This is a genomic window from Paraglaciecola arctica BSs20135 (assembly GCF_000314995.1).
Classification (GTDB): Bacteria; Pseudomonadota; Gammaproteobacteria; order Enterobacterales; family Alteromonadaceae; genus Paraglaciecola; species Paraglaciecola arctica.
Genome location: NZ_BAEO01000021.1, coordinates 1 through 57,671 on the forward strand (window position 1 = coordinate 1; position 57,671 = coordinate 57,671).

51 protein-coding genes (1 of these 51 running past the window's edge) are annotated in these 57,671 nt (G+C 40.3%); 23 read left to right on the forward strand and 28 right to left on the reverse strand.

The genetic code is table 11. The annotated features are described in order from the left end of the window. The first annotated feature begins 511 nt into the window (after positions 1 to 511). From GARC_RS07920 to GARC_RS26720, 3 genes are all read left to right on the forward strand, one after another. Complete coding sequence (locus GARC_RS07920; RefSeq protein WP_007618625.1) at positions 512 to 826, forward strand: helix-turn-helix transcriptional regulator; 315 nt, start codon at positions 512 to 514, stop codon at positions 824 to 826. A gap of 47 nt (positions 827 to 873) precedes the next feature. After that, positions 874 to 1,584: a hypothetical protein gene (locus GARC_RS07925; protein ID WP_007618626.1), complete on the forward strand. Its 711-nt coding sequence runs from the start codon at positions 874 to 876 to the stop codon at positions 1,582 to 1,584. Positions 1,585 to 1,682: 98 nt separating this feature from the next. Beyond that, positions 1,683 to 1,841 (forward strand): hypothetical protein, encoded by a 159-nt coding sequence (locus tag GARC_RS26720; protein ID WP_007618629.1) that lies wholly within the window; start codon positions 1,683 to 1,685, stop codon positions 1,839 to 1,841. 263 nt (positions 1,842 to 2,104) lie between these two features. Here the strand turns inward: GARC_RS26720 and GARC_RS07930 are convergent, their stop codons facing one another. From GARC_RS07930 to GARC_RS07940, 3 genes are all read right to left on the reverse strand, one after another. Next, complete coding sequence (locus tag GARC_RS07930) at positions 2,105 to 3,529, reverse strand: YfcC family protein (RefSeq protein ID WP_007618630.1); 1,425 nt, start codon at positions 3,527 to 3,529, stop codon at positions 2,105 to 2,107. A gap of 37 nt (positions 3,530 to 3,566) precedes the next feature. Then, positions 3,567 to 4,409 carry an N-formylglutamate amidohydrolase gene (locus GARC_RS07935; RefSeq protein ID WP_007618631.1) on the reverse strand — a complete coding sequence of 281 codons (843 nt, stop codon included), beginning with the start codon at positions 4,407 to 4,409 and terminating at the stop codon, positions 3,567 to 3,569. A 72-nt stretch (positions 4,410 to 4,481) separates the two neighbouring features. Then, positions 4,482 to 7,196: a TonB-dependent receptor domain-containing protein gene (locus GARC_RS07940; RefSeq protein ID WP_007618632.1), complete on the reverse strand. Its 2,715-nt coding sequence runs from the start codon at positions 7,194 to 7,196 to the stop codon at positions 4,482 to 4,484. Between the two features lie 130 nt (positions 7,197 to 7,326). Here GARC_RS07940 and GARC_RS07950 point away from each other — a divergent pair, with 130 nt between their 5' ends. Continuing rightward, positions 7,327 to 8,247 (forward strand): LysR family transcriptional regulator, encoded by a 921-nt coding sequence (locus GARC_RS07950; RefSeq protein WP_039989136.1) that lies wholly within the window; start codon positions 7,327 to 7,329, stop codon positions 8,245 to 8,247. Between the two features lie 132 nt (positions 8,248 to 8,379). On the opposite strand, the gene prpF is transcribed toward GARC_RS07950, so the two are convergent. From prpF to GARC_RS08055, 21 genes are all read right to left on the reverse strand, one after another. Further along, on the reverse strand, positions 8,380 to 9,558 hold the full coding sequence (prpF, locus tag GARC_RS07955; RefSeq protein ID WP_039989145.1) for a 2-methylaconitate cis-trans isomerase PrpF: 1,179 nt from the start codon (positions 9,556 to 9,558) through the stop codon (positions 8,380 to 8,382). 158 nt (positions 9,559 to 9,716) lie between these two features. Next, complete coding sequence (gene acnD, locus GARC_RS07960; RefSeq protein ID WP_007618636.1) at positions 9,717 to 12,335, reverse strand: Fe/S-dependent 2-methylisocitrate dehydratase AcnD; 2,619 nt, start codon at positions 12,333 to 12,335, stop codon at positions 9,717 to 9,719. Between the two features lie 69 nt (positions 12,336 to 12,404). Then, on the reverse strand, positions 12,405 to 13,529 hold the full coding sequence (prpC, locus tag GARC_RS07965; RefSeq protein WP_007618637.1) for a bifunctional 2-methylcitrate synthase/citrate synthase: 1,125 nt from the start codon (positions 13,527 to 13,529) through the stop codon (positions 12,405 to 12,407). A 44-nt stretch (positions 13,530 to 13,573) separates the two neighbouring features. Continuing rightward, positions 13,574 to 14,479 carry a methylisocitrate lyase gene (gene prpB, locus GARC_RS07970; RefSeq protein WP_007618638.1) on the reverse strand — a complete coding sequence of 302 codons (906 nt, stop codon included), beginning with the start codon at positions 14,477 to 14,479 and terminating at the stop codon, positions 13,574 to 13,576. A gap of 13 nt (positions 14,480 to 14,492) precedes the next feature. Then, the gene (locus GARC_RS07975; RefSeq protein WP_007618639.1) at positions 14,493 to 15,236 is read right to left on the reverse strand and encodes a GntR family transcriptional regulator; all 744 of its coding nucleotides are present in this window, start codon (positions 15,234 to 15,236) and stop codon (positions 14,493 to 14,495) included. A gap of 490 nt (positions 15,237 to 15,726) precedes the next feature. Further along, the gene (locus GARC_RS07980) at positions 15,727 to 15,918 is read right to left on the reverse strand and encodes a 4-oxalocrotonate tautomerase (protein WP_007618640.1); all 192 of its coding nucleotides are present in this window, start codon (positions 15,916 to 15,918) and stop codon (positions 15,727 to 15,729) included. Positions 15,919 to 15,958: 40 nt separating this feature from the next. Next, positions 15,959 to 16,564 (reverse strand): antibiotic biosynthesis monooxygenase, encoded by a 606-nt coding sequence (locus tag GARC_RS07985; protein ID WP_007618641.1) that lies wholly within the window; start codon positions 16,562 to 16,564, stop codon positions 15,959 to 15,961. A 27-nt stretch (positions 16,565 to 16,591) separates the two neighbouring features. Beyond that, the gene (dmpH, locus tag GARC_RS07990; RefSeq protein ID WP_007618646.1) at positions 16,592 to 17,383 is read right to left on the reverse strand and encodes a 2-oxo-3-hexenedioate decarboxylase; all 792 of its coding nucleotides are present in this window, start codon (positions 17,381 to 17,383) and stop codon (positions 16,592 to 16,594) included. Further along, complete coding sequence (gene dmpG / locus GARC_RS07995; RefSeq protein WP_007618648.1) at positions 17,383 to 18,411, reverse strand: 4-hydroxy-2-oxovalerate aldolase; 1,029 nt, start codon at positions 18,409 to 18,411, stop codon at positions 17,383 to 17,385. The genes dmpH and dmpG overlap by 1 nt, the downstream gene beginning before the upstream one ends. 4 nt (positions 18,412 to 18,415) lie before the next feature. Further along, positions 18,416 to 19,327 carry an acetaldehyde dehydrogenase (acetylating) gene (locus GARC_RS08000; protein WP_007618650.1) on the reverse strand — a complete coding sequence of 304 codons (912 nt, stop codon included), beginning with the start codon at positions 19,325 to 19,327 and terminating at the stop codon, positions 18,416 to 18,418. A gap of 17 nt (positions 19,328 to 19,344) precedes the next feature. Beyond that, positions 19,345 to 20,130: a 2-oxopent-4-enoate hydratase gene (gene dmpE / locus GARC_RS08005; protein WP_007618652.1), complete on the reverse strand. Its 786-nt coding sequence runs from the start codon at positions 20,128 to 20,130 to the stop codon at positions 19,345 to 19,347. 17 nt (positions 20,131 to 20,147) lie between these two features. Further along, positions 20,148 to 20,954: an alpha/beta fold hydrolase gene (locus GARC_RS08010; RefSeq protein ID WP_039989137.1), complete on the reverse strand. Its 807-nt coding sequence runs from the start codon at positions 20,952 to 20,954 to the stop codon at positions 20,148 to 20,150. A 92-nt stretch (positions 20,955 to 21,046) separates the two neighbouring features. After that, positions 21,047 to 22,507, reverse strand: coding sequence for a 2-hydroxymuconic semialdehyde dehydrogenase (locus tag GARC_RS08015; protein WP_007618655.1), 1,461 nt, complete (start codon positions 22,505 to 22,507; stop codon positions 21,047 to 21,049). A 76-nt stretch (positions 22,508 to 22,583) separates the two neighbouring features. Continuing rightward, positions 22,584 to 23,492 carry a catechol 2,3-dioxygenase gene (locus GARC_RS08020; protein ID WP_456095258.1) on the reverse strand — a complete coding sequence of 303 codons (909 nt, stop codon included), beginning with the start codon at positions 23,490 to 23,492 and terminating at the stop codon, positions 22,584 to 22,586. Between the two features lie 11 nt (positions 23,493 to 23,503). Next, positions 23,504 to 23,845 (reverse strand): 2Fe-2S iron-sulfur cluster-binding protein, encoded by a 342-nt coding sequence (locus tag GARC_RS08025; RefSeq protein ID WP_007618657.1) that lies wholly within the window; start codon positions 23,843 to 23,845, stop codon positions 23,504 to 23,506. A gap of 13 nt (positions 23,846 to 23,858) precedes the next feature. Then, positions 23,859 to 24,917 (reverse strand): NADH:ubiquinone reductase (Na(+)-transporting) subunit F, encoded by a 1,059-nt coding sequence (locus tag GARC_RS08030; protein WP_007618658.1) that lies wholly within the window; start codon positions 24,915 to 24,917, stop codon positions 23,859 to 23,861. Between the two features lie 9 nt (positions 24,918 to 24,926). Beyond that, on the reverse strand, positions 24,927 to 25,286 hold the full coding sequence (locus tag GARC_RS08035) for a phenol hydroxylase subunit P4 (RefSeq protein WP_007618660.1): 360 nt from the start codon (positions 25,284 to 25,286) through the stop codon (positions 24,927 to 24,929). Positions 25,287 to 25,340: 54 nt separating this feature from the next. Beyond that, a complete protein-coding gene (locus tag GARC_RS08040; RefSeq protein ID WP_007618662.1) occupies positions 25,341 to 26,870 on the reverse strand; it encodes an aromatic/alkene/methane monooxygenase hydroxylase/oxygenase subunit alpha in 1,530 nt (509 codons plus the stop codon). A 13-nt stretch (positions 26,871 to 26,883) separates the two neighbouring features. Continuing rightward, on the reverse strand, positions 26,884 to 27,153 hold the full coding sequence (locus GARC_RS08045) for an MmoB/DmpM family protein (RefSeq protein WP_007618664.1): 270 nt from the start codon (positions 27,151 to 27,153) through the stop codon (positions 26,884 to 26,886). Then, positions 27,150 to 28,151 (reverse strand): aromatic/alkene monooxygenase hydroxylase subunit beta, encoded by a 1,002-nt coding sequence (locus GARC_RS08050; RefSeq protein WP_007618666.1) that lies wholly within the window; start codon positions 28,149 to 28,151, stop codon positions 27,150 to 27,152. Before GARC_RS08050 ends, GARC_RS08045 begins: the two co-directional genes overlap by 4 nt. A 37-nt stretch (positions 28,152 to 28,188) precedes the next feature. Continuing rightward, entirely contained in the window at positions 28,189 to 28,446 is a 258-nt protein-coding gene (locus GARC_RS08055) for a phenol hydroxylase subunit (protein WP_007618667.1), read from the reverse strand. Positions 28,447 to 28,789: 343 nt separating this feature from the next. Between GARC_RS08055 and GARC_RS08060 the strand changes: the two genes are divergently transcribed. From GARC_RS08060 to GARC_RS08080, 5 genes are all read left to right on the forward strand, one after another. After that, positions 28,790 to 30,487: a sigma-54-dependent Fis family transcriptional regulator gene (locus GARC_RS08060; protein WP_007618669.1), complete on the forward strand. Its 1,698-nt coding sequence runs from the start codon at positions 28,790 to 28,792 to the stop codon at positions 30,485 to 30,487. Positions 30,488 to 30,936: 449 nt separating this feature from the next. Then, positions 30,937 to 31,842, forward strand: coding sequence for a WD40/YVTN/BNR-like repeat-containing protein (locus GARC_RS08065; protein ID WP_007618670.1), 906 nt, complete (start codon positions 30,937 to 30,939; stop codon positions 31,840 to 31,842). Then, positions 31,832 to 34,297, forward strand: coding sequence for an efflux RND transporter permease subunit (locus GARC_RS08070; protein WP_007618671.1), 2,466 nt, complete (start codon positions 31,832 to 31,834; stop codon positions 34,295 to 34,297). The genes GARC_RS08065 and GARC_RS08070 overlap by 11 nt, the downstream gene beginning before the upstream one ends. Before the next feature lie 39 nt (positions 34,298 to 34,336). Next, entirely contained in the window at positions 34,337 to 36,220 is a 1,884-nt protein-coding gene (locus tag GARC_RS08075; RefSeq protein ID WP_007618672.1) for a DUF1302 family protein, read from the forward strand. A gap of 14 nt (positions 36,221 to 36,234) precedes the next feature. Next, a complete protein-coding gene (locus GARC_RS08080; RefSeq protein ID WP_007618673.1) occupies positions 36,235 to 37,560 on the forward strand; it encodes a DUF1329 domain-containing protein in 1,326 nt (441 codons plus the stop codon). 134 nt (positions 37,561 to 37,694) lie between these two features. On the opposite strand, the gene GARC_RS08085 is transcribed toward GARC_RS08080, so the two are convergent. Further along, the gene (locus GARC_RS08085) at positions 37,695 to 38,435 is read right to left on the reverse strand and encodes a FadR/GntR family transcriptional regulator (RefSeq protein WP_007618688.1); all 741 of its coding nucleotides are present in this window, start codon (positions 38,433 to 38,435) and stop codon (positions 37,695 to 37,697) included. A 281-nt stretch (positions 38,436 to 38,716) separates the two neighbouring features. Between GARC_RS08085 and GARC_RS08090 the strand changes: the two genes are divergently transcribed. The 6 genes from GARC_RS08090 (at position 38,717) to GARC_RS08115 (ending at position 46,143) form a co-directional block, all read left to right on the forward strand. Further along, positions 38,717 to 40,300 (forward strand): phytoene desaturase family protein, encoded by a 1,584-nt coding sequence (locus GARC_RS08090; protein WP_007618691.1) that lies wholly within the window; start codon positions 38,717 to 38,719, stop codon positions 40,298 to 40,300. A gap of 32 nt (positions 40,301 to 40,332) precedes the next feature. After that, positions 40,333 to 41,490 carry a nitrilase-related carbon-nitrogen hydrolase gene (locus tag GARC_RS08095; RefSeq protein ID WP_007618694.1) on the forward strand — a complete coding sequence of 386 codons (1,158 nt, stop codon included), beginning with the start codon at positions 40,333 to 40,335 and terminating at the stop codon, positions 41,488 to 41,490. 4 nt (positions 41,491 to 41,494) lie between these two features. After that, positions 41,495 to 41,749 carry a hypothetical protein gene (locus GARC_RS08100; protein WP_007618695.1) on the forward strand — a complete coding sequence of 85 codons (255 nt, stop codon included), beginning with the start codon at positions 41,495 to 41,497 and terminating at the stop codon, positions 41,747 to 41,749. 11 nt (positions 41,750 to 41,760) lie between these two features. Next, a complete protein-coding gene (locus tag GARC_RS08105; protein ID WP_007618697.1) occupies positions 41,761 to 43,401 on the forward strand; it encodes a thiamine pyrophosphate-dependent enzyme in 1,641 nt (546 codons plus the stop codon). Positions 43,402 to 43,495: 94 nt separating this feature from the next. Next, positions 43,496 to 44,581, forward strand: a complete 1,086-nt coding sequence (hisC, locus tag GARC_RS08110; protein WP_007618699.1) for a histidinol-phosphate transaminase — start codon at positions 43,496 to 43,498, stop codon at positions 44,579 to 44,581. A gap of 53 nt (positions 44,582 to 44,634) precedes the next feature. Beyond that, positions 44,635 to 46,143, forward strand: a complete 1,509-nt coding sequence (locus tag GARC_RS08115; protein ID WP_007618701.1) for an aldehyde dehydrogenase family protein — start codon at positions 44,635 to 44,637, stop codon at positions 46,141 to 46,143. A gap of 173 nt (positions 46,144 to 46,316) precedes the next feature. Here the strand turns inward: GARC_RS08115 and GARC_RS08120 are convergent, their stop codons facing one another. Further along, on the reverse strand, positions 46,317 to 47,960 hold the full coding sequence (locus tag GARC_RS08120) for a hypothetical protein (RefSeq protein WP_007618703.1): 1,644 nt from the start codon (positions 47,958 to 47,960) through the stop codon (positions 46,317 to 46,319). Positions 47,961 to 48,056: 96 nt separating this feature from the next. Next, positions 48,057 to 48,368 (reverse strand): hypothetical protein, encoded by a 312-nt coding sequence (locus tag GARC_RS08125; protein ID WP_007618705.1) that lies wholly within the window; start codon positions 48,366 to 48,368, stop codon positions 48,057 to 48,059. Positions 48,369 to 48,911: 543 nt separating this feature from the next. Between GARC_RS08125 and GARC_RS08130 the strand changes: the two genes are divergently transcribed. Beyond that, the gene (locus GARC_RS08130) at positions 48,912 to 49,763 is read left to right on the forward strand and encodes an SDR family NAD(P)-dependent oxidoreductase (RefSeq protein WP_007618709.1); all 852 of its coding nucleotides are present in this window, start codon (positions 48,912 to 48,914) and stop codon (positions 49,761 to 49,763) included. Between the two features lie 110 nt (positions 49,764 to 49,873). Here the strand turns inward: GARC_RS08130 and GARC_RS08135 are convergent, their stop codons facing one another. After that, positions 49,874 to 51,007: a DUF819 family protein gene (locus GARC_RS08135; protein ID WP_007618711.1), complete on the reverse strand. Its 1,134-nt coding sequence runs from the start codon at positions 51,005 to 51,007 to the stop codon at positions 49,874 to 49,876. Between the two features lie 444 nt (positions 51,008 to 51,451). On the opposite strand from GARC_RS08135, the gene GARC_RS08140 reads away from it, so the two are divergent. The 7 genes from GARC_RS08140 to GARC_RS08170 all read left to right on the forward strand — a co-directional run. Continuing rightward, positions 51,452 to 52,072 (forward strand): gluconokinase, encoded by a 621-nt coding sequence (locus GARC_RS08140; RefSeq protein WP_226989082.1) that lies wholly within the window; start codon positions 51,452 to 51,454, stop codon positions 52,070 to 52,072. After that, positions 52,069 to 53,355, forward strand: a complete 1,287-nt coding sequence (locus GARC_RS08145; protein WP_007618717.1) for a lactate racemase domain-containing protein — start codon at positions 52,069 to 52,071, stop codon at positions 53,353 to 53,355. Before GARC_RS08140 ends, GARC_RS08145 begins: the two co-directional genes overlap by 4 nt. Positions 53,356 to 53,406: 51 nt before the next feature. Beyond that, positions 53,407 to 54,696: a nickel pincer cofactor biosynthesis protein LarC gene (gene larC / locus GARC_RS08150; RefSeq protein ID WP_007618720.1), complete on the forward strand. Its 1,290-nt coding sequence runs from the start codon at positions 53,407 to 53,409 to the stop codon at positions 54,694 to 54,696. After that, positions 54,693 to 55,505 carry an adenine nucleotide alpha-hydrolase family protein gene (locus GARC_RS08155; RefSeq protein WP_007618722.1) on the forward strand — a complete coding sequence of 271 codons (813 nt, stop codon included), beginning with the start codon at positions 54,693 to 54,695 and terminating at the stop codon, positions 55,503 to 55,505. The genes larC and GARC_RS08155 overlap by 4 nt, the downstream gene beginning before the upstream one ends. Continuing rightward, positions 55,498 to 56,154 carry a nickel pincer cofactor biosynthesis protein LarB gene (larB, locus tag GARC_RS08160; protein ID WP_007618724.1) on the forward strand — a complete coding sequence of 219 codons (657 nt, stop codon included), beginning with the start codon at positions 55,498 to 55,500 and terminating at the stop codon, positions 56,152 to 56,154. Before GARC_RS08155 ends, larB begins: the two co-directional genes overlap by 8 nt. Positions 56,155 to 56,159: 5 nt before the next feature. Further along, positions 56,160 to 56,792: a hypothetical protein gene (locus GARC_RS08165; RefSeq protein WP_007618726.1), complete on the forward strand. Its 633-nt coding sequence runs from the start codon at positions 56,160 to 56,162 to the stop codon at positions 56,790 to 56,792. Positions 56,793 to 57,377: 585 nt separating this feature from the next. Further along, a protein-coding gene (locus tag GARC_RS08170) for a TonB-dependent receptor (RefSeq protein WP_007618728.1) crosses the window boundary here: on the forward strand, positions 57,378 to 57,671 show its 5' portion. 2,040 nt of this gene lie beyond the right edge of the window; 294 of the gene's 2,334 nt are visible here — the first part of the coding sequence; it begins with the start codon at positions 57,378 to 57,380; the stop codon falls past the right edge of the window.

Below are 57,671 nucleotides of genomic sequence, written 5' to 3' on the forward strand. Positions count from 1 at the left end.
CGAACAACACTTCAGCACAGCAGTAGGTAGTGAGCATATGTTGCAACAATTCAAACATCATACAGACCATCAACGAATACGAGGGATGGCAAAGGCCAGAGTTTTACTTCAATCCGCCTAAATATTTAAGTATCATCCAACCTAAATGTTCCTAGCTCAACGAGCTCTGAACATGCTGCCTGCAATTTGAAATGAAGACCTATTTAACGGTATGTTTTAGGCTAGAATCCACACAATTTCGATTTCATCATATTAAAACCCAATGAATGAAAAAATACAGATCATTTTGTACTTGTTGATTAGGCTATGCTTGGGTACGTTATTACTTTGGGTGTCAAGGTTGGCTTTGGGTGTCAAGGTTGGCTTTGGGTGTCTAGGTTGGCTCTTTTCAGCATGAGGCATTAATGCACACTCATAATTTCGGTAAATATTTAACGCTGTTTTAGTAGACTTTAGATAGATGAAAATTTATCATTCGACTTTACAGAATTAGGTTGAGATATCACTTAAAATGGGAAGACGTAATAAAATCAGCGGCGCTTTACTCAAAGCGATGAGAAAAGAAGCTGATTTCACACAGGGGCAGCTCGGAGCGCGTATCGGCATAAGCCGCGAGACGGTATCGGCTATCGAAAACGAAAAGCCTGAAGCCATAAATGCGATTGGTGCGGAAGTTATTTCTATGTGGCACATTGTCTGTAAACAAGGTGTATCAAGCGATACTCGAACAGAGTTTTTTGGGCATGTAATGAAATATTTTGGATTTTCTGAGCAAAATCTTATTAATATGGCGAAAAAGTTATCACGTTCCGATAAACAGGATTAACCATTATTTTAAAGCGTTTATTTGATGCGGGAGGTGGGCCAGCCTCAATGGGCGTCAAATACTACTTTCACAAAACTCTATTCTTCTTAACGACACCAGTGCTAGCGGTGTTGCTTTACTTTTATGGTGCTACCCCAGAGCATTTCGACAATATTTATATTGCGGCGCTGTGTTTGAGCTGCATATTTTGTTGGACTGATAAAGATACATTGGGCGCGCTGGTCATCTTGTTAGGATACTGGTTAGGCTCTAAAGCCTTATACTTTGTCCCTGATACTTGGCAGTATTGGTTTGTGATTTACGGCTTAGGTATTGGACTATCATGTTATTACTTTCATCACATCACCGCGAAAATCACTCTCATTATTGTACTTTATAGCATTGTTGCCGAATGCTTGTGGTGGTATCAAGGGTATGCGAATAAGCCAGAGATTCACTACGTGGTAGGATTGCTTGCCATTACAGTGTGGGCGAGACAGCTTTTATTTAACCGCGTCCTTATTGCCCATGAGTATTTTAAATACACATCTGGCAAGACAGGGCTTGATACGCATATAGGCGGTATCCTTTATTTTTACTTTGGATTAGTCTTATTGATGGCACTGGAATATTTTGTCAGACATGTAGGTGGATTTACGGATGTCACTACTATTTATTATCTGTTTACACCTATATCAAATGTTATTTCAGGTATAACACTCGCCGTCATTTATATGCATTTTTTCAATAATCAATCGAAAAAACACCTTTCTGCGTAAGTTCATCCCTCTTTAATTCGTGCGTTTTTAACATATGGCATAATGCCAGCTAGTGTGAAAATCCTTTCACACTATTCACTATGTTAGGAATGTAAATCATGAAAAAATCTAAATTGCTTATCGCCTCTATCGTTATATCTTTCGCTTTGACTTCAGCCTCGACTATCGCTGGCCCTGGTGTTAAAAAGCCGCCTCAAGCTGCTAAAGTTGTAGCGTCTTCATTTTCACCTTTGGCTCTTAGTGGGTTTGCCCGCTAATTTTGTAGAAAGATAAAACAGTATCTAAGGGGGAAAGCTTTTCCCCTGTTTCCAATCACCTTGGTGTTTTTCAAGCACTCTATTCTAGCGGAAATACCCCGATATGCCCGTTATTTTGTTTTAAGAAGGCCGGTCTTGTTTGCTCAACATCCAGAAAAATAGCACCCAACCCAGAAGGGCTTTACTGCAGAATGGACAATACATGATTATGAGGGTTTTAGTGTTGTATCAATATCTGAATATCAAGGTCTAGAATAGACACACTAATAACCTAAGGACACTGAAAGTGCTAACAATACAATCGCAATGGCTATATACAGCAACCACAAAGGGAATATAAATTTGGCCCAATCTGACCAGGCTATTTTTGCCGTTGCTAAATAGGCTAATAAGGTTCCAGAGGTGGGAGTGAGTATATTTGTGATGCCGTTGCCAAACAAAAAGGCATTTAAAGTGGTTTGTGCCGAAACACCAGACAATTGTCCAATGGGCCCCATAATTGGCATGCTAACCGCTGCCTGACCAGAGGTTGATGGGATTAAAAAGTCTAAGGTTAATTGCGAGAAAAACATGCCTATCGCGGATAAGGTTGGATTATTATCACCAATAGTTGAGACTAAACCGTGTACCACTGAATCAAGAATTTTTCCTTCTTCTAAACAAACTGCTACGGCAGATGCAATGCCAATTAAAAAACTCGCGAGTAACACTTTTTTCATACCACTAACAAAGGCATTGGCGGCGTTATTGGCACCTATGCCACTCACAAAAGCCAATAAGATACACACCCCTATGTAATAGGCTGACAATGCATGATGTTTCCAATGCCATTGATTAGAGGCATACACTAAAAATCCTATACTTAAAGCTAAAATACTCAGCATTAAGCTATGGCGCACAGATAACTTATCTGCAGAAAAATGAATCGCCACATCTTTAACATAACCACTTCTGCGCACCATCAACAATACAAACAGTATGCCGACGACCAAAAATACTAAATAGAAATAAAAGCGAATGCTGGCTCCGCTAAATATTTGTAGGCCGAGTAATGGCTGGGCAATAGTCAGGGGTAAAGGATTAGTCACCGATGACAAATACCCGGCTTTAACTGCTACTGCAACTATGGAAAACCCAATCATATTAGACATACCTAAACGATTGGCCATGGCCACCATAATCGGGATCACCAATAAATATTCAGAGGCTAATCCTAAAAATGTACTGCCAGCGGAAAAAACCGTCATTAAAACAATAACCAGCAGATAAATATTGCCATTCACTAAACTCAGCAGGCGCTCCAACCCTGCATCAATAGCACCTGACTTAGTTAAAATACCAAATAAGCCACCTATTATCAGCACCATAAAAATCAAACCTGCACCGCGCTCCAAGCCTTCTGGAATGGTGAGTAAAAGGCCGATTAAGCTAACTGGTTGTGCGCTGTTTTCATCGTCAATAGTATGAGTATTAAAAAGATTCGACAATGAACTGTCTTTGTCCAAAGTCTGGTAGCTATTAGGAACAACTAATTTGCCTTCCCGTTGATAGCTACCAGAGTCAACAACATAGGTTAAAAACATCGCAAACAATAAAATGCCAAGCAAAATAATGATTGGATTAATTGTTTTATGCTCAGGGATCGCTTTAACAACATTTTCCTCGGGACTATCGCTATTTTGTGACATATTTTTCTCTACATTAACTGCGGTTATTTAAGCAAAGTTAAACTTGGCTTGATACATATTCAGCGATTTTAGCTGACACCCAATTTAAGTCAGCTTGAAAGCTAGTGAAGTTTGCATTTGGAGTAAAGCTGAGTTCATTCATATACAAATTACGATTAACTTCAATCTGCATACTATGACGATTATTTGCTACCTCCGCATAATGTGTCACCAGATAACCTCCTTTGTATGGCGTATTGCGCACCACTTTATAGCCCCGTTCTATAAATGCGTCTTCAATAACCTGTACAAATTCCGCACTGGCACTGGTTCCGTCGTTATCGCCCAAAATGATGTCGGGCCTTAACAGCCCACTGTCAATATTCATTCTATTGCCGCGGGATTTCATTGAATGGCAATCAATATGCCAAACGCCACCATGTGTTTGATGCAGCGCATCTAATGTTTGCATCAAGGCATTGTGGTAGGGGTAATAATAATGATCTAAGCGAGTTTGTATTTGTGCCTGGCTTAGAGTGGTGTCGTAGATAGGTACATCAGGCAAAACCATGCGCCTAATGAGTCCCATGCCTCTGTCGCTGTATTTGGTAGGTTGACAGTAATCCCAAGCTTTATCGAGCAATACCGGATCGATGTCGTTTGGAGCACGATTTAAATCAACATACATTCTGGATATATTGGCTAACAATAAATAGGCATTTTGGTCTACCACACCTTGCCAAAGCTCACCTACAAAGGCGTCCCAGCCAGTCTTTAAATCTTGGTTACTAACTTTGCTTACAAAGTCAGCTGGGAAAACATCACCGCTGTGGGGCGAGTCAAACACTAAAGGTAAGGCTTGATTTTTTACTGGAGAAATAAGGGTATAAGGTAAAGTCATTCTAAGCTTCCGCGAAAGATAAAAAGCAAGTAGCTTGCCCTAGAGCAAGCTACTGACACGCAAGTCCTACCTTTAAAAATCGTAGTTCAACTGCAGATACATAAAACGGCCAATGGCGTTATAGGTATTTTGGTCGAAGTTGATATTAGTGTTAGTCAAAGACACAGGTGGCTGTTTATCGGTAATGTTGTTAATACCGATTTTAGTTTTTAGACCATTATTAAAATCATAACCACCGGACACATTATGATAAGTGACTGAGTTAATAGGTAGGGCTTCACTGTTGAAGATTTCAGTGGTTTCGCCAATTAAACGGGCACTATAAGCAGCAGACCATTGGTCTCGTTTCCATCGCGCACTGAGGCTGCTGCGCCATTCAGGATAAGACTCACGAGAGGCAGCAGTACCCACTTTATCCACAGACTGAGTAGTACCATCTGATAAGGTAGACACTTCGGTAAATTCCCTTAACTTAGAGAAATTTGCACTAAAATCCCATTTCCCCGTGTCATTGTTAATACTGTAATGCATCACCACATCCATACCAGCCACTGTGGTGCTGTTTAAGTTTACTGGGCCATCAATAAGGTCGAGGATTTCACCCGATGCACTGCGACTTATCACGCCGCAGTTTTTGTTTTTAAAGGCGCATAAATCAAGGATGTTTTGGGCACCGAATACACTGATAGTGTCGTTGATCTCAATATCATACCAATCAACAGTAATACTAAAATCATCGATAAATTCAGGTAAATAAACAAAACCAAAAGAGACATTTTCTGAAGTTTCCGGTGTTAGTAATTTATTCCCCCCAGTAGTGATAGGAATATTACTATTCTCTTGCACATAATCACTAGGTACAGCAACACAACCAGGCAATTGATTATTTGCAGCACAAGGATCGTTAACGGCGATAAAGGTTGCTCTTTGACCTTCAAATAATTCTAAAATTGATGGTGCTCTAAAACCTTCGGCCCAAGTCGCTCGAAGTGACAACCCAGCGGTAGGGCTATATATCAAACCAGCCTTACTGTTAGTGGTAGTGCCAAAGGTGCTGTAGTCTGAAAAACGACTCGCCAAACTCAACTCAAGATTCTTAACCATAGGCTGGTCAGCCAATAAAGGAATACTTAACTCAACATAGGCCTCGGTTAGATCATATTCACCTTTTGTACCTAAACGAGGTGCTGAAGATGTGGTGCGATAACTATTAACTCTAGGATCAGCGTTAACGTAATTATCTGAAACATCTAGGCCTTTTTCTTTACGATATTCAATACCCGCAGCAACAGCTAACTCTCCGGCAGGTAACTCATAAAGACTGCCCGTAACGTTAAACGTAAAGTCTAGTTGTTGTGCTTTGTTATTATCCCGAGCGGTAAAGTTTACATAATCGACCATTTCTTGGGTTAATGGATTAAAAAGATTGACCGCTACACAACCCGCGGCCAAATCACTCACATTAGCCCCAATACCTGTGGTGTCGCATGCTCTTAATCCCAATGCCAGTTTATCTAAATCCATTTGATTGTTGGATATAAATTCACCCTCGTTTTGTGCCCAAGATAAAAAGCTATCCCAACTCCAATCATTGCCAAACTCGCCATCTAAACCTAAACCTAAACGCGTTGTTTCTACGTTTTGTTCATTTACCCGCAAACCGTTTTCATTGAAAAAAGTAGTATGTCTAAAATCAGAGCCAGAAAACTCCACACCAAATGGATTAACGGCAGCATTGTCAGGGATGATAAATCCTCGAGAGCCTTGAATAGAAGACAAAGAAGCAGAAAATTGTTGATCAGAAATACGCTTATTGTATAAAGCTTCAATTTTTAAAGTTGCGAAGTCGAATGGCACCACACCTTGAGCATAAAGTGAAAAACGTTCGCTTGGACCAACCACATAGTTATCGGCATAACGGTTGTATTTATCATCAGAGGTAACCCCACGCCAAGCATTAATATCACTGCCGTTACTACCGGGATCTCGTGTAATTCCACCTGATGGGATAGTAAAATCCATCACATTTTCTAATGAACTTTCTCTAAACAAGCCTTCAGGTGTACCTGTGGCTAAACCATTAAGAGGTATAGCAGTAAGCTCTCTGTCTTGAGTATAAATAGGTTTTTGATCTGAATAACTAGCCGCAACCATAAAGTTACTGTCGCCGAAATCCTTGCCCCACAAAACATCAATATTAGCGGTTTCTTTATCGCCTTCAGACGACTCACCGTAATAAGTTTTAATGCTGGTACCCACAAAATCTGAGTGAGTATAAATATTGACTACGCCGGCAATGGCATCAGCACCATAAATAGCGGTAGCCCCATCTTGTAACACTTCCACTCTTTTAACTATCGCTTGTGGAATAGTATTCATATCCACAAAATCACGGAAACCTCGAGTACCTGCGCCATTAACCCAGCGATGACCGTTAACTAGCACTAATGAACGGTTGTCACCAAGGTTACGTAAATTAATACTACTTGAACCATGGCTAGTACCCGCCGAACCATTACCATTTAAACTAGAGCCAACCGAAGGCAGCTCTTGCAATATATCCCCTAAGGAGATCACACCATTCTGGTTCAAGTCTTCAAAATCAAAACTTTGTACCGGGCTTGGCGTTTCACTTTGACGTTTAATTCTAGAGCCTGTTATCGAAATAACTTCAGAATTGTCTTCTGCTTGCTGAGTGTCGGCATCTTGCGCTAGTGTCGCAGTAACATAGCAAGAACTTAAAACTGCCAAAGCGATGACTGATATTTTAAATGAGCGTGTCTTCATGGTTTTGTCCACTGTTGGTTGTTATTTTTGTGTGATGTAACTTCTTGGGGTTACTTTACAAGCTAAATTAATCCATGCAATATTATATAAATAAGTCATCACTACATAACAAACTGTTATAGGTAACCCAATTAACTCAACACCACAAAACCTTAGTTTAAAAAGTTTAGAAGCCTTTAGTGCCATCATTAAAACGGGTTCAGCCACCGCTGCCGCTAAACAACTTGCCTTAACACAACCAGGGATCAGTCGTTTATTGGCCTTACTCGAAGAGAATATAGGTTTTCAGCTGTTCTACCGTGAAAAAGGCAGGTTAATCCCAACAGACGAAGCATTAACCTTGATTAAAGAAGTTGATTTAACCCTAATGAGTGTTGACCGAATATCCTTGTTAGCGAACAATATTTTTAATTCAAACCTAGGTCAGCTGAGGTTAGTTGCACCCAACAGTTTTATCGCAGGTCCTTTGGCAAATGTTGTTACGGATTTTTTGAAACAGCACCCTAACGTTAAAATAAGCTTAGATACACATTCGCCAACCAGAGCGCGAGAAATTGTTGCTCATCGCTCAGCCGATTGTGGTTTTATTCAATTGCCAGAAAATCATCCGGGTTTAATTTGCCAACATCTTATTAGCAGTAACACAGTCTGTGCAGTATCTAGCGAACATAAACTCGCTAAACACAAAGGACTCACCAGTAAAGATTTAGCCGGCGAAGATCTTATTTTACTCGGCCAAGGAAGGTATTCTAGATTGCAAATTGAGAACGTCTTTTTACGCGACAAAATACCCATGAAAGTACGCTTGGAAACCCATACAGTGGCAATCGCCTGTACCTTTGCGAAACGCAATATTGGCATTGCTATTGTTAATGAAATGCTCGCTAAACAATACGCCAACGAAGGTTTAGTGCTTATTCCCTTTAGCCCTAAAATTGTACATGAATACGCTTTCATTACCTCAGCACATTCCCCAATGAACAGACTAACTGAAGCATTTTATAAACACTGTAAAATGTACTTTGACAATATGAATAATAACCAAGGTTAGGGCTATTAAAGTGAAGGATTTAAGTTTATTAAGCTGCAATAAAATAGATGAATAGCGGTGCTGTTTCGTTAAATGTTAGAATGTTTGTACGTTATTAAATCGAGCTCAGATTAAATTTCTGAGCTCGGAAGACTAAAAACAATCCGCTGGAATGCGTACCCAACCTTCCATCAAAACTCTCGCACTGCGACTCATACTGACTTTTTTTACTGTCCAATTTCCATCGATAGATGTTGCGAGTGCGCCTACTTTTAAAGTACCTGATGGATGACCAAAAGTGACTGCGCTTCGTTCTCCTGAACCGGCCGCTATATTGACTAATGTGCCAGGAATAGCCGCTGCAGTGCCAATGGCAACTGCGGCAGTGCCCATCATGGCATGGTGTAATTTACCCATAGATAGTGCACGCACCTGCAAATCAATATCACTTGCAGTAATATTTTTGCCACTTGAAGATGTATAGGCTTTTGGGGGGGCAACAAAGGCTACTTTAGGAGTGTGTTGACGAGATGCAGCTTCAGAAATGCCTTTAATTAAGCCCATTTTTAATGCGCCATAAGCACGAATTGTTTCAAAACGTAGTAACGCTTTTTCATCGCCATTAATGGCTTCTTGTAGTTCAGTTCCCGTATAACCAATCTCATCTGCATTTAAGAATATGGTGGGAATACCTGCTGTGATCATGGTCGCTTTAAAAGTACCAATGTCAGGTACAACAAGATCGTCAACTAGATTACCTGTAGGGAACATTGCCTCGCTTGGGTCGACAGGTGCTACAAAATCCACTTGTACTTCAGCCGCAGGAAAAGTGACGCCATCTAGTTCAAAATCACCGGTTTCCTGTACTTCACCTTGGGTGATGGGCACATGAGCAATAATTGTTTTACTGATGTTTTTCTGCCAAATTCGCACTTCACAAATACCATTCTCAGGTATTCTATCTGCATTAATTAAGCCTGAACTAATGGCAAAAGAGCCTACAGCTGCGGTGAGGTTGCCACAATTTCCGCTCCAATCAACAAAGGCTTTATCTATGGCTACTTGGCCAAATAAATAATCGACATCGTGATCGGCTTGTTGTGATTTAGCTAAAATAACCGTTTTACTGGTACTGGATGTGGCACCGCCCATACCGTCTGTTTGTTTGCCGTATGGATCTGGGCTACCAATCACCCGTAATAACATATTGTCGCGCGCTTCACCTGGCACCTGACAGAGTGTTGGCAAATCGCTTAAATTAAAAAATACACCTTTAGATGTACCACCACGCATATAAGTTGCGGGTATTTTTATTTGAGGTACGTGAGACATAGCGTTCTCCTTTATACCCATCACCCTTGAAACTGCCTGTTTGTTGGCTGCATTCATTTGCCGCCGCCATGCAATTCCAATGATTTTGGGTATAGATTTAAGAAAAAGCGGTACTAACTCATTGTTAAGTACCGCTTAATAAACTGTTTTAGCGAAACCTAACTAACAGTCGCTTCAAGAAAATCATTCGCGAATTTCTGCAAAACACCGCCTGCTGCGTATACCGACACTTCTTCAGCAGTATCTAAACGACATTTAACGGGGATCTCCACAACCTCACCATTTTTGCGCGTCATCACAACTGTCATGGCGCCACCTGCTGTAGGGGACCCATTAACATCGTAAGTTTCGGAGCCATCAATCTTGTAAGTATGCCGAGTTTCACCCTTAACAAATTCAAGAGGTAACACTCCCATACCTACCAAGTTAGTGCGGTGAATACGCTCAAAACCTTCAGCCACTATGACTTCCACTCCGGCTAAACGAACCCCTTTAGCGGCCCAGTCACGTGAAGAGCCTTGACCGTAATCAGCACCTGCAATAATGATTAATGGCTGCTTGCGCTGCATGTAAGTTTCAATGGCTTCCCACATGCGAGATTCAGTACCCTCGGGTTCAATGCGCGCTAGTGAGCCTTGTTTTACTTCGCCATTTTCATCCTTACACACTTCATTGAATAGTTTGGGGTTAGCAAAGGTTGCACGTTGTGCCGTTAGGTGATCACCACGATGTGTTGCATAGGAATTAAAGTCAGCTTCAGGTAAACCCATTTTAGCGAGGTAAGCGCCCGCAGCACTGTTTAACTGAATCGCATTTGAGGGGGATAAATGATCGGTGGTAATGTTATCGCCAAGCACGGCTAGGGGACGCATACCTTTCATGGTGCGTTCACCGGCTAATGCACCTTCGCCTTCTTTATTCCAGTAGGGAGGGCGACGGATATAAGTACTGGTTTCATCCCAAGCGTATAAAGGGCTTTCAGCGGGTTCAAATGCCCCTAAATCAAACATAGGTGTGTAAACTTTTTTGAATTGCTCAGGCTTAACACATGAAGCGACTATGGCATCAATTTCTTCGTCACTAGGCCAAATATCTTTTAAGGTAATGTCGTTACCCTTTTGATCTTGTCCTAATACATCTTTTTCAATATCAAAACGTATTGTACCGGCAATGGCATAAGCCACCACTAATGGCGGTGATGCCAAAAATGCTTGTTTGGCATAAGGATGAATACGACCATCAAAATTACGGTTTCCTGAAAGTACCGCTGTAGCGTATAAATCTCGGTCGATAACTTCTTGTTGAATTTTGGGATCAAGTGCGCCACTCATACCATTACAAGTAGTGCAGGCGTAACCAACAATTCCAAAACCTAATTTTTCCATTTCAGATAAAAGACCAGCTTCTTCTAAATAAAGTTTGGCGACTTTTGACCCTGGTGCAAAGGATGTTTTAACCCAAGGTTTACGTAACAAACCTAATTCGTTAGCGCGTTTAGCAATAAGCCCTGCAGCTACTACGTTACGAGGGTTAGATGTATTAGTACAACTGGTAATAGCTGCAATAATCACTGCACCATCGGGCATTTCGCCGTTAGCTTCTTGTATTTTACACGCGGCTAAGTCTTTAGCTATGTGTTTGGAAGCCAAATCGGCTGTGGCTAAACGACGATGTGGATTAGATGGTCCCGCTAAATTACGACCTACGCTTGATAAATCAAATTCGATAACACGATGGTATTGCGCATCAACTAAATCATCAGCCCATAAACCTGTTTGTTTAGCGTAATTCTCAACAAGTGCAACTTGTTCGGGTTCACGGCCCGTAATCTTCAAGTAGTCAATGGTTTGTTCATCAATGTAGAACATACCTGCAGAGGCACCATATTCTGGTGTCATGTTTGAGATAGTTGCTCTATCACCTATGGTTAAGGTTTTAGTGCCTTCACCGAAAAATTCTAAATAAGCAGAAACTACTTTTTGATTACGTAAAAACTCGGTGATAGCTAATACAATATCGGTAGCAGTAATACCGGGCTGACGTTTACCGCTTAACTTAACACCAATAATATCGGGTAGGCGCATCATAGTCGGGCGACCTAGCATAACTGTTTCGGCTTCTAAACCACCTACACCAATGGCAATTACACCCAGTGCATCAATATGGGGGGTATGGCTGTCGGTACCCACACAAGTATCAGGGAAAGCGACGCCATCACGTACTTGAATAACAGGTGACATTTTCTCTAAGTTAATTTGGTGCATGATGCCGTTACCAGCAGGGATAACATCAACATTTTTAAATGCCGTTTTTGTCCATTCTATAAAGTGAAATCGCTGGGCATTACGACGATCTTCAATCACGCGATTTTTATCAAATGCTTCGGGATCAAAACCCGCTGCTTCAACCGCTAATGAATGGTCAACAATCAGTTGAGTTGGTACGACAGGGTTAACTTTAGCCGGGTCGCCACCTTGATCAGCAATAGCGTCACGCAGACCCGCTAAATCAACTAGAGCGGTTTGACCTAAAATATCATGACAAACAACACGAGCAGGATACCAAGGAAAATCTAGATCTTGTTTGCCTTCAATGATTTGCTTTAATGAATCCGTTAAGATTTCTGGGGCACAACGACGCACTAATTGTTCGGCTAATACTCGGGAAGTGTAGGGGAGTTTTTTATAAGCCCCCGGTTTAATGGCTTCTACTGCTGCCCTTGTATCGAAAAAATCAATGTTGGCACCAGGTAGTGGTTTACGATAATCGTAATTCATAATGTCATCCTCAGAGTGAGGTTAAGGCGTTTAAAAAGGCGAAGCAAAAGCGTTCGCCTATTTGCTATTTTATCTTTGTGCGATGGGGGTTACTTTTCTTGGGTCTGAACCAATATAATCGGCACTAGGGCGGATTATTCGGTTGTTAGAGCGCTGTTCCATTACGTGTGCAGCCCAACCTGTTAATCGTGAACAAACAAAAATAGGCGTAAACAATTTAGTTGGAATACCCATATAGTTATAAGTAGATGCATGGAAAAAATCTGCATTACAAAATAATTTTTTGGTATCCCACATAAACTCTTCACAGGCAACAGAGATATCATAAAGTGAAGTATCACCGTTTTCTTTAGCTAACTTTTCTGACCAAGCTTTAATAATGTCATTACGCGGGTCGGAAGTGCGGTAAATGGCATGACCAAAGCCCATGATTTTTTCTTTGCGCTCAAGCATACCCGCCATCTGCTCTTTTGCGTCAGCAGGTGATGTGAATTTTTGGATCATATCCATTGCTGCTTCGTTAGCGCCACCGTGCAGTGGACCACGTAAAGTACCAATTGCACCTGTTACACAAGAAAACATATCTGATAAAGTTGATGCACATACACGTGCAGTAAAAGTAGAGGCGTTAAATTCATGCTCAGCATATAAAATTAAGGATACATCCATTACACGTTCGTGTTGCGCCGATGGGCTTTCACCTTTAAGCAAACGTAAGAAGTGACCGCCAAGTGATGATTCGTCACTTGTACAATCAATTTCAACGCCCTCATGAGAAAATCTATACCAGTAACACATGATCGCAGGAAAAGCCGATAATAAACGGTTCGCCGCTTTTCTTTGTTCAGAAAAATCAACTTCTGGTTCAACATTACCTAAAAATGAACAGCCAGTACGCATAACATCCATAGGATGGGTGTCTTTAGGAATAAGCTTTAATACTTCTTTTAGTGCTTGCGGAATATCACGCATCGCGAAAAGTTCAGCTTTGTATTCAGCCAGCTCAGCTACGTTTGGCAATTCACCATTGAATAATAAATAAGCCACCTCTTCGAAGCTGGCATTATCAGCTAAATCAGAAACATCATAACCGCAATAGGTTAAACCGCTACCGGATTTCCCAACAGTACAAAGAGACGTTTCACCCGCGCTTTGACCACGTAAACCGGCACCATTAATTTTTTTCTCTGACATGATAAATTCCTCAGTTTTTAATATATTTTAAGATTTGAAATAGATTATTTATTTTTGCCATCAGCACTCTTTTCTTTAAGAAAAAGCGAATCCAGTTTTTGCTCATAATCGTGATAACCAAGATAGTCATATAAATCCATGCGTGTTTGCATGTTGTCAATTTCAGCTTTTTGGTCGCCATCGTTTAACAATGTTTTATATACAGACTCAGCGGCTTTATTCATGGCACGAAATGCTGATAGTGGATAAAGCACCATGGCACAACCCCATTCGCCTAACTGTTTTTTATTCCAAAGTTCTGTTTGACCAAACTCAGTAATATTGGCAAGAACAGGGACATCTAAAGCTTCTGTAAAAGCGCGATAATGTTGTTCTGTTTGAATCGCTTCAGCAAAAATACCATCAGCACCTGCTGCCACATAGGCTTTAGCACGTTCAAGCGCTGCTTCTAGACCTTCTTGAGCAAAAGCATCGGTACGCGCCATAATGAAAAAGTCTGGGTTAATTCGAGCATCAACGGCGGCGCGAATTCGGTCAGTCATTTCTTCAGTCGAAACAATTTCTTTATTGGGGCGATGACCACAACGCTTTTGGGCGACTTGATCTTCGAGATGCACAGCTGCAGCACCGGCTTTTTCCATATCTCGAATAGTTTTCGCTATATTAAAAGCACCACCCCAACCAGTATCAATATCGACCAGCAAAGGTAAGCTTGAAGCGCTGGTAATTCTTTGTACATCGGCAATAACATCATTAAGTGAGGTCATGCCAAGATCAGGTAGACCATAAGACGCATTGGCTACACCGCCACCCGATAAATAGATGGCTTGATGACCAATTTGCTGCGCCATCATAGCGCTATAGGCATTGATAGTGCCGACAACTTGTAGTGGTTTATTATTGGCCAAGGCTTGGCGAAATTTTGCGCCTGCAGATAATGGACTTGTCATAGTATATTTCCTCTTAAGTCTTAATGAGTTGAATGTTGACTTGTTCTGTTTGAGCACTTTGTTTGGTGTCTTTTTTGGCTATCTCTTTAGCTATTTTCTTTTCAATATTTTTACGAGACGATGCAATATGGTGACGCATTAACATTTCTGCCATTTCTCCGTCTCTGTCTGCGATAGCCTGAATTATGTTGGCATGTTCCTGAAAGGCTTGACTCGCTCTTGGGCTATGCATCCCAAATTGACAACGATACATACGTACTAAGTGATATAGCTGGCCACAGATCAATTCGATTAATTGTTTGTTATGACTGCCTAAAATAACTTTATAGTGAAAATCAAGGTTCCCTTCTTCCTGATAATAAGCAACGCCATCTTTGAGATCTTGAGTTTGGGCATGAATTTTAAGCATGTCTTGCATGTGAGAGATTTCTTCATCGGACATGTTTTTTGCCGCTTGTCTACATGCCATGCCTTCCAATGCTTCTCTAGTAATATAAAGCTCTAATAAACCTTCAATAGAACACTTCACCACACGAGAACCAATGTTTGCCTTTCTTTCAATAAGGTGGCACTTCTCTAAGCGATTTAATGCCTCACGTAAGGTTGAACGGCTTATTTGATAACGCTTAGCTAACTCAGGTTCGCTTATTTTACTACCTGAAGGGATGTCACCTTCAACAATAGCATGCTGTATTTGCTCAAATACTTTATCCGCAGTAGTGACAGCTGCTAGTTGCGTTGGATTCTGTGTTTTCATAAATTTAAGTACATCTAGGTTAAAATTAGACTAATTTGTCGAATAAATATTGTCGACAACTTTATTTTATTGGAAGCATAATAACTGGTTTGTTATATTATTCAAGTGTAGGTTGCTATTATTGTCGACAATAATAGCGTTGTGATGTGGGGAATGAAATGTTTGAATTTTGTTCAAAAAACAAATTTTCCGCTAAATTTGATTTTTTATGGTTGCAATTAATACTGCTCGAATAGCCTTTTTTGCCAATGTTGCTGGTCCAACTAGAGGGAGTGGCTTCAACTACACTTATTATCCAATTCTTATAAAGAAGTATTCATTCAAAAAGTTCCAGTCAACTTTAGGCAAAACCTAAGTAGTAGAGTGGTGCAAAACTCGAATTTGAGTTTTGCTGTTTACAATAGACATATATGCAACATTCAAAAATCACCAGAATGTCGACAATTTTGGGGTTTATCAAGTTGATGGTTTTAAATTCGTGGAAAACATATTATCGGCCTATTTTTTTAGCTGATTCACCAGCGATACCAAAATGTTGCTTTGGCATTTCATTAATAATTACCCGCACACTTTGCTTAGGTGCACCAATCGTACGCACGATAGCATCTGTAACTTCGCTGATGAGGGTTTCTTTTTGCTCATCAGTTCTTCCTTCAATAATATTTATTTGCGCTATGGGCATTTCTTTATTTTCCTTTTTAGTAGGTAAAACCTAATTAAAGTTAATCTTTGAATAACCAGTTTTTCAGCAATCTTGTCACCCATGGCATAACAATATAGGTCATCAATAAAACCTGACCTACCACCACAATTAAACTACGAAACCAGATATTCAAACCCTCGAACAAGGACTGGAATATGACATTTATGAGCATCACTAATAGGTAAACGACTATGATCAGCACTAACGCCATTTTATGTGATGACGGTTTCTTGTTTAGCGGTAGTTCTGGCAGATCAAACCAGAATTCCAGTCCCGTTGCTCGCTGTGTTGTGGATTCACCTACAACCATAGATTCGAGTTTATCAAGCCACTGCTGACGTAGGGCTGATTGTTCCCACTTCATGCAGTTAGCATAATTATCAAAGCGATAGATAATGACGTATTCGTCACCTGTTGAAGGTGCCGGCCGAAGGACATTGCTGCCCATATGGCCGGGAAAATCTGAGGCAGCTTCAATCACACCCGAAATCCATTTTTCATATTTATTCTCGAGGCCTGCCTTTATCTTTCGGGCAATACTGACCGTGACCGGTCCTTCATTGCCAGGCTCACAAATATCGTTTTTGCCATTGTATAAGGGGATGGTGCCCGCTTTCTCTTTCACTTAATGTATCTACCCAGCTGTTCTTTGTTAAACAAACTTACCAGATACGGTACCCAAATTCTGATAACGAACACAAAAAGAGTCGCCTTTATTCACTTGCACTGCAGCGGTAATTGCGCCAATCATGATAAAGGTACCTGCAGGTATATACTCATCTCGCTCAGCCAACATATTAGCTAGCATGGCAACAGATGATGCCGGATGGCCTAGTACAGCAGCTCCGGCTCCCAACTGTACCACTTCACCGTTGATTTCCATTACCACGCCCAAGTTCTTTAAATCCAGATCTTCAGGTTTTGCCATCGTTCCGCCTGCCACAAAACGACTGGAAGAGGAGTTGTCGGCAATAACACTTTTAAGATCGAATTTGAAATCTTTATAACGGGAGTCAATAATTTCAACTGCTGGCATAACAAAATCTGTGGCTCGAAGCACGTCACCGATATGCACACCAGGACCTTTCAAAGGCGCTTTTGTGACAAAGGCTAGTTCCGCTTCAACTTTAGGATGGATCAGTTCATCATGCTTGATTTTCCCACCATCCGGTATTGCGAAATAGTCAGCTAAAAAACCATAACAGGGGGTTTCTACGCCCATCTGTGCCATTTTGGCCCAGGACGTTAGGCCCATTTTCATACCGACAATTTTATTGCCGCGCTTTTCTTTGCGAAGTCGTATTTGCCACTGAATGTCGAATGCATCCTCGTAGGTCATGTCCGGATAGTCATCAGTGATTTTGGTAACTTCATATGCTTTCAACTCGGCATCTTCTAAATATTTTGCAAGGTATTCAATCTGTGCTCTGGTTAAATTTCCCATTATATATACCCCTTTTCTTTGGCCATTGTTAACGCTAAATCTTCAATCATATCTTCTTGGCCACCTACAGTGCCGCGTTTGCCGAGTTCCACCAAAATATCTCGGGCTTGTATTCCATATTTTGCTTCAGCCCGCTGGGCAAATAATAAAAAAGAACTGTAAACTCCGGCATAACCAAGGGTCAGAGCGTCCCGATCTACACGAATTGGGTGGTCCATCAGCGGCACAACTAGGTCTTCCGCCACATCCATTATTTTGTAGAGGTCGACACCATGAATGGCCTGCATCCGATCTAGCACCGCAACAAATACCTCTAACGGTGTATTACCGGCACCAGCTCCCAAGCCGGCAACAGATCCGTCGATGCGGTTTGCTCCCGCATCGACGGCCGTTAATGAGTTAGCGATTGCCATCCCCATATTGTGATGACCATGAAAACCCAGCTCAGTTGTGGGATTGAGTTGAGCACGCAATAAACTGATTTTTTCGGTGACTTCATCAGGTAACATATAACCGGCGGAATCCGTGCAATAAATACAGTTAGCGCCGTAACTCTCCATCAGCTTGGCCTGTTCTAGAATTTTTTCAGCACTAACCATGTGGGCCATCATTAGAAAACCGACTGTATCCATCTGCATTTTAGCTGCCATACCAATATGCTGTTCAGAGACATCCGCTTCAGTACAGTGGGTGGCCACTCGGATTGTGTGGACACCACAGTCGCGGGCCATTTTAAGGTGGTCGACCGTCCCAATACCAGGTAGCAACAAAGCCGATATCTTGGCATTTTTCATCTTAGGCACGACGGCTTTGAGATATTCTTCATCGCTGTGTGCCGGAAATCCGTAATTCAATGATGCACCGCCTAATCCGTCGCCATGGGTCACCTCAATCAGCGGAATACCGGCTTCGTCCAGTCCGGTTGCAACCGCAATCATTTGTTGTGTAGATATTTGATGACGCTTGGCATGCATACCATCACGTAGACTCATGTCGTGCAGCGTTACTTTTTTACCTTTTAAATCCATCACTTTAACCTCTCACTGGTAACTTGATTGTCTGGTTATAGGTCTCTTCGGCAAACATTTCTGCAGTGCGTAGCGCGGCTGCCGTCATAATATCGAGATTACCTGCATAGTCAGGCAGAAAATCGCCTAAGCCTTTCACTTCCATAAATATCGAGACTTTGTTGCCATCAAAAACAGGGCCGTTAACTAATTTATAGCCGGGTACGTATTTCTGGACCTCTTTCACCATGTTGTGTACCGACTCGGTTATCTTTACCTGGTCTGGTGTGTCTTTGGTCAAACAATGGATAGTGTCGCGCATCATCAATGGTGGCTCGGCGGGGTTGATAACGATGATTGCCTTACCCTTTTTTGCGCCTCCGACTTTTTCAACCGCGCCAGCAGTGGTGCGTGTGAACTCATCGATATTTTGACGGGTGCCCGGCCCAACTGAACGGGATGAAACTGTGGCAACAATTTCGCCGTAGTCCACCTCTTGAACTTGCGAAACAGCGGCGACCATTGGAATCGTAGCCTGTCCGCCACAGGTGACCATGTTGACATTCATTTCCAGTTTTTTGGTGTGCTGTTTGAGATTAACCGGGGGGATACAATACGGACCAATAGCCGCTGGTGTTAAATCAATCATTATCACCCCAAGCGCATTCAATTTACGGCTATTTTCAGCATGGACATAGGCAGACGTTGCATCAAACGCAATCCTGATATCATCTTCTATGACCTTATCCAGCATACCATCAACACCGCATGTGGAGATGTTAAGGCCTAATTCGGCTGCCCGTTTAAGACCGGCAGATCCGGGATCGATTCCCACCATCCAAACCGGTTCTATCCAGTCTGAACGCATTATTTTCATCAGTAAATCGGTCCCGATATTGCCCGGGCCGATAATGACCGCTTTTAATTTCTTAGACATGGTTAACATTCCTATAGTTAAACAAAACGAACGGACGCATTGCCAATTCCACCAATGCTGAGACTCATGAAATCTCCGGCCTTAACTGGCTCTAAAGGAACCAAAGAGCCCGACAATATTACTTCGCCAGCTTTGAGCGGAATACCGAATTGCCCTAGAGTGTTGGCTAACCAGGTCACACAATTAACCGGACTGCCTAGCGCCGCAGCGCCGGCACCGGTGGATATGATCTGGCCATTTTTTTCTACCACCATGCCGCATGTGGAAAGATCCACCTTGCTTGGGCTAACTGCTTTGTCGCCTAAAACAAATAAACCACAAGATGCGTTATCGGCGACTGTGTCCTGAATTTTTATTTTCCAGTCTTCAATACGGGAATCGACAATTTCGAAACAGGGCATGACACAATCCGTCGCGGCCAACACATCGGCATTGGTAATCCCCGGGCCAATCAGATCTTTTTTAAGAATAAAGGCAATCTCACCTTCAGCTTTGGGCTGGATCAGTTTTTCGCTGATAGGCATTTCTTCACCCTGACTATAGGCCATGTCATGGGTGAGATAGCCAAAATCCGGCTGATGAACATTGAGCATGGTCTGCACCGCTTTTGAGGTAACTCCAATTTTTTTACCAATGATTTTTGCACCAGCTTGTACCCTTAGTTCAAGCATTCGTAATGAGATGTGATAAGCCTCTTCAATGCTAAGCTCATTAAAACGTTGAGTTAAAGGCTTCACGGTTTGTTTTTGTAAAAGTGCATTGTAGAGTTCATCCCCACAAGCTTGTATTTGTTGTTTATTCATAAAGTCCTCATTTATTGCTAATTTGTTTCGGTTTCTGCAAGAAAATCTACTACCAGTTTGGAGAAACGATTGGCATGTTCTATCTGCGTCCAGTGTCCACAATGACCAAACACGTGAAGTTGGGCATTGGGTACCCACTCGAATAGTGTCTGACTGGTTTTCAACGGAATAACTTTATCTTCTCGTCCGTGCAAAATAAGTGTTTCGTGCGTTAGTGTTCGTATATCATTTTCATTACTTTGAAGTGCCTCTATCCAGCGTTGTCTGGGGGCTGGAAACAAAGCTGAGAAGGCGTCCTGAAAGCCTGGGCGAATACTCGCTTGATAGCGTAATTCGGCTAGTTCATCTGTCACTAATTTGCGGTCATAGGCAAATATATCGAGTAATCCCTTCATGGCTTTTAAGGATGGTTCATAGCCCCAAACAGCATCAAGGCCGTGGGTCAGCTTGAATGGCACGCCTACACTTCCCATTAGCACCAGACGGCGCACTCGCTTTGGAAAGCGGATAGCTAACGCTAGCGCGATCCCGCCACCAAAGGAATTACCAACAATGTCGGTACGTTCTATGCCTAGTTCATCCAGCAAATCAATCGTGTGGTTTATCCAGTGATCCATATTACATAGGCTATTTTTCGGTCTTTCAGTAAACCCAAAACCCAGCATGTCGGGGGCGATAACTCTATGATGTTTGGCTAGGTCAGGCATCACCAGACGCCAGTTAGCCCAAGCAGTTACACCTGGGCCTGAGCCATGGAACATCATGACTGGTGCGCCCGAACCTATATCGTGAACATTGGTTCTTACACCTTGCACATTTATCATCTGTCCAATTTCCGGATTATTTGTCTTTTTCACAAAAAAATTGCCTTTAATACTGATGCCTATGACTTTGACGGGTAATATGTGCAAGCGTCTTAGAGTTTGATGCAGATGTTTTTCAATTCGGTATAAAACTCGAGACCATGTACGCCACCTTCGCGACCAATACCTGATTGTTTTGCACCACCAAAAGCGGTCCTCAAATCACGCAAGAACCAGCTATTTATCCATATCAAGCCGGTCTCCATCTGTTCAGCTACCCGTATTCCTCGCGCACTGTTTTCTGACCAAATAGTTGCTGCTAAACCGTAATTGGTGTCGTTTGCCAATTCGACAACTTCTTCTTCACTATCAAAAGGGCGAATATGGCAACAGGGACCAAAAATCTCTTCTCGCACTACGCGAGAATCGTCAGCCAGTCCAGTCCAAATTGTGGGCTCTATCCAAGCTCCGTCATTGAGCTCTCTACCCATATCTGGTATGCCGCCACCTATCTCAACTGTGGCACCTTCCGTCACTGCCAATTTATAATAGGAGAAGACTTTTTCCCTATGTTCAAGGCTTACCAGCGGACCGAAATTAGCGGCTTCATCTTCAGGTCGGCCAAGTTTCAATTGCTCTACGCCTTTCTTCAAACGTTTTACGAATTTGTCATAAATAGGCCGTTCAACATAGACCCGCTCAGTGCCAAGACATACTTGACCGCAGTTAACAAATGCAGAGCGCATAGTGCCTTCAATGGCTTTGTCCAGATCGCAATCTGCAAAAACAATAGCCGGATTTTTACCACCACACTCCATCGATATATTACGTAAACCCACTGAAGCCGCTTTCATGATCGCTTCACCGGTACTCGTTTCACCGGTAAAGGTAATCGCATCGACCAGTGGATGTGTGGTTAGAAATTCTCCTGCAGAATTAGCTCCAAAACCATGCACTACGTTAAATACGCCTGGGGGAACGCCACATTCATTCATGACATCACCTAATAATGTCGTGGTGGCGGGAGTTTCTTCCGAAGGTTTAACAACAACTGTATTACCACAAGCCATGGCCGGGCCCACTTTCCAAGTCATTAACAATAACGGTAGATTCCACGGCGAAATAACTGCAATGACGCCTTTGGGGGTCCGATGCCCTACGTTGGCCGCCCCTTTGCCATCGGGGGTATCAAGACGGAAACTTTCCGTCGGATGATTTGCCAGCGTTTCAGAAAACGCTTTAAAATTCGCGGCTCCTCTTGGAATATCAATATGGCTGGCAATACTGTGAGGTTTACCTGTATCCAAACACTCTGCCTGTAAAAATTCGTCAAAACGCTCATTAATACGGTCAGCGACTCTATTGAGCAAGGTCGTGCGTTGAGCTTGAGTTAATTGACTCCACGGACCTTTCAATGCCGCTTTGGCCGCTTTTACCGCAGCATCGACTTCAGCCTCGCCTGCTTCATGGATGATGCCGAGCAAACTGTTATCAACCGGACAGCGATTCTCAAAGGTTTTTCCACTTTGAGAGGTAACATATTGACCGTTAATAAAGTGTTTATATTCTTTCATTGTTATCTCTTATAACTATCTACATTGGTTAATCATTCAGGCGTAGAAAAAGCGGGGGATACCCGCTGATTTATTCTTAAGTTACAACCGTTAAGAATCTTTCGTTCAAGACACGATCGTGATAGAAGATGGCTTTGCCTAGATCCTCTGCTTTCCATGTAGTCGGTTTATGGTCTGGGTAGTTGTAATCACCGCCTGCAAATACTTCAGTACGATTGCCTGATGGATCGAAGAAATAAATTGTTTTCCCGTGCGTTAAGCCATGACGGGTAGGGCCAATATCAATAGGCACATTCTCCATCGAAATAAGGTCGGCGGCTCTTAATATATCTTCCCAAGTTTCTAAAAAGAACGAGGCGTGATGGAACTTGCCTTTTTCTTCATGCATGATGAAAGCGATATCATGAGCTTTGGTTGAGAGGGATAGAAATTGCGCTACGCGATTTCCATCAGGATCAATGACTTGTTCGGCCAAATAGAACCCCAGCACATTCACAAACAAATCGTAGGTTTCGGCGAGTGCATCTCCATAAAACAAGCAATGGTCGAATCTGACTGCCTTCATGCCTTTTAGACCACGTGGCCATGCTTCAGGGTTGACCGCGTTTAATCCCCACTTACCAGTATATTTTTTGTCGGTGTATAGCTCAAAACAATGTCCCGACGCAGAGGTAAACTGTATGCGTCTACCACAATCTTTTAAGTCGCCAGCTTCACGATGCGTTATGGTCGAGCCAAATTCAACTAGGTCTTTTTCCAACTGCTTCAAGGCGTCTTCGTCAACCACTTTAAAGGCCATGAAGTCGCATCCAGGCTCATCCGCTTCGCGCAACACCACTGAAAATTTGTCTACTTCACTCCATGCTTTTAAATATACTCTTCCTGATTCGTCTCTGTCTGTTTCAATAAGACCGAGCAAATCTACATAGTGTTTTAGTGCTTCTTTCATATCCAGTACACGTATTTGCACGTGCCCTGGTCTCATTACACCTTTTTTCATTGTGAAACCTCATTTAGTTGCTTAGTTAGATCAGCTCTTTGTTGGGAGCTTTTTGAATTGGGTGCGCACTCAATCACTAAATCACTTTTCGGTTTAACACGACAAGCTAATGCATACCCATTGTTTAGTTGTTCATCAGTTACATGCACTTTGCTCATACGACCAAAATCTGCTTTTCCGCTAATGATGTTGATTCGACATACTCCGCAACCCCCGCCACCGCAGCCTACTGGGATACATGCTATTCCAGTGCGCAGCATGGCATGAAGAATGTAGTCTTCTTCACGACAAACAAAACTCTGTTTGCTGGTTTTATTGGTAATGTTAAATTGACGCATTAGTTGTCTCGGTTTATATTTTTTTGAAGAGAGCAGAGCGCTGCTCGTCTGCCCCGTCAGCAGCCGTTATAAATTTCTCCATAAAGATGTCTCGTTCAAATAATCTGCCTTGCATTAATGCTGTAAGCGCCGCATCTATCATAAGAGGAGGGCCGCATAAGTAGGCTTTGTGTTCAGCAAAACGATTATTAAAATGTGCATTTGCAGCTTCATGCACAAATCCTTTAAAACCTTTCCAGTTTTCGTCATCTTCCGCGTCATTAAGTGCTGGAATATAAGTCAAGTTGGTATGCTTTTTTGCTAGTGCGGCGAATAGATCTGCGTTATACAATTCGTCCTGATTACGTGCACCTTGAAACAAGGTAATATGTCGTTTATCGCCTTTTTCTAATAAGTCTAAAATCATTGATTGAGGACTTGATAAACCTGAACCGCCTGCAATAAATATCAAATTTCCAGGCTGTGATCTTCTAACAAAAAATTGTCCATAAGGACCTGATAGAGGTAACGAATCACCTACTTTCAATTTTTCATGGATATATCCGGTAGCAGAACCGCTAGGAACTTGCCGAACATGAAGTTCAATTTCCTGTCCATTTGATGGTGGGTTTGCGATTGAGAATGCTCTAGCACCGTCACAACCAGGCACATTCAAATTTATATATTGCCCAGCTTGAAAAGTCATAGAGCTGTTTAATAACAGATGAATTCCTTTGATTGTTGGTGACAAGTCGACAATTTTTGAGACTGTAGCTGTGTAGTCTTTAACAGGAAAACCTTCAAAGTCCTCGTCAACGTCAATGTCGGCTTCAATAATGACATCGCTCTCAACAGTCGCACAACAAGCCAGAACTTTTCCTTCTTCTCTCTCTGAATCCATCAATGCAAATGACGAGGCCTCACCAATCTCCACGTCACCATCAAGCACTGTAACTTTACAAGTTGCACATGTGCCGTGACCACAAGCAAACGGAAGCCAGACACCTTGGCGTAGTGCTGCCTGCAAAATGGTTTGACCGTCTTCTACTTCTATTTGCTCGCCAGTAGGCTCAACAGTTACCGTATATGTCATAAATAATTCCTAAAAGCTTGCGTTGTATAAGCCGTTTAAGCCTGGAGTGGCCATTGTCAGCATGCTTTTATGGTCAATACCCATTTCTAACAAAGGCGTCCCTTTATTCGGTTCAAAGGTTTTGCCATTAAGTTTCCATTGTATTTCGTCTTCCATGATTTTTTCGCTCTCAGGATGCGGCGCTACGGCGGGCTTTATGTACGTTTGCCACAATTCAGCAAATGTCATATTTGGTGCGACCAATAAAGCAAAAGGTGCACAAAACATGTTGTGGTTTAGCCAATGAACATAAAGCAGTTGCATACCATTAAAATTTTCTACTTTGTCTTTAGATTCAGCGGTGTATGTTGAAATCGCTTTTACAGCCATGATTCAAACCTCCTATATTTTTTAGTTAAGGTAGTCAAAATTACCCGTTTATTGTTATGCCGCATCATCTTTTTTCGAGGGCTTAATACCCTTCATTTCGTTCCAGCGCTTCTCGTCGGGCGAACCAGAAAATTCCAAATTATCTTCACCTAAGTTAATGTGGTAATAATCCGATAGCACACCTGGCAGTTCTGGCCCTCCACAATTTCCTTGGTAGATTTGATGCACTGGTAACCAAGCTTGAACGTACTTTTCAGGCTCATTGCCGAAAATTTCACAACAAGCTTCAGAACAGAAATGATAGCGATCTTCCTTGTAGACTGTGTCTCGATGACTAATTGAGCTTGGATCGTCCGTTTCAGTGAATAAAACGGGCACCTGACAAACCTGACACAACTGCGGTAAAGTTGGATTGTAGTAACGCTGATTTTTTTTCTGTAGTTCATCCCAGTGCTCAAAACGAGGACGGTAATATTTATTAAACGAGTCTGGATATTTTTCAGCAAGCCAGTCCAGTTCTTCTTTTTTAGGCATCCAAGTGTGGAAATTAGTGGCTTGGCCATATTGATAGAAAGTTGACCATAACTGATGACTAATGTGTTCTTTAGCAGCGTTAGCTACGTCTTGATATTTAGGTGGGCGAATACCATAGCGCTCTAAGTCTTTGAACAAGGCGCCACCGCTTTGCTCGTAGTAAACTTCCCAAGCTTCTTTCCATGACATCACTTTGTTAGGAAGCATATAGTCCATCATCATACTGACTAGACTTAATAGACGAAATCCTCGCCAGAACCACTTGTCTATCCACTGCTGAACAATAGGTACGTTATCTTCGTGTTGTTCTAACAAAAACTTTATAATTTCTAAGCCTAAGGTCATATGGCGGGCTTCATCGGATTGAGCTGAGAACCCAAAGGTTACGGTTGCCATATCACCGTTGTATGCTGCACCAGACATAAAAGGCACAAACAATAAATTAGTCAGTACGTATTCAAACGAGAAAGATATAGCGGTTAAAAATTCGAAAGGTCCTGCTGAGCGCGCATCGTCAAAAAATGATTTGGGCACCGACAAAAACCACACTCGGTCATGCATTAATGGTGCGTCGTGCAATCCATTAAAGTGCTTATTGTAGTGACTCATTGCATGCTGTTGAGTTTGCGAGTGACGAAGTTCATCAATCGCCTGCATTTGACAAGCAACTCGTGCACCTGCACCGCTGAATTGACGGCCAACTTTGGCATAGCCTTGAAACGCAGCATATTCGAGCGGGGAGACGCCACTTAAAAATAGTTTTAAAGAATTGACATAACGTGCGTCTGAAATATTCTGATGGCCATTGTTTTGTGCAAAGGCATCAAAAATTGCGTAAAGTTTTTTCTCTTTTTCTGCCTGATATTTCCAATAAGAATCCATGGTAAGGCGAAACGGATCTTCCCAACCGTCCCAGTCGATAATTTTTATACCTTCAAATTCTTCAAGTGGAAAAATATCTGATTTTTTTTGATAGCTTGGCTCCCAATCCATATCTCGAGTCAGGTATTGGTATTTTTGCTTTAGATTAAGCTTCTTAGTCGCTGTCATAAGTTACTCCTAATTAATTCCATGAAAGGATGAAATGGTCGTCATCTTCGTCAACATTGCCGCCAATACTGATGACATCTAACAACATTTCTTGAACATCCCAATCTCGATTCAGTTTCTCTTCCATCGTTTCGCGAGTGATAACCAAACGTTTTTCAGCCTGTATCCGAATCATTGCCGGTTGATACTGTACTTCCGCTTGCGGATTATCTTCGCTAATGGCTTCAACTAAATAACGGGCGTTTTCGTTGTCTTGAAATGCGATAAATACTAATTGGCTCATAATGTTGACTCCGTCGACTGAAGACCTGTTTTTTTCAAAAGGGCGGCTAGTTCGTTTTGAACATTAACCAAAGCGTCTTTACCTACCGTCTCTTGTGCGATGGGAACAAGCGCTGAAAATACCTGTGGCTCCCAAAGATTGACCCAGGCTTGTAATTTTTCTTTATTCTCGTCCGACTCGGCTACTGCGGTTTTCACCACTGCAACAATCCATCGTGTCGTATCCTTGTTCCAATCACGCATAAACTCGGTCAACATACTGATATCGCGCGCGCCCAACGTGGCAAACCATTCGTCCATTGCTTCATAAACAAATGCAAATACCGCTTTGTCAATTAGTAGATTTTGAAGCAGTGATAACTCAAACCAATCTTTTACCACCATAGAATCTTCAGCCAATTTTCGCATGGGTTGCCACATTGGGTCGTCTATCCAAAATGTTTTGCTGGTATTCAATGCAGTGCCAGTATTGCCGTCAATTATTAACGCAATTCGCGATAAATATTGGCCCATTCCAAGGTGATCCATCGACTGATAAATGTGTGCCTGTGCGACCGTTGTAGCAACAGAATCACCTGCAATCATGCTGTTGTTCATATTTGCTGATAGGTTTAAGTGCCGAAATGGCACCAAATATTTTAGAATTTTCAAATGAATACTTTCGTCCAAACCAGAGATCAGATTGCGCTTTTCGCAAAACTTATAACTTGTTTCAGCGCTTTCTTGCATCTTGGCGCGATTGCCTACGTATGCGCCATAATAGAACTGGCGAGGATCATTAATTTGATACCAATCCTTCATTTTTATTGATGTGCGACTTTCATCATTTAACGAACGTTGTGGATCCCACAGCGGCTTATAATGGAAGTTTTCAGTAGCTTCAATATCGTAACTTGCTTCCTGGTAGCGCGTTGCTGGCTTATCACCAAACCGACGCTTAATATGACTATAGGTATTCCTAATTGTGGAAATGGAATTAGTTTTTATTTCAACACTCATCTTTGTTACCTTGTTTGGTTAATCAAAATCTCTAGTCCTAAATCTTCCGGGTATCACCGAAGCGCCATTTTTGAGCATCATCATCAACTTTTTTTGCCATATCTTTATCCATATGCACCACATTATTGTGTTTGCAAAAGAGCTCGAATGCTGTTTTAGGCAAAGCTAACTCGACGTATAGTTCGGGATATTCAATAGCGAAATCAAACTCAACAAAAGTATCCTCAGGTGCGCTGCGTACTCGCACGTAACGAGTAAAGGTAGTAAATTTATTCTTGTTAATATCGGTAATCATGTTATTAAGTTGCTTGAACCATGTTTTCATTATGTTAAAACAATGTTTTGCAACAGATATGCCAAACACTGATTGAACTCCCTTAAAGCACTATTAAGATGTTGTTTGTAAAGCTTTTTTACGTATTTTTGTTTTGTTGGGTGTTTAAATAAGTCAGGTTAATCAAAATAAAATGTTAATGATTTGGTTAAAGTGAAGGTGGGTTTGATCATATGGTTAAGCTGCGCTAAATGTTGTTTTCTGGTAAGTTGGTTAAAGATTCAATGAATCTGTAACCAAATCTACTAGAGTCAAAATAGAAGCTTTTGGAAAGTCCATTTTTACTAAATTTTTGAGGAATGCCATGTCCAGCAGATCAAAAAATGAATTACTCGAATCTGATATTAAAGATTTAACTGATCTTATTCGTTTCAGCCATGAAGAGGGCAAAGTGTGGTTTGGCGAGCAACGTATGTTGTTAATGCATGTTTCTGCCATGGCGGCTTTTCGCAGGGAGCTTTTAAATAGTATTGGTGTAGAACGAGCTAAAGGTTTCTTTTTGCGGCTTGGTTATCAAAGCGGTTTGCGCGATGCTGAACTTTCCCGTCGATTGAGGCCCCATTGTGATGATATTGATATCTTTCTTACTGGTCCTCAACTGCACTCCCTTAAAGGTATGGTGAAACCAAATCTTTTAAAACTTGATATTGATCTAAAGGTTGGCCACTTTTATGCCGAAATTGAATGGATTAATTCATGGGAGGTGGAGGTTGTTCAGACTGAATTAGGACAGATGGATGAACCTGCCTGTTGGTCTTTGTTAGGTTATGCATGTGCGTTTACTTCATCTTTTATGGGACGAGAAATTATATTCCGTGAAGTCAGTTGTCGCGGATGCGGTGATGAGCGTTGTTTAATTATAGGAAAGCCAGCGGAAGAATGGGAAGATCATGAAGTTTTCGCTGAATATTTCAAGGCTGAGCCGATCATTGAGCAACTTTATAGTTTGCAGTCTCAAGTCAATTCATTACGTAGTAGTTTGGAACGCCAGCAAGGACAATATTACGGAATAGGTCAGTCATACTCCTATAATGAAGCCTGCAAAAAAATTGATAAAGCCGCACAAGGCAAAGTATCTGTGTTGTTGCTAGGTGAAACTGGTGTTGGTAAAGAAGTCATCGCACGCAGTGTTCATTTGCGTAGTAAACGAGCCGAACAACCTTTTATTGCGGTTAACTGTGCAGCAATTCCCCAAGAGCTGATTGAAGCGGAATTATTCGGTGTAGAGAAAGGTGCTTTTACAGGAGCAACGCAATCTCGTCTTGGGCGCTTCGAAAGAGCTGATAAAGGTACTATATTTCTTGATGAGGTAGCAGAATTAACTCCTCGCGCACAAGCTACACTGCTGCGAGTGCTTCAAGAGCAAGAATTAGAACGAGTTGGGGGAGGGCAAACCCATAAAATTGACGTACGAGTAATTGCCGCTACAAATGAGTCGTTAGAGCAAGCCGTTAATGAGGGACGATTTCGCGCAGATTTGTATTACCGGCTAAATGTCTTTCCAGTAAACATTCCGCCATTGCGTGACCGCGTTGAAGATATTCCACTTCTTGTAGAGCATTTTTTGCAAAAATTTCACAATGATTATTCGAAACGTACATTGGGATTGTCTGATAAAGCCTGGGATTACGTATCAACGTATAGTTGGCCTGGTAATATACGTGAACTTGAGAATGTTATAGAACGTGGCGTTATTTTAACTGACAGTAACGAAACTATTTCAGTAGGATCATTGTTTGTTTCCACCATTATTAAATTAGAAATTAATAATGACGATCATGTTTACTCCGAGGGTTATGTAGTAAAACCGTGTGAGAAAAACAAAGATAATTGGGTTGATACTATTTTCGAAAAAGAAATCAGCCTTGATGCTGTAGAAAAAATATTAACTGAAAAAGCGATGGAAAAAGCTAGAGATAACATTTCCGGTGCCGCCCGCCTGCTTGGTGTAACGAGACCAGCACTGGCTTATCGTTTGAAAAAGCATGGACTTGTTTTCTAGGTTTATCTGTTTTCAAAATATTTACGATTCTTTATTGTCTTTATGTACGTTGGATAGCAAGAGTTAGGGGGGTGATGATTACCTAATAAACGACCAATGTTACCAAATCGTTAAAATTGGTGAGTTTAGTACCTATAAATCTTAATTATTTATCATTTCATTAACATTTAGAATTCTTATATTTTCAATTCAACATGAAACAGCCTTTGTAAACTCGTATCATAATGATTTCATAGGTTTTTTTTATTTATTGTTGTAATGGCACATCTTTTGCTCTATTGATTTTTATGTTAATTAAATAAATGTAATAAAGAATGTTGTTTAAACAAATTTATCAACGGCTTCCGACTCTACACTTAGTTCGTCTTTTAACAATTCAATCATGCCTTAATACCGCAGCTATTGTTATGAGTTGTTTACTCATATTCGGGTGTGAAGCACCTTTAGTCATGGATAAAGTGACTGCATACCGAGAAAAACCTTTGCAACGAACTGATTCCTATCAAGCATTTGCAAAGAACGATCAAGTAGCAGTGTTGGTGGGCAATAATGGCGTTGTCTTAACTAGCCATGATGCGAAAACATGGTCACGAACCATCTTGGCTGGAATGCCATCATTAATCGATATTGCCAGCTGTCCAGATCAGCGTCTCATTGCACTTTCGTTCGACAATCAAGTTTGGGTATCAAACATCAATGGCGATGATTGGATATCGATCGAGGTCCCAACACAAGAGCAGTTAATGACAATTGATTGCGCTCCCAACGGCAATTGGTGGGTTGCAGGCGGATTTTCAACATTTTTGCACTCAGCTAACGATGGTCAGAATTGGCAAACAACTAGCCTTGATGAAGACGCTATTATTACTAACCTTGTTTTCATTTCTGAACAAGATGCTGTTGCTACAGCAGAATTTGGGATGATATTGGTCACTGAAAACGGCGGGATCTCTTGGGATTTAATTGGTTTTCTCCCAGATGAATTTTTTCCTCATTCCACACATTTTGCTACGACTGCAGAAGGCTGGGTTGGGGGGCTCAATGGATTTGTTTACCATACTAAAGATGGCGGACGAAATTGGCTGCGACAATCAGCTGATAGTTCTGTACCCATATATCAATTCGTGCAAGTTGATGATGCTTTATATGCCCTAGGTGATAACGCTACAGTAATGAAACTTGCAGGTTCTAACTGGCAAACAGTGCAACCCCCTACAGCACCGGTTTACCTCAGAGCCGCCTTGCATTTTAACGGAAAGTTATTAGTAGCAGGGGGGCGAGGTATGTTATTAGCGCTTGATCCAAATGTTGTTATTGTGTCTGCCGGTAAAGCGGAGCAATCAGATGAAATCTAAGCACCGTTTCACACATTTTCTTCACAATATTGAAGTCATAATTTTCAAATATCCCTTAATAGTTTTAAGCGGAATATTATTACTGACGGTATTTTTCTTAAGCCAAATACCCGCATTAAAAATATATACCGATTTTTCGAATCTTCTACCTCAAGAACATCCGTACATTCAACTGCATAACAGTATTAAAGATACTTTTGGTGGTGCAAATGTATTGGTTGTTGGAGTGGAGTTTGTTGATGGTGATATCTTTTCAAATGAAAATTTAGCGACCTTGGATAGGATCACAATGGCTGTTGATAATCTTCCTGGGGTTAACCATAACCTCGTGTCGAGTCTAACTCATAGAAATTCACGGCATATATGGTTAACGGAAGTAGGGAGCATCAATTCAGAATCTTACTATGACTCAACTTATGGACAGTACAGTCATTCTGAATTGCAACAAATGCGAGGTAATGTAGCCGCTAACCCTAGAGTATATGGTCCGCTTGTGGCACCTGATTTCAAAATGGCACTCGTGAAGGCGCAATTAAATGAGGGAGAGTTGGATTACGAAAAAACCTTTGCTCAACTTCAGAAAATAAGAGCTGAAGAAAGTCATGCAGGAGTGAAAATATATGCAACTGGACAGCCGGTTTTGATCGGTTGGGCATATACCTATATGGAACAAATTTTACAGATTTTCATCTTTACTATTTTGATCATGTTATCGCTGCTGATCTTTCACTTTCGCAAGGCATATGGCGTTCTAATCCCCCTCGGTGGTGTGCTTATTTCAACAATATGGGGATTAGGTATTATAAGTTTACTCGGATATAACCTAGATCCACTAGGACTGGTTATACCGTTTTTAATCGCCGCTAGAGCCATGAGTCACGGGGTGCAATTAGTTGAGCGATATTACTCTGAGTTGAAAACACTCCCTCAAGGCGCTGATGCTGCGAAAGCGACATTCGACAGCCTTTTCCGGCCGGGAACCTTAGGGGTCGTTTCGGATGCTGTGGGTTTACTATTGATTACTGTGGGCTCAATACCCTTGAATACACACTTGGGTATTTATGCATCTTTATGGGCAATTACTGTTGTTTTGACCGTACTTATTGGTGTACCGCTATTACTTTCTGTTCTGCCTACGCCAAAAAATTCGGAGATTAAAGAAACCTTTCTACGTTATATAGGTTCGAGCTGTTCACGAATTGTCACTCGCCCTAAGGCCGCTCCAAGACTACTGATTATTGCCTTTTGTTTAATTCTTATGGGATTAGTCGCGGCTTCACATGTTCAAATCGGTGATTCCGAGCCCGGCTCACCAATTTTATACCCTGACCATGATTACAACCTATCATCGAGAACAGTAAACGAGCGTTTTCCAGGTTCTGAAGAGCTCTACATTATTGCAGAAACAGATACTTCTGGAGGACTCAAGCGGCCAGAGGTCCTGAAATCGCTCATTTCATTACAAGCACACATGTTATCAGATCCTGACGTCGGCGGAAGCAAGGGGCTCACTGATCTTGTACAGCAGGTCAACCGACTCATGCATAACAACGACCCTCGATGGTATCAAATACCACACGACGCTTCGTATGTTGGTGGTCTTATGTTCACTTACATGGCATCTAGTCCAATTCCAGGTGCGTTAAATGAATTCAACGATACCGACGATCGGGTTGCTAACTTAGTATTTTATTATAAAGACAGACAGGGCGAAACAATTCGCCGTGCCATCCATATGGCAAAAACATGGATTGACAAATATGGCAATGATGTACCAGGCCTAGAAATTCGTCTTGCAGGAGGCACCTTGGGGGTCGCTGCAGCTATGAATGAATCAGCGTTTGAGACCAATATGATCGTCCTGCCGTTAGTCTTTTTGTTGATATTTGCTTTTGTGATGTTGTTTTACAAATCTTGGCATGCGGGAATCATGATGTTGGGCACGATGCTTTTCGCCTCAATTTTAACCTATGCCTATATGGGCATGTATGGAATGAGTATTGATATTAATACCGTTCCAGTAGTTGCTGTTGGAATTGGCGTTGGGATTGATTATTCCATATACATGATGGACCGCATACGCGAGTTCATGGCCAAAACCGGAAATTTAGCTGGTTCGGTTCGTCAATCTATTGCGACTACTGGTATGGCAATCAGTTTCACAGCGGTCACCTTAATTGCTGGCATTATTATGTGGGTCATACTCTCGGAACTAAGGTTTCAAGCTGATGCCGCACTGTTGTTAAGCATCATGATCGTGATTAATGGGGTTGCCGCGATGTTGTTAGTGCCATCTTGGGTACTTGTCTTCAAACCTAAATTTATTGTCAACGTTTACAGTGATGAATACGGTGTACTTCACACCGATGCTGAACATGTTGATGAAAAATCCGCCGACCAGTCAATTCCGACAATAGGAAGTGGAGCACTTACTGGGAATCAAAGCCGACCATAGTTCGGTAAATTCCTTTTTGTAATTATGTGAGGACTAAGCATGCGTAAAAATACACAAAACATGAAATTTATGATGTTAAAAGTAGCACTGGGCCTTGCCCTGTGGCCTGTATTTCAGCAAGTATCCTTTGCCAAGGAAGCTAGGGTAAATGGTTATTTCGAAAATGCGACATATATCCGAGATGGCGTTGGTTTATCTAAATTTCGTAATACGTTGCAAATAGAGGCTGAAAAATCTTTCAAATCGACAGGATCACTCAGCAATATGTCAGTTAATGGCACTTTTCGTGTTACTTACGACGGTGTTTATGACTTAAATGAGGATGACTTCGGCAACCAAGCTGGAGGCGCGATATCTTTAGAGAATACAATTGAGGGCCCAGGCTCTACCGTTATTTTCGGCGAAGGTTTAGCCTTACCTTTTACCTTTGATACTGCAAATCATCCAAATGAGGGGATGTTAGTACTAGGTGAACACCTTCACCCTACAGATGGGGGCGTTGCGTTTGGTGTACCAGTACGCCCTTGTGATACTGATTCACGCGGGTGTCTCAATGGCTATCTTGACCGAGATATTGATGAGTTAAGGTTTCAAGAGCTCAATGATCGTCTCGATTTTATTCGCGAACTATATTTCGACTTTGATTTAAATCTAGATAATGGAAACATTATCAGTACTCGGTTAGGTAAACAGCAGGTAATTTGGGGGCGTACTGATTTATTTAGAGTTCTCGATGTTATTAATCCAGTCGATTATTCGCGTAACAACATTTATGACGAATTAGAAGATATCCGTATTCCAATGTGGATTTTAAAAACTGATTATCGAATGGGAGCGACGGAGACATTTGATGACCTAAACCTTCAGTTAATATGGAATTTTGATCGATTTCGTCCGAATGATTTGGGCCAATGTGGTCAACCCAATGTCATTCTGGATGCCGGTTGTTTCTTTAGAGGCATGAATACCTTATGGGAGAATGGAGGTACGGTCGCTAATTTCGCGGGAGGGGTAGTAGCTACCGATTTTGGACCGGGCCAAATAGGTATACGTCAAGCAGAGATGCCGAGCTGGAGCCTTTCAAACACTCAGGTTGGATTAAAATTTGAAGGTGTTTTGGGTGACCTAGGATTCTCACTAAATGCATTAAACTATCGTTCACAAATGCCTTCATTACGAGGTGGGATACCTGCTCAAAACTCCTTTACTGGCGAGGTGGCTGCGTGGCCAGCGTTAATTGCTTTTGATATTCACTTCCCTCGTGTGCAGTTGTTGGGAGGCTCAATGGATTATTATTCTCAAGGTATTGATACCGTATTTAGACTTGAAGCAGCACACACTTCTGGTGAAGAGTTTGCAAATACACTAAAAGAAAATTTATATTCCGAATCAAATGTACTGCGTTACGTAATAGGCGTTGATAAAAACATCTTTATTCCTTTATTGAATGACAGTAAGGCGTTTCTTTTTTCAGGCCAAATTTTTGGTCAGCACATTTTGGATCATCAACGTGAAGAGCGTTTATTAGGGGCTGCAGGTATCCCTGATTGGGAAGAAAATTGGACAGCAACTATGCTGATAAAAGGCTGGTGGATGAATGATAGATTAAGTCCTCAATTGATAGTTGCCCACGACGTTAGAGCCGAAGCAACGGCGATAGCGATGTCTGTTGAATGGATTTTTTCAGATAATCTCAAACTGACCGGAGGCGTAAACTTCAAATTAGGCACTGGAGCCCGAAAATTCGACGACTGTCGAACTTGTAACCCTTTCTCACCATTTACCGCTGCGTTTGATGAGCACGATGAGGGCTCCACTTTGGGTCTGCAAGGCTTCGAACCCCTAGGTCGTTTTCAATCTGGACCAATAGGAATGGCTCAAAAAGAAGATGAACTCCAATTTTCAGTTCGCTACAGTTTTTAATAGAGGATCAAAAAATGAAAAAGTTAATTTTAAGAACAAAAATCTGTGCAGCCGCAATGAGCATTTCGAGTTTAATAGCGTCGCCTGCTTTGGCATTAGATGAGGTTATTCAGGCGTCATTTTTTCCATATGCAAACAGTAAACCTGCATTTGATGGTTTGTCGGTAGGGCTTGTCATTGATCAGTCTAATGTTGCTGAGTTTAAAGACATTATTGATCCTGCGTTCTACTCTTTTATTGAAAAAGGGTGGACATCTATAACTGTGGGAGATACATCATCCTTGGAGCTACATCAAAGCTATATCGATGCAAGTGCGAAAGGATACGGTAATGTACAGCTGGGTAAGGAGACTGGTGAAATTATTGGTTGGCAAGCAGGTAGACCTTTCCCTGCAGAGCCTAGTAATGAAGATGCTCGTGCTGGTGAAAAACTGGCTTGGAATTATAAGTATGGCTATAACTGGGGAGATAGTGCTGCAATTTCACCTTTTTATTGGAAATATAAAAATATGGAATCTGCAAAGGTTGAGCGCACTATTAAATTCAACTTTCACTTTCTTAATTTCAAGGGGCGGGTCATACAACAACCCACACCTGAAATTATTCCTAATCCATCGGATCTTTTCCGTTCTATTTACGTTCAAGTATTAGCACCGGATGATGTGCGAAATACGCAATTATTAATCCATCGCGCCGCAGACGATTTAAAACGCGATAATTCGTGGCTGTATCTTGGTTTTCAGCGAAGGGTAAGACGCTTAGCTACTGGACAGGTTACAGACGCTTTTCTTGGGTCTGATTTAATGATAGAAGACTTTGAAGGTTATAACGGTCGAATTTCTGATATGAACTGGAAATATAAAAGCACTCGTTACATGTTAATGCCATTCTTCAATCACAATGATTTAACCCTAGATAATGAAACACATGAAGACGAAGATGGTTATAAAGTTGTAGCATTTAGCGGCAAAGGTGATTGTTTCCCAAATATTACTTGGCAATTACGTAAGGTCTATGAAGTAGAAGCAATGCCAGTAAATGAATCACATCCTTTGTCTAAACGTGTACATTTTATGGATGCACAAACGTTCACTATTCCCAGAACAGTCTCATATGATCGTAAAGGTACTATGTGGAAAACATTTACAATTGGGCAAACACATCCTGACCATCATTTACCCGCAAACAAAGGGTCTGGGGTGTCTATTGATGATGCTTTTAGTATGATCGACGTACAAGCTAATCATTGTACAACCGGCCAGTTTAAAGGCCAAGTCGACCCAGAACTATCTCCTCCCAGCATGTTTAGTGTACAGCACTTAAGGGCCACTGGTAGCTAATCTCGACCACAGGGGCTTGCCTGTAAATAGGCAGCCCCTGCTTACGATATTTAACAATGGTAGTTACAGAAAAATCTGTTACAGGTTCCCATCGAACTGCGTAGATCTTGCTTTTCTAGTAAAAATAATAAAATTTATTTATTTAAACTTAAAAAATGTTTCGTATTTTGACCCAGGATCTCAGTGACAATTTTATATGCGCTATCTGCTTTACCGCTAGCAATTGCCCAAGCTAATTCTTGGTGGTGCTCTAAATCTAATTCAATTTCTTCATTAGTTTGCTCTTGACCTAATCTCACATGCGCTTTTAGGTAAGTGGAAACTGCTGTTTTGAATTGACTTAATATAGGATTGTGAGATGCCATCAGAATGAGGGAATGAAATAAAATGTCTGCTTCTAATCGTTTATCGTGATTATCTTTATTCACTTTCATTTGCTCGAATGCGCTCATTATATTGGCAATATCTTCTCTGGTTGCTCTTTCTGCTGCCAATCTTGCTGCTTCAGGTTCGATTATTCGCCTTACCTCTATTAAATCCACCATAAAGGCTTCGGTCGCAATATCTGGATCTGCATGCCAGCCTAAGACCTGTTGATCTAACATATTCCATTGTGTACGAGGTGCAACTTTGGTTCCGCTTCGAGGACTTGTTGTTAAAAATCCTATTGCAGACAGTATTTTTACTGCTTCACGTAATGCATTACGTCCAACACCCAACATTGCGGATAATTCTGCTTCTATAGGTAATGTCTCACCTTCTTTATATTCATTAGCAGAAATTTTCTTACCTAATGTTTCAACAACATGTTTGGCTTGGCCTCTTGGTATTGGGAGCCCTGTGGTTTTTACATTCCCTTTCACATGATCCGTCATTTTTTACTTCTTTTTCTTAGTCACTAATGATCACATTGTAACTAACTATATGTTTTGTGTCATTAACATTGAAAAATAATCATTATTGGTGGGATTAATTGGGGTTTTATTTTATGTGTTCATACTATAACTACTGTTTTGATTAGGTTTATTTAATTATTAATTTATACCGTTGACCATTAATGGGATTATTGATAATATCTTTAAATCTTATAGGTGGGGTTAATTGATTGCTTTGTAGCTCTAACCTCATTAACAATTATTGAAGAAGGGTTGCAAGTATGGCTGATTATGATGTGATTATAGCTGGAGGAGGCCACAATGGCCTGATTTGTGCGTCTTTACTGGTTCAGAACGGATTGAAGGTCTGTGTCGTTGAAAGAAATGACTGGGTCGGCGGCGGTGTGTTAACTCGTGAACTTACCAAGCCTGGATTTAAACATGATCAGTTTGGTTCCTCACATGTATGGATCCATTTAAACCCTGATTTTCAAAAATTACGACCTGAACTTGAAAAGCATGGCCTTAAGTATATTTACTCAGATGATCACATTACTGGTCACCCAAATAAAACAGCTGGACAAGGAATTATTGTCTATAAAGATGTCGATAAAACTTGTGACACTATAGCTGAATATTCTAAAAAAGATGCACAGCGCTACCGTGAAATTTATGAGGAGTTTGGTGAAATTCAAGATGGTGTTGTGAAAAGCATGTTTTCACCACCAGCGCCTCCAAGCTATTTATATCAAGGTCTTGAAAATAACCCTGAAGGTTTAAAAAGGCTAAGAGATTATCAACTCAGTTCACGTCAATTTACCTTAGAAAATTTTGATGATGATCATGTTCGTGCATTTATTCTTGGCTGGGCAATGGCACCGCAAACATTACCAGACCAATTAGGCACCGCAGCTGCATTTTCGGTGATGATCCCAAGTATTCATTACTTTGGGCAATCAATTCCTGAAGGTGGTAGTGGCATGCTTTCAGAATCAATGAAATCTTATATTGAAGCTCAAGGTAGTACGGTATTAACCGGTGCTACTGTTAAAAAATTCATAGTAGAAAACGGCGAGTGTGTAGGTTTAAAACTCACAGATGGCAGAGATATTACTGCTAGCCGGGCTGTGGTTAGTGCTCTTGATCCCTTCCAAACCTATCTAGATGGCTTTGATGATGATGAGTTGCCTAGTGGATTTAAACAAATGGTCCGTAACTTCAAATTTGGCGATATCACCATTGCGCGAGTGCATTATGCATTAGATGAAGCACCAAAATTTAAAAATGGTAGCGAAATGGATAAAACCGCATTTCAGCGGATTTTTGGCAGTGTTGCTGATATCGATAAACAGTATCAAGAAATTGCTGCTGGCCTAGCACCTACAGATCCATTTTTATGGACAGCTGCTTGGAGTCAAATGGATCCAACACGGGCACCAGAAGGAAAACATACTTTAATTATGGATACTTTTGTTCCGGTAGATTTGGCGTCTGGAGATGATTGGGAAAAGCTAGCTCCTGACTATTGTAGTGACGTACTTTTAAAGCAGTTACGTAATTACACCACAAATATGGAAGATGACAATATCCTTGGAGAGTATGTTGAATCAGGACCAACGCTAGCGCGTGCAAACCTTTCATTCAACCGAGGAGTCACTACTGGGGGGGAAAGGTCTCTTGCTCAAATGGGTGCATTCCGTCCATTCCCAAATTATGCCGAATATCGTGGTCCAATCAAAAAGTTCTATATGACCGGACCATCTTGCCATCCAGGTGGTGGTATTTGTGGAATGGGTACTATTGCGGCAAACGAGATTTTATATGATCTCGGTATTAAGCGTGAAGAAGATGATTTTGATTTTTAACAGACAATTGGCAAATTTTGAGGAATGAAATAATGGCTAGAAAAAAAGTAGAACCTTATACGGCATTGATAATACAGCCAGAAGTAACAGTCGTTGATGATAGAGCCGGGATTCAAATCAACCTAGATAGGATTAAAAACCTTATTCATTTTGGCGTTGGATATCACTGGGAAATACCAGTAAAACTGGTGATTTTACCTGAATACTTTATGCAAGGCGTAGGTACTCCAGGTAAAGGCGAAACTAAAATTAAAGACGCAATGAAAAGAGCCGTAACAATTCCTGGGCCTGAAATTGATCAACTAGGTGAAATTGCCAAAGAATATGGTTTGTATATTTGTGGTGGTGGCGTGGTAGAGGAAGTCAAAGAATTTCCTGGCCGTTGGTTCAACACTAACTTTATTGTTGGTCCTTGTGGCAACGTGGTACTTAAGTATCACAAATGGCATATCAATGCATCATTAGGGCTTGGTACAAGTCCACATGATATGTTTGATGAATATTGTGAGCACTTTGGCGGTAGTATTAAAGATCTATTTCCTGTTATTGATACTGAAATTGGGAAATTAGGCACCATGACTTGTCATGATGGTTGTACACCTGAAGTAAGTCGTGCATTAGGTTATAACGGTGCAGAAGTTATTTGTCATCCGGGTGCAATACAAGAATTTGAAGGTGTTTCAGAGCCATGGGATTTTTGGAAGTTTACTCGTCGTACTCGTGCACATGACAATATGTGTTACCTATTTGGAGCTAACTGGGGCAGTGTAAATTATGAATACTACCCTAAAGCTTTTTGCCCTGGTCATTCCTTTGGTATTGATTATAAAGGCGTAATGATGGCTGAAGCACCATATCCAAGTGAACAGGTTCTAGCTGTGACGGTCGATATTGAAGCGTTGCGTCATTACCGTACTAAGATCAACCACAATAATTGGATTGATGTTCGAACAGAAGGCTTCAGGGAAATGTATACCAATCCCATTTATCCAGCGAATCGTTTTCCATCTGGAAAGCCGCCTACAGCACTTGTAGAAAAAATTACTGTTTGTAAAGAAGTATTCGATGACTTGTATGCAAGAGGCCAATTCACACCTCCATTTGGCTATGAACCGGAAGATATCTCAGAATTATTACAATCCCGAATTGACTATGCTCAGGAAACAGGTCGATTAAAGAAGAGTAAATAATATTATGAAAGTTATCAGTAAACTGGCAGATATTGATTTTGAATTCGGTCACTTTGAATATAAGAAAGATCATCTCATTATCCACAGCCATAAAGATTCGAAGATGCAAAGTAAGGTTTATGTTAGCCCAAATGATGTAGTCAGTGCTCTTGGTAAGGCATTCAAAGTGCCTATGTTTTGGGCTTACATCGTTTTCTTTCCATTTTTTTTAATTCGCTATCGCAAGCGCCATGCCGCTAAACGAGCAGCAAAAAAGTAAGGTAATAAATAATGACAAAAATGACAGGCGCAGTTGCCATCATAAAATCACTTAAGCTGAACGGTGTCGATACTGTTTTTGGGCTACCTGGAGGTCAGTTAGATCACCTTTTCGATGCTATGTACCATGAAGGTGATGACATTCGTCTTATTCATAGTCGCCATGAGCAAGGTGTTGCTTATATGGCTTATGGCTACGCAAAATCAACAGGTAAAGTTGGGGTGTATACCGTTGTTCCTGGCCCAGGATTGTTAAACTCTACTGGTGCATTGTGTACTGCATGGGGTAACTATAGTCCGGTACTTTGTATTTCTGGGCAAATTGCATCAACAGGCATTGGTAAAGGTTACGGTGATCTGCATGAAATTGATGATCAGCTTGGCATGATTAGCAATATAACTAAATGGCAATCACCTATTAATCACCCATCTGATGCGCCTGAAGTCATTGCAGAGTCATTTAAGCAATTAACGACTGGATGCCCACAGCCAGTGGCCATTGAAATGCCGATGGATATGATGGGACTTGAAACAGAAGTAGGCTTAATACCTGCTGTTGTACATGATAAAAAACCGGTAGATAGAGACTTAATTGAGTCTGCGGTAAGTATCTTAAAACATGCTAAAAAGCCAATGATTGTAGTCGGCTCTGGAGCGTTGGAATGCAGTGAGCTAGTTCTTGAAATCGCAAAACGTTTGCAAGCTCCTGTCATGGCATGTCGTAGTGGTAAAGGGATTGTTTCTAGTGAGCATTATTTAAGCGCCAACTTCCCAATGGGACATCGATTGTGGGGCGAAGCAGATGCTGTGCTTGCTATAGGTACTCGTTTACATTGGCCACTTGTTATGTGGGGAACTGATGATGAGCAAAAAATTATCAGAGTCGATATCGATGCTAAACAAATTACACGGATCACTGTACCAGAAGTGGGTATTGTTGGTGATTCAGGGGTTGTTCTTGATGTAATGAAGCAACTTATTGAACAAGATAACCATCAAGCAACGTCACGAGAAGCTGAATTAACTGAACTTAAATCTGCTGTAGATGCTGAAATCCGAGAAAAAGTTGGTCCACAAATGGCTTACTTGGATGTTATACGTGAGGAGTTACCTCGTGATGGTATTTTTGTCGATGAAGTGACACAAACTGGCTTTGTATCTTGGTACGGCTTTCCAGTTTATAAGCCTCGTCAACACATAAGCGCGGGTTATCAAGGTACATTGGGCTATGGCTATGCAACAGCGCTAGGTGTTATGGCCGGTAATATGGATAAAAGGGTTATTCAAATTAGTGGTGATGGTGGCTTTATGTTTAACGTACAAGAACTATCCACGGCTGTTCAATATAAATTGCCATTGGTTACAATTGTTTTTAATGACGGTAGATTTACTAATGTACAGCGTCAACAAAAAGAATGGTTTGATGGTCGAATCATCTGCTCAGATCTTCATAATCCTGATTTTGTTAAGTTAGCTGAAAGCTTTGGTGCAGCAGGGTATTTAGCCACAGATCCAGAATCAATGAGAACCGCCATTCAAAAAGCCTTTGCACAGGATGGTCCTGCAATAATAGAAGTGAAACTTAATGAGTTCTTCCCTGCACCTTGGCCATTTTTGATGATGCCACAAAATAGAAAAGAAGTTTGTAAATAAGCACTTCCTAGTTTATGTGGTCCACTGCACAGTACTTTAAGCATTATCTTCGCTGTGCACGGACTGCTAATCTAATTTAAAATGGATAAATACTATGACTAATCCAGTACCAAACTCCTCAATACTACGAATTAATGCCTATAAACAGGGTAAAAGTAATATCGATGGTATTAAAAATCCAATTAAGCTCTCGTCAAATGAATCTTCCCATGGTGCATGTGAAGAAGCTTTATCTGCATTCAGGGAAACTTCATTTTCATTGAATCGTTACCCCGATGGAAATCAAACTAGCCTCAGAGAAGCAATTGCTCAAACCTTTAATCTAAACGAAAGTAAGATTATGTGTGGTAACGGATCAGAAGAATTAATTCAATTGGTTGTACGAGCATATGTGTCAGTAGGTGATGAAGCACTACTTAGTGAAAATGGCTTTATTATGAGCAATATTCATTGCCTAGCTCAAGGAGCTGAACTAGTCATTGCTCCAGAGAAAAACTTTAAGGTTGATGTCGACGCATTGTTAGCGCGAGTTACAGATAAAACGAAATTCTGTACTATTGCTAACCCAAACAACCCCACAGGTACCTATATTTCAGATGAAGAAATACGTAGATTACATGCTGGCCTTCCTAAAGATTGCATATTCTTAATAGACAATGCTTATTCAGAATATGTTGATAAAGAAGACTTTAGTGATGGGGTCGATTTAGTTGAAGAATTTGATAATGTCGTCATGACTCGGACGTTTTCGAAAATATATGGGTTATCGGCACTAAGAATCGGTTGGATGTACAGTTCTCAAGAAATACATGATCTAATTCAACGTATTAGAACACCGTTTAATGCAAATTCTCCAGCGATGGCAGCGGCAACAGCAGCAGTTAAACAGACTGGTTATGTAAACGATATTAAGCAACATAATATAAAATCATTGCAATATATTACTGATAAATTGCAACAGTTAGGTATTGAAGTTGTACCCAGTGTTGCAAATTTTTACCTGTTAAATTTTAAAGGTGTCGAAGGAAAAATGGCTTCTGAAGCAGGCGCATTTCTGCAATCCAAAGGCATTATTCCTCGTCCTGCAGGAAATAATGATGACTTCTTGCGAATTACCGTTGGTTTTGAAAGTGAAAACCAGGCAGTTGTTGATGCATTAACTGAATACATGAATCAATAACCAATACCTATAATGATTTAACTTGTCTGGGATAACACAAAGGGGTAAATACATTGAATAATCAGGTTGATGAGATAAATAGCGCACAATTCAATAAAGTTAAGTCGCGTCTTGAAACAACACAAAAATTATTAATTAGTGGTAGTTGGCAGTGTTCATCTGATCAGCAAAATTCAGAAGTTATTGACCCTTCCACCGGTAACGTAATCTCTCATGCTAGTGTGGCAACTTATGATGACGTAAATCTTGCTGTATCTGCAGCTAGAGAATCATTTGAAAGTGGTGTCTGGACTAAAATGACACCTAGTCAACGGGGTAAAATACTTTGGAAAGTAGCCGACTTATTAGAAGAGTATGGTGATGAAGTTGCGACCTTAGAAATGTTGAACGCGGGTAAGAAATTTTCAGCGGCGCGACAAGGCGAAATACCATTTGCTGCAGATTGTTTTCGCTACTTCGCAGGTTGGTGCACAAAAGTTGAAGGAGCAACTAAAAGTTTATCTATTATACCAGGGCAAGACTTTCACGCTTATACCAAAAGAGAACCAATAGGTGTAGCCGCACTGATTGTTCCATGGAATGGACCATTGGTACAAGCTGTTTGGAAAATCGCACCGGCACTTGCTGCAGGTTGTAGTTGTATCATTAAGCCTGCTATGGAAACCCCATTATCAATGGTTCGCTTGGCTGAAATAATGTTAGAAGCGGGGGTTCCCCCTGGTGTTCTAAATGTGATTTTAGGCGGAGGGGAAACTGCCGGTAAATGGTTATCAGAGCACCCGGACGTAGATAAAATTTCATTTACTGGTTCAACTGGTGTGGGTAAAAAAATTCTTGATGCTGCTAAAGGAAATTTGAAAAAAGTTTCCTTAGAGCTAGGAGGCAAATCAGCGATGATTGTTTTTCCTGATGCTGATATCGAAGAGGCAAGCCAAGGCGCTGTTGAGGCTATCTTCTCCCATGCAGGTCAAGTCTGCGTTGCTGGCTCTCGTCTGTTTATCCATCAAGATATATTTGACGCGATGATTACAAAAATCAAAGAGAAGACATTAGCAATTAAAGTCGGATCTTGCCACGATGAAAGTACAGGGATGGGGCCTGTTATTTCACAACGTCAATTTAACAGTATCCGTAAATATATTCATTTAGGGATAGAAGAGGGAGGGCGATTGATTACTGGTGGCGTGCCTGAATATAATGGCGATGGATACTTTATTTCACCAACCATTTTTGTTGACGTTAAACCTGAGATGACAATTGTTAAAGAAGAAATTTTTGGTCCTGTATTAGTGGTCCAAACTTTTACTGATGAAAATGACATTAATCAGATGGCTAATGATTCAGAATATGGCTTGGCTGCTAGTATTTGGACAAAAGATGTGAGCAAAGCGCATCTTACGGCTTCAGCAATGCGCGCAGGTTTAGTGTGGGTTAATTGCCATGGTATCCCAGATATGTCAGTACCTTTTGGTGGTTACAAGCAGTCTGGTTGGGGACGTGAGAATGGGTATGAGGCGTTGCTTCAATATACTGAATTAAAATCGGTAGTCGTTAAATTATAATAAAACGAACGACATTTTTAACTCCTTGATCCAGTAACATAAGCACAACTATGGCTAGCCGTTATTAACCGATGACCGATTCTTACTAAGGATCGGTCATCACTATGTAACTACATTCTCTCTTTCTGAAAATCCCTTCGTTTAGGCAACACCATCAAATCAAATATTTGCACTTAGTCTAACCCTATGTTGAGGGGCTTGCTCATTTCTAGTTCTATCCATTTATTAAATTCAATTTCATTCTTTAGCTCGGGCTTATCTTTAGTTTTAGAGACCATATCTCGAAATACTTTAGAAAACATATAAGCTGAAATTTCATTGGGGTGATCTATTCCTCGTGTAACAGGGTAGGAATCACGGTAGAAGGTTAAATCATCTATAGAGTTAATTATTAATTGATTATCGTAATCTCTTTTAAGTTGATATTTCTCTTCCTTAAGGATTACTGTGAATATTTGATCCGTAAAATCTTTGCCCATTTTGGGAAGATCAACTCCTTCTTTAAGTAAGGTTCTTACCCAATAAAACTCTGATGGTTGCTGAGGTTTTGGTACTAGCCATTCAGCTGAAGGGGCATCAGGGTTCGATACTTGATTTAACGTTATGTATTCGTCGGACTCAATAATGGCCTTCTGAAAATCCCAATGCTGAGTGTTTAACTGGACAAACTTTGATGGAAAACTTCGTTGTAGCGCATGCATTTGTTCATGAACTAGCAAGCCTCCAAATTCTCTCAATAGCTCCAAACTGTCTTTCTCATTTATATCCTTTTGCCAAATCTTAGTTAAAGAATCTAAATGCTTTTGGCTAAATATAATAAAACTGCCCCTTGTATGGGCAAAACCGCCACAAAGCCAGCTATCAACCTTGATAAATCGCCAAGGATGATTGGCCATTAAATGGATATTATTTTGAAGAAGCAATACATTCACCTCTTTAACAATATAGGTAAGCGCATTTCGCTCTGTTTCACTAAAAGGAAGGACGGCATCCTGAAACCTTTTTCTAGCATAACGCCTTAAATCATTAATATCTGATGTTGTTAATTTTTCTTGTATAAAGGTTTCAATTTCTCTTTTTTGTAGTTTTGAGAAGTAAGGCTCAAAGGTTTCGTCGAGGATTGCTTTTCTGGCGTCACTTACAGCCAGAATATCAATTCTGGGCCTTACTAATGGGCTCTTTAGCTCTCTAATTTGATAATCATTTAAGCTATAAGTCGCTGGGGATCGTTCACTGTCATTCTGCTGTGTTTGGATGTTTGCTATATCATTCGAAACATTTTCGCCATTTACGGCATGCTTTAATCCTAAATTTTGAGCAACTTCATGGGTAATAACTAGGGCTTGCAAATGTTTTCGCTGCAATATGTCTGCTGTAGAGTCGGTAGTTTTTTTTGTTCCTAAGGCAATAAAAGTGTAACTTTCGTTCAGCATGCCATGAGCCACTGGTCCTTTTTTTCCCTGGAGTTCATTGACAAAAAACATATTAAGTATCTCGCCTTGGCCACGAATAAATCCATCCTCTGTAGCCATTTTGACTATTTTATCTAAGTCTATTACTCCATCGCGCGCCTTGGTATTACTGTAAAAAATAGGTTCTAAAAAGTGTAGGTCCACATGTGCTTTTGAAAATGTCTCATCAATCAAATTTTTTGGTAGCGCCATTGAGGCTGGGTTATTGCCGTCGTCTCCTTGCACAACAATAGGCTGTATTATAATAACAAACGAATTTAGGGGCTCTTTTTGGGGGATAGAAAATGCATAATTACTATGTAAAAAAAGAATAATTAATACAGCGACTGATTTAAAAAATTGCATGGTATTACCTTTTATAGGAAGTGTTTTTATAAAATTTTATGGCATACCAAAACACAGTTAATTATTTGTAGTGTCTTTTAACATAGCCATAAATAATTAACTCAAGGACAAAAGCTCTTTCACTCTGAGCTTGAGTTTTTGATTATAAATATCTCGTTCATTGTGGTTACAAAAGGCGCTTAAGAAACCTTCATGAGCATCACCTAATGCATTCGAAATTAATATGGTAAGTAACTCATAATAGGGAATATTAAGAATTTCTGACAATGCGGTAAGTCGACAATGCTCTGCATTTTCTACTCTAAAATTACTGACCTGAGTAAGGGGAGGTTTTTGACAAACCTCATCACAAAATAACGCGTTTTCCGTTAGTTCTTTAAATTTCAAAAAAGTATGTTTGTTTTTCATTGATATTAGCCTCGTATTAACCATTGCTCGTTGCCTTTTATATTTAATTACGCAATGAGAAAGGGTAAGTAATGTTAAGTTTTTTGTTCTAATAAGCTTTGATTGCGGTGTTAATTTCATTCAATTCTTATTGATCACAAACTGTATTCTTCATAATTAAAAGCTAACGGACACTACAATTCATGTCAAGTAATAATCCCATTAATGTTTGACGGTGGTTTTTATGTTTGAATTTGTATTTTTGGGTGGCTACTTTTTCAATAAACTTGTTATATACACTTATGATGCAATGAATAAAGCTGGCGTCGCTTTTTTTGTATTGTATTTTTAAATTTATTTAAGAATGTATAAAATGGTTTTTTATCTTTTCTTTCTAATGGTGGGATTATATTTTCCGTTTGGTTGATTTTTTTAGTGCTTGGTATAAGCTGGATCATTAACAAGTGAGGTTTAGATTTCTGATGCCAAATGGTTTTTTTATACAGCATAGAAACTGAATATTAAATTCAAAACATAATAGTATTGCTATTTAAGGAAAAAATAATGGCTTGTATTCTGATTACTGGTTGTGGTTCTGGTCTAGGTGCGTCATTGGCAACTAGATTGGCTAATGAAGGGCATGAAGTTATAGCTACCGTAAGATCGCTCACTCATGGAAAAATTCAAAATAGTATAGCCGCGACGTTCAATTCGCCGAAATTCATTCAAATGGATGTCACTAATACCAATGAAGTACAAACTGTTTTTGATGAATTCGAGAAACATGATAAAAAATTGGATGTTGTTATTCTAAATGCAGCAAGCTATTCGATGGGCACTATTGAAAGTACTAATTACGAGCAAAGTAAACAGTGTTTTGACGTGAATTATTGGGGTGGGGTGAATGTTATTAGAGCTGTATTACCAATAATGCGTCGTCAGTTAAGTGGAAAGATTATAGGTATTGGCTCAATTTCTTCAGCTATTGCTTTACCTTGTGACGGATATTATTCCGCTTCTAAGGCAGCAATGGAGCGTACTCTAGAAAGTTTAAGGCATGAAGTAGCACCTTTCGGGCTCCATGTAAGTAACATAGCACCAGCCTCTTTTGGGTCTAACTTATTTCAATCACTACCGGATGAATTGCTAGAAAGTAATCCGTACTCGCCACTGTTAAAAGAGTGGCTAGCAAATATCAAACAAAATACTAATCCTAATGGGATAGGGAGAACAGAGGTTGAAGATATAATTTTGAGCGTTATCTCTTCGAATGAACCTGACTTTATCTATCCTGCAGGTGCTATGGCTTTAAAAGTTCTTAGTAGTTTGAAAACAATGACTGCCGAAGAAAGAACTCATGCAATTTCAACCTGGTCGGATACGCAATGGTGGTCAAAGGCTAACTTTAAAGAATAATAAACCAAGTTAGCAATTTCACCGAAAGACAGTTTAGCGCTAAGACATTGCCTCAGTTTGTAGAGGCAATGGTTGGGTAATTATTGGGATGAATAATAATCTAGAGTGCTTTAATTAAGTAAGTTTGTGACCGCAACACCAATAAAAGACGCTATAGCATAACCAAATATGCCGCACATAATTCCCGGAGTAACGAGTGTACGCCAGTTACGAGATGTAGCTATCGCCGCTGTAACAGCTGGTCCTACTAATGCGGCGGCAGAAGCCACTACTGTTTCCTTGAGATCAAGTTTCATATATCTTGCAAGTAATAATGTCACCGTAAGGTGAGTAATAATAATAAACATACCGTAGAAAAATAATACTATAGCTGAACCTAAAAATACTGACATATCGGTACCAGCTCCAACAACAGCGAAGAACAAATACATTAACAACAATCCTGTATCAAATTCGCCTTCTAAGTTGTCCGTTAATTTGGGGCATAAATTCGCAATAAGTAGAGTCAGTACAGTAATAACTAAAAACGTATATTGGCCCAAGCCAGAAGCGTCGGCGATATACTTAGAGACAGCGCAAATTGCAAAGCTTAATGCAATTGCACCAGTGATATGAGTGAGTTTAAATCTTGATGTATGATCTACGTCTATATTTTCATGCGCTAACATTTCGACAGATTTATCTGTAAATGAAGGGAAAAAACGAGTCAGCCATTTTGTTGTTGGGATAGCAAGCAATGCCATTAGTGCAATAATACTGACGATACTACTTGCACTAATTGCAGCGCTGAATTCGTCTTTCGACATTTCCACAACTTGAGAAACGGCTAAAAAATTTACTGCTCCGCCAATATAACCTCCGGTGTACACGCCGGCAACTTTTGGGCCTATAGTGCCAAGATCGAAAATAAAGAACCCAATAACTGCGCCAACAATTGTAGCTAGACTAGCAAGACAAAAAATTAATAATACCCTGCCACTCTCTTTAAATATCTTACGCAAGTTGCTTTTAAACAGTAATAAAGGGATCGCAAGCGGAACCAATGTACTTCCAACAAAATCATAAGCTGGGCTCTTTAAGGGAATGATGTGTAGGTTTGATAAAAGAATGCCGGTACAGATAACCCATACAACACCGGAAATTTTCCGACCTATTGAGAGAGTATCCATCCAAAAGCCAAACCAGGCTAAGCCAAATATGACTGTACAAACAGCCATTATATTGTCTCCAGGGATAAAAGACATATGATTACTCTCCTCAAAGGTTACGGCCAGTATGTACGAAGTCTCGACGTAATATTAATGTTACGTACTAGAATTTCGATTTACTCTTATTAATTGAAATACTAGCAATCATGGGATTATATATCAATAATCTTGTTCTGTTATTATATGATTATTTTTTGATTTATATTTTCAACTTGTCTATTATTATTGCTAAGCATTTGTTTTTTATGATGTGTGCTATATTTTCGGGTTTGTTTTGTATGCAATTTATCTTATTGGCTTTAGCCTTTATTTTTTAATTGTGGGATTTAATTTGCTTTTTTAGCCTGATTGGAAATTGTGAATGTTTTAATGATGGTCAATATTTTGGGTCAATAAAGTTAAATTTACATTGTGTAATATATTTTTGTTAGACATTTTATTTATTATTACAAGATACGTTGAAACAAGAATCTTGACTGTTTGTTTTTAGTCAAATTTGTTTTTTATCACCGTATTATCGGAAGAACAATAATCAGTGTAGGCACACTACTTAACATATTAATCGGTGTTTTCGTTGCACCGTTTATTATCGGTTTGACTTTTAAGAGTAAAAATATGATTTATATCGTTATGGGGGTTAGTGGTTCAGGTAAATCGACAGTTGGGGATTTATTGTCTAAAGAATTGTCATTACCATTTTATGATGCAGATGATTTCCACTTTCCCGAAAGTATAGAAAAAATGGCGAAAGGTATTCCTTTAACAGATGACGATCGCAATCCATGGTTATCGCTATTAGCGATAAATATCGCTCAATGGGAAGCTAAGGGCGGAGCTGTTTTAGCCTGTTCAGCATTAAAAGAAAGTTATAGAGATATTTTACGTTCTACAACGGAAAATGTGGTGCAGTTTATTTATTTGAAAGGCACACAAGCGTTACTTGCGACACGGTTAAGAAGTAGAAGTTCACACTTTATGCCTGAATCCTTATTGGAAAGTCAGTTGAGTACATTAGAACCTCCTGAGCAAGCAATTACAGTGTTGTTAGATAATACCCTTGAGAACATTATTTTCGAAATTTTAAAGGAAATAAACCAATGACTTATCCTATCCACTATGTTGACATTGAGAATACAATTTCAGATGGTGATTTAACGCGCATTATCGATGAGTTTATTGCTCACAAAGCAATTAATGCTAAAAAGATTCTGATTTTACCTCCAGACATTACCCGTTTCTATTCGAAAGCCGGTTTCATTTCGACTTATCTTTATAAACAGTTGAAAGAACAAGCTGATATTTTCTTTTTACCAGCTCTAGGTACGCACGAGCCAATGTCTATTGCTGAAATTGAAACGATGTTTGGCACTGAAATACCAAAAGAAAGGTTTCTTCCTCATTTTTGGCGTACCGATGTTGAAGTCCTTGGTGAGATAACAAGTGAAAGGATAGCCGAGTTATCAGAAAATAAATTAAATTGCACTATGGAAATAGCCGTCAATAAATTGATATTAGATAAGTCATGGGATTTGATTATTTCCGTAGGGCAAATAGTACCTCATGAGGTCATTGGTATGGCTAATTACACTAAAAATGTACTGGTTGGGGTAGGCGGTGCAGATACTATTCATAAATCTCATTATTTAGGGGCGGTCTATGGCATGGAGCGTATTATGGGCCGTACTTATACACCCGTAAGACAAGCCTTAAATGAAGGGTTTGATCAATTCTTACGCCATTTACCAATTGAGTTTATTTTAACGGTTCTTGGTAAAAAGGACGATAGGTTGGCGCTGCAAGGTGTTTATTGTGGTAACCAAAATGAGACTTATGAAGCAGCTTGCCAGTTGAGTCAGCAATTAAATTTAAACTTATTAACAAAACCCATTAAGAAAGCTATTGTCTTTTTGGAGCCTGCAGAATTTAAAACCACCTGGCTGGGTAATAAAGCTATCTATCGTACCCGTATGGCTATGGCTGATGATGGAGAACTGATTATCCTAGCACCAGGGTTACATCGCTTTGGAGAAGATCTGGCTATAGATCAGTTAATTCGTACCTTCGGCTATAAAACTACCGATGAAACTTTAGTTGCCGTTGAAAATAATCCTGATTTAGCGAAAAACTTATCAGCTGCAGCTCATTTAATTCATGGAACAACTAATGATCGTTTCAAGGTGACTTATTGTCCTGGTGATGGTTTAACTCAAGAGGAGGTTGAATCAGTAAACTATCAATATTGCCACTTTGACGAGATGGTCAAACGCTACCCCCCAGACAAACTAAAAAATGGTTGGAATACATTAGCAAACGGTGAGGAAGTTTTTTATGTCAGTAATCCAGCTTTGGGTTTATGGGCAACGGAAAAAAACTTTAATAACTAATGATGCCATGTAATTTAAGTGGAACTGCGGTAAGAATTTATGGAAGTAACAATGGATAATTCACATATACATTTGGATATTGTCGGAGGGATTGCTGGCGATATGTTTATTAGTGCTTTGTTGGATGCATTTGAACCGCTTCAGTTTGAGGTGCTTTCGAATATTAAGCAGGTAATTCCAGAGAGTATTGGTATAGCTGTTTTATCAAATGGCTTAAACTCGGGTATTAGCGGCCTTAACTTCAGTCTGAAGCTTAACAGTGCAGACTGTAAGTCTGAACAGCATAAACCTGATGATGATCATAGGCCCTCTGACAATCATGGACATCAGCATAGTCACGGGCATAAGCATCATAAACATTCCAATGAAACGACTTATAAATATTTATGCGAACTATTAAGAAGCAGTAGCCTAAAAGCCGAGGTGACTGAAATAGCGTTGGCCTTATTGACTATTATTGGTAAGGCCGAGGCAAAAATTCATAATAAAACCCTAGATGATGTTCACTTTCATGAGTTAGCAGATTGGGATTCTTTAATGGATGTAGTAGCTGTTGCTGTTATTCTTAATGGCTTATCAAAATGTACCTGGAGTTGCTCTAAACTACCTTTAGGTAGTGGGTTGGCCGAGACTCAACATGGCCTTATCCCCGTACCTGCACCAGCAACTGCGGAAATATTACTCGGCTTCGAGTTTTTCGACGACAATATTAAAGGCGAACGTATTACGCCAACTGGTGCTGCAATACTCCACTATTTACGGAAAACCGGTTTAATGACTATGCTGCCTCAAGGGCACTTAGTGGCTACGGGTTATGGCTTAGGGACTAAAGTGTTTCCAGGCATGCCAAATATTTTACGAGCATTACATTTTAGCAAAAGTATCGCAGAAAATTCGCTGCAAGATAAACAACCAGATACGGTAGTTGTTATTGAGTTCGATATTGATGATATGACCGGTGAAGAGCTTGCATTATCTCTCGATATATTGAGAGCGCAACAAGGTGTTATTGATGTTGTCGTGCTATCAGTACGTGGCAAAAAAAATCGTTCAGTAGAGTGCATTCGTGTGTTGGCATCATGCGCATCTTATCAGAATGTTATAGATACCTGTTTCAACCAAACCAGTACTATTGGTTTGCGATACCGATTTGAAACAAGGCAACATCTACACCGTGATAATTACCAAGTTCAAGGCCTTGCATGTAAAAGTGTGACTCGTCCTAATGGGGATGTAACCTGTAAAATAGAACATGATGAGCTTAGCTCTTTAGAAACCTTGAACCAACGTAGAAGGTTGAAATACCAAATAGAAGTATTAAGTGAAGGTAGTACTTCATGATGAATGAAAAAGTAGCTGAATTGATTGTTTTCTTTAATCAGTTTGAAGAGTTTTGTATAGCCGTCAGTGGTGGTATAGATAGTATGCTACTCGCGTACATTGCTAATCGATTTTCTAGCGCTGAAGTAAAAATTGTGCATGCATTCTCTCCGGCAGTACCGCAAGCAGCTTTAGATAGAGTGAAAGCACATGCACAAGCTTACCAATGGGATCTTGAAGTGATTGACGCCAACGAATTTGATGACGTCAATTATATAAATAACCCGGTGAATCGTTGTTATTTTTGCAAAAGTAACTTGTATACGCGGGTCGCAGAACATGGCAATGGAATCATTTTCTCTGGTACTAATGTTGATGATTTAGGCGATGTTAGACCGGGTTTAACCGCAGCTACTGAACAAAACGTTTTGCACCCTTACGTTGAAGTTGGCATTAATAAAAAAGAGATTTATGAGATTGCGGCATTTTACGGCTTAACAGAATTGTCTGCTTTACCCTCACAGCCTTGCTTAGCAAGTAGAGTCGAGACTGGAATTAAAATTAAGCCTGATGACATGAAGTTTATAGATAGTGTTGAAGAAAAAGTACGTCACTTTTTACCAACTTTCAAAAATATTAGGTGCAGAATTTCTCAACAAGGTATTTTTGTTGAGTTAGACAGAATGCCCGAAAAAGTCCCCTTAGAGCTTTTATCTTATAACTTGAGCGAATATTGTGCCAATCAAGGCCGAATATTTTCAGGTATGAAAGTTTATCAAAAAGGTTCAGCGTTTCTTAATGGACTAAACCATGGAGCAACGAATGGATAACTTTATTTGGGACAAAGATAGGAAGGCAAGAACTGGCATTGCGGAAGCTGTGTTTTGTTTGCATAAAAGCGCACAAGATCTTCATCCCATCATCCGTTTTAATATTGAGAATTCTACTCCCGTACTGTTAACACGATTATCGCAACAACAATGGCTTGCCTTGCCATTAGAGCTGCAAAATGCGCTTGATTATGATGAGTGTTCAGAAACGGCGATAATTAATGGTTCGCAAAAATTATCCACTAAAAATGATGTTTGTATTGTAAGCGCTGGGACTTCTGATCAGGCGGTCGCCATGGAAGCTAAACGCACCTTAGCATTTAATGGATACCAAGCTCCAATATTTGCAGATCTGGGGGTCGCAGGGCTTTGGCGGTTGATGGAAAAAATAGATGAACTTCGTCAATACAAGATCATTATCGCGTTAGCAGGAATGGAGGGAGCACTCTTTAGTGTCTTAGCAGGCCTTGTTAGGGCACCTATAATCGCCGTACCTATATCAGTAGGTTATGGTGTTTCAGCAGGGGGAAATACAGCATTAGGTAGTGCATTAGCTTCCTGCTCTCCGGGAATATTGACTGTAAATATTGATAATGGTTTTGGTGCAGCCAATGCTGCAATAAAAATTTTAAACCAATTTAGTGAGTAATAAAAATGATTGATGGAGATTTTTTAGCGGCAGTCTTAACCGGAATAATGTTTGGTATTATCCACGCTTTTGACGTAGACCATATAGTCGCTATGGCAACTTTTTCGGAACAAAAAAACAAAAATAAGCAAATATTAACTTACGCTTTTAAATGGGGGACTGGTCACGGAGGTATTTTATTATTGTTAGGTATGTTACTGATTTTTATTGGTTTTCAGCTACCTAATTGGTTTGTTCATTATTCTGAAATAATGGTGGGAGTTTTGCTCATCTATTTGGGGGTAAAATTATTAGTATTGCTACATCGGAAAGGTACCTTTAGTGTACCTGAATCATTAGATCTAGCCGCCAGATCTTTAAATAAACATGACCACACACCCTTATTCATTGGCATGTTGCATGGTGTTGCAGGAAGTGCTCCCTTACTGGCATTGCTTCCCAATATGCTAGAAACCCAATTTTTGTTGCACATTAGCTTATTTTCGATAGGTTGTTTGTTTGGCATGTTTTGCTTCGGCTATATTTTTGGTTCATATCAAGTCTATATAAAGCAAAAGAAAGAGAAGCTTGCTAAGGCATTTACGCAATTGTTGGGTATTGGATCAATAGGATTAGGTGCATATTGGGTCTTCAGTTAATTACATAAATAAGCAAGTTTGTATTTTGTATTGTTTGCTAGATCTTGGATCCACCATCGCCGCAGTGTTTTAGTCGCTTCCTTGTAGTGGCAAACAATATTTTCTGTTCAAGTGCCGCTACTCACGAAACGTCATAGCCAACAAATCCCTGTGTTGCTCTATTATGGTTTCCTATTCTTGGGCGCTGCGCCTTGCCATTATCAATTCTGATAGATTTCTAAGTTGACACTGTGCTCTGCTAAATCAAATATATAGAGCAGGAAGTTCATCGGACGATACATTCCTTCCTTAATTATCGAACAAAAAAAAGCATATTAAATTTCATTTAGTGGGATTAAGAAAGATATTTAAATTTTTATTTTATACTAAAAATTAGTTTTTCATTAGTTAACCCCATTTATATAGGCCGTTTTGGAGGTTTTTTCTTCGTAAACTCATTGTTTTATCTTATTTAAAGGGATTAAATATTTCTTGCAATTGATTATTGGTGGGATTAAATTGGTTTCATTCTATACTGGTACAAAAATCAAGCGTCTTAATTGAGATTAACAAAAGATAAAAAACCAACATTTGGGGAATACTAAAATGAGAATGAATAATTTTGTAATAAAACCTTTAGCAGCCGCGATTGCCTTGTCAATTTCAGTCGACGTAGCTATAGCTGCCGAATCCAATGAAGTGCAGGGAGCTGCAATGGAAAAAAAGGTCGAGAGTAAGAATCTTGAGCTTGAAACTATTGTTGTAACTTCACAACGTCGAGTGCAGACATTACAGGAGGTTCCGATCAGTGTTACTGCTTTTTCTTCTGAAGCTTTGGAAAAAGGCGGTATTGTTGAAGCTCGGGATTATTTGTCTCAAACCCCAAACGTATCATTTAGT

Excerpts from the sequence above, each read along its gene's own strand:
- GARC_RS08040 (WP_007618662.1), bottom strand. The coding sequence starts at position 26,870 with ATGACAGCGACTAAGAAGCTTAATCTAAAGCAAAAATACCAATACCTG.
- GARC_RS08030 (WP_007618658.1), bottom strand. The coding sequence starts at position 24,917 with ATGACATATACGGTAACTGTTGAGCCTACTGGCGAGCAAATAGAAGTA.
- GARC_RS08135 (WP_007618711.1), bottom strand. The coding sequence starts at position 51,007 with ATGTCTTTTATCCCTGGAGACAATATAATGGCTGTTTGTACAGTCATA.
- GARC_RS07930 (WP_007618630.1), bottom strand. The coding sequence starts at position 3,529 with ATGTCACAAAATAGCGATAGTCCCGAGGAAAATGTTGTTAAAGCGATC.
- GARC_RS08015 (WP_007618655.1), bottom strand. The coding sequence starts at position 22,507 with ATGAAAGAATATAAACACTTTATTAACGGTCAATATGTTACCTCTCAA.
- dmpH (WP_007618646.1), bottom strand. The coding sequence starts at position 17,383 with ATGGGAAATTTAACCAGAGCACAGATTGAATACCTTGCAAAATATTTA.
- GARC_RS07940 (WP_007618632.1), bottom strand. The coding sequence starts at position 7,196 with ATGAAGACACGCTCATTTAAAATATCAGTCATCGCTTTGGCAGTTTTA.
- GARC_RS26720 (WP_007618629.1), top strand. The coding sequence starts at position 1,683 with ATGAAAAAATCTAAATTGCTTATCGCCTCTATCGTTATATCTTTCGCT.
- dmpG (WP_007618648.1), bottom strand. The coding sequence starts at position 18,411 with ATGGATTTAAAAGGTAAAAAAGTAACGCTGCACGACATGAGTCTACGT.
- GARC_RS08060 (WP_007618669.1), top strand. The coding sequence starts at position 28,790 with ATGTCCAGCAGATCAAAAAATGAATTACTCGAATCTGATATTAAAGAT.
- prpB (WP_007618638.1), bottom strand. The coding sequence starts at position 14,479 with ATGACAAGTCCATTATCTGCAGGCGCAAAATTTCGCCAAGCCTTGGCC.
- GARC_RS07925 (WP_007618626.1), top strand. The coding sequence starts at position 874 with ATGGGCGTCAAATACTACTTTCACAAAACTCTATTCTTCTTAACGACA.
- prpF (WP_039989145.1), bottom strand. The coding sequence starts at position 9,558 with ATGTCTCACGTACCTCAAATAAAAATACCCGCAACTTATATGCGTGGT.
- GARC_RS08120 (WP_007618703.1), bottom strand. The coding sequence starts at position 47,960 with ATGCAATTTTTTAAATCAGTCGCTGTATTAATTATTCTTTTTTTACAT.
- GARC_RS07980 (WP_007618640.1), bottom strand. The coding sequence starts at position 15,918 with ATGCCCATAGCGCAAATAAATATTATTGAAGGAAGAACTGATGAGCAA.
- GARC_RS08000 (WP_007618650.1), bottom strand. The coding sequence starts at position 19,327 with ATGTCTAAGAAATTAAAAGCGGTCATTATCGGCCCGGGCAATATCGGG.
- GARC_RS08095 (WP_007618694.1), top strand. The coding sequence starts at position 40,333 with ATGGCTAGAAAAAAAGTAGAACCTTATACGGCATTGATAATACAGCCA.
- GARC_RS08010 (WP_039989137.1), bottom strand. The coding sequence starts at position 20,954 with ATGATAAATGTGCAAGGTGTAAGAACCAATGTTCACGATATAGGTTCG.
- GARC_RS08145 (WP_007618717.1), top strand. The coding sequence starts at position 52,069 with ATGACTTATCCTATCCACTATGTTGACATTGAGAATACAATTTCAGAT.
- acnD (WP_007618636.1), bottom strand. The coding sequence starts at position 12,335 with ATGAATTACGATTATCGTAAACCACTACCTGGTGCCAACATTGATTTT.
- GARC_RS08080 (WP_007618673.1), top strand. The coding sequence starts at position 36,235 with ATGAAAAAGTTAATTTTAAGAACAAAAATCTGTGCAGCCGCAATGAGC.
- GARC_RS08130 (WP_007618709.1), top strand. The coding sequence starts at position 48,912 with ATGGCTTGTATTCTGATTACTGGTTGTGGTTCTGGTCTAGGTGCGTCA.
- GARC_RS08050 (WP_007618666.1), bottom strand. The coding sequence starts at position 28,151 with ATGAGTGTTGAAATAAAAACTAATTCCATTTCCACAATTAGGAATACC.
- GARC_RS08090 (WP_007618691.1), top strand. The coding sequence starts at position 38,717 with ATGGCTGATTATGATGTGATTATAGCTGGAGGAGGCCACAATGGCCTG.
- GARC_RS07920 (WP_007618625.1), top strand. The coding sequence starts at position 512 with ATGGGAAGACGTAATAAAATCAGCGGCGCTTTACTCAAAGCGATGAGA.
- GARC_RS08125 (WP_007618705.1), bottom strand. The coding sequence starts at position 48,368 with ATGAAAAACAAACATACTTTTTTGAAATTTAAAGAACTAACGGAAAAC.
- dmpE (WP_007618652.1), bottom strand. The coding sequence starts at position 20,130 with ATGAATAAACAACAAATACAAGCTTGTGGGGATGAACTCTACAATGCA.
- GARC_RS08075 (WP_007618672.1), top strand. The coding sequence starts at position 34,337 with ATGCGTAAAAATACACAAAACATGAAATTTATGATGTTAAAAGTAGCA.
- GARC_RS07975 (WP_007618639.1), bottom strand. The coding sequence starts at position 15,236 with ATGAAAACACAGAATCCAACGCAACTAGCAGCTGTCACTACTGCGGAT.
- GARC_RS08065 (WP_007618670.1), top strand. The coding sequence starts at position 30,937 with ATGGATAAAGTGACTGCATACCGAGAAAAACCTTTGCAACGAACTGAT.
- prpC (WP_007618637.1), bottom strand. The coding sequence starts at position 13,529 with ATGTCAGAGAAAAAAATTAATGGTGCCGGTTTACGTGGTCAAAGCGCG.
- GARC_RS07935 (WP_007618631.1), bottom strand. The coding sequence starts at position 4,409 with ATGACTTTACCTTATACCCTTATTTCTCCAGTAAAAAATCAAGCCTTA.
- larC (WP_007618720.1), top strand. The coding sequence starts at position 53,407 with ATGGATAATTCACATATACATTTGGATATTGTCGGAGGGATTGCTGGC.
- GARC_RS08020 (WP_456095258.1), bottom strand. The coding sequence starts at position 23,492 with ATGAGACCAGGGCACGTGCAAATACGTGTACTGGATATGAAAGAAGCA.
- GARC_RS08070 (WP_007618671.1), top strand. The coding sequence starts at position 31,832 with ATGAAATCTAAGCACCGTTTCACACATTTTCTTCACAATATTGAAGTC.
- hisC (WP_007618699.1), top strand. The coding sequence starts at position 43,496 with ATGACTAATCCAGTACCAAACTCCTCAATACTACGAATTAATGCCTAT.
- larB (WP_007618724.1), top strand. The coding sequence starts at position 55,498 with ATGGATAACTTTATTTGGGACAAAGATAGGAAGGCAAGAACTGGCATT.
- GARC_RS08055 (WP_007618667.1), bottom strand. The coding sequence starts at position 28,446 with ATGATTACCGATATTAACAAGAATAAATTTACTACCTTTACTCGTTAC.
- GARC_RS08025 (WP_007618657.1), bottom strand. The coding sequence starts at position 23,845 with ATGCGTCAATTTAACATTACCAATAAAACCAGCAAACAGAGTTTTGTT.
- GARC_RS08085 (WP_007618688.1), bottom strand. The coding sequence starts at position 38,435 with ATGACGGATCATGTGAAAGGGAATGTAAAAACCACAGGGCTCCCAATA.
- GARC_RS08100 (WP_007618695.1), top strand. The coding sequence starts at position 41,495 with ATGAAAGTTATCAGTAAACTGGCAGATATTGATTTTGAATTCGGTCAC.
- GARC_RS08035 (WP_007618660.1), bottom strand. The coding sequence starts at position 25,286 with ATGGCTGTAAAAGCGATTTCAACATACACCGCTGAATCTAAAGACAAA.
- GARC_RS08155 (WP_007618722.1), top strand. The coding sequence starts at position 54,693 with ATGATGAATGAAAAAGTAGCTGAATTGATTGTTTTCTTTAATCAGTTT.
- GARC_RS08105 (WP_007618697.1), top strand. The coding sequence starts at position 41,761 with ATGACAAAAATGACAGGCGCAGTTGCCATCATAAAATCACTTAAGCTG.
- GARC_RS08165 (WP_007618726.1), top strand. The coding sequence starts at position 56,160 with ATGATTGATGGAGATTTTTTAGCGGCAGTCTTAACCGGAATAATGTTT.
- GARC_RS08045 (WP_007618664.1), bottom strand. The coding sequence starts at position 27,153 with ATGAGCCAATTAGTATTTATCGCATTTCAAGACAACGAAAACGCCCGT.